We start from the raw sequence: 57,275 nt of genomic DNA, 5'->3' as shown, positions 1-57,275 counted from the left end.
CCACGCACCTACGAGATCCTCAGCGATCTGGCGACCGAGCAGCCGCTGTCACCGACTCAGTTCAGCCTCTCCGTGCACAACGCGATCATTGGCCTGTGGTCGATCATGCGCGGCGAAACCAGCGAAATGACCGCCCTCGCCGCGGCTGGCGACGGCCTAGAGCACGGCATGCTGGAAGCCGCTGCGCTGCTCAATGAAGGCGCACCTGCGGTACTGCTGGTGATCAGCGAAGAACAACCACCCGCCGCCTATGCACAGTGGATCGACGATGTACCGTTCCCCTACGCCGTCGGCCTGTTGCTCACCCCCGGTACCGACTGGCAGCTGACCCTGAACAGCACCACAGAAGCACTGTCCAAAACGCAATGGCCTCACGCGCTTAACCTGCTGCGCGCCCTGCTCGGCCAGCAACCCCTTTGCCAACATGCCTGGAAAAATCGTCTATGGACTTGGCAACGCAACCCGTGACCGAGAAACACCGCGACGCCTATTACTGGCGCCTGCTCGCCACCGCCGCCAGCTTCGCGCTGTTCGGGCTTGGCGGGCTGTGCCTGCGTGTGCTGGTGTTTCCGCTGCTTGGCTGCCTGCCCGGTGATGCGCTGAAACATCGCCAACGCGCACGGCAAACCGTCAGTCGCCTGTTCTGGTTTTTCGTACGGTTCATGGCCCGCACCGGTGTGCTGACCTACGACATTCAAGGCGCCGAGCGCTTGGGCCGTCCTGGGCAGATGATCATCGCCAACCACCCGTCGCTGATCGACGTGGTGTTTCTTATCGGCCTGGTGCGCCAGGCCAATTGCGTGGTGAAGAAAAGCCTCTGGGAAAACCCCTTCACCCGTGGCCCGCTGCGCAGCACCGAATACATCAGCAACGACGGCAGCATGGACATGCTCGATGCCGCCGCCGAGTCCCTGCAAAACGGCCAGACTCTGATCATTTTCCCCGAAGGCACGCGCACCCAGCCGGGGCAGGCGCCAGCCTTTCATCGGGGCGCGGCGGCGATTGCCCTGCGCGGTGCGAAAATCCTCACGCCAGTGATCATCAAGGTCAACCCGACCACGCTGACCAAAGCCGAACCGTGGTATCGGATCCCCAATCGCCGCGTGCACTTCAGTTTTCAGGTCGGGGCCGATATAGACCCACAGACCTTTGCCGCGCAGGGGCCCGCACCGCAGGCCTCGCGCAAGCTCAACGATTATTTGCACTCTTACTTTATTAAGGAGCTCGCCGAAGATGAGCGATCTGAATCGTGACATTAAAACGCTGATCATCGACGCCCTCGGCCTCGAAGACATCAGCGTCGACGACATCGGCGACGAGCAGACGCTGTTCGGCGAAGGCCTGGGCCTGGATTCTGTCGACGCGCTGGAACTGGGTCTGGCAATCCAGAAAAAGTACGGCATCAAGATCGACGCCGACGCCAAAGACACCCGCAACCATTTCACCAACGTGGCGAGCCTTGCGGCGTTCGTCACGGCAAAACAGGCAGCTTGAGACCGGACCATGCAAACTCGTGAAGACATTTTCAACACCCTGCGCGATGCCCTGGTCGAGCTGTTCGAACTCGATCCGGCGCGTGTGAGCCTGGAGTCCAATCTGTATCAGGATCTGGAAATCGACAGCATCGATGCGGTCGATCTGATCGATCACATCAAGCGTCAGACCGGCAAGAAAATCGCTGCCGAAGAATTCAAATCGGTGCGCACTGTCGGTGATGTGGTCGAGGCGGTCTACCGTCTGGCTCAACCGACCGCATGAGCCGATTGATCGGCCTCGGCCTGCTGCTGGCCGGTCTGCTTTACCCCTTTGCGGTGTATTTCGGCATGGAGCACTTCGCCCCGTGGCAGTTCGGCCTGCTGCTGGGCAGCCTGTGGCTGGCGCGGGCGCTGACCGGCGAACGCAAACCCGGCAGCCTGTGGATGGCCTGCGTGGCGATCGTCTTCTGTCTGTTATTGGCGGTATTCGACAGTCCACTGTTGCTGCGCTGGTATCCGGTGCTGATCAGCGGCTTCATGCTGGTGCTGTTCGGCCTGAGCCTGAAATACGGCTCGCCAATGGTCGAGCGACTCGCGAGGTTGCGCGAGCCGGAACTGCCGGACATTGCGATTCGCTACACCCGAAAGGTCACGGTGGCCTGGAGCGTGTTTTTCTTCTGCAACGGTTTGTGCGCCGCCCTGCTGACCCTGTGGGCGCCGCTGAATTGGTGGATGTTGTACACCGGCCTGATCTCCTATGGATTGATCGGCCTGATGTTTGCCATTGAATGGCTGATACGACAACGGGTAAGAGGCCGTACATGAACTGGATAAAACTTGAGCAGCTGTTGCTCAAGGCGCTGCCGGCGCGGGCGATCAGCCACGCACCGGCCCTCGATCACGCGCACTTGCGCGAGCAGGCGTTGAGCGTTGCCGCCGGCCTGCAAGCACAGGGCGTGCAGCGTTTGGCGCTGCATCTGGAAGATGCCGGTGAACTGGCCATTGCTCTGCTCGGGGCCTGGCGAGCAGGCGTCAGCGTGTTGCTGCCTTCCGATTTGCAGCCACAGACCCGCGCTCGCTGGTCGGGTGACGTCGACCTGTGGCTGACCGATCACAGCGATGATCGTCACTTGCATGACTTTCTTCAGCCGGCATTACCCGGCGCCGAACTGGATCTCGATCAGTGCCAACTGAGTCTGTGCACTTCCGGCTCCAGTGGCGAACCGAAACGCATCGACAAGACCCTGCGCCAACTGGCCAACGAGGTCGAAGCGCTGGAGCAACTGTGGGGCGCCGATCTTGGCGAAGCCTGCATCATCGGCAGTGTCGCCACCCAGCACATCTACGGTCTGCTGTTTCGGGTGCTATGGCCGCTGTGCGCCGGGCGCCCGTTCGTGCGCAAGCAATTGGCATTTTCTGAAGACCTGCAGCGCGCCAGCCGCGAACATCCGGCCTTCGCCTGGATCGCCAGCCCGGCGTTGCTCAAGCGCATGGGCGACAATCTCGACTGGCCCGCCCTGAGCGCCGTGCGCCGGGTGTTTTCCTCCGGCGGCGCGTTGCCGCTTGAAGCCGCGCAGAGCCTGCATCAGCGCTTGCAGCAGTGGCCGACGGAAATCCTTGGCAGCTCGGAAACCGGCGGTATCGCCTGGCGTCAGGGTGAAAGCCTGTGGCAACCGTTCGCTGACGTCGAGTTGAGTCAGGATAACGATGGCGCGTTGCTCATCGCCTCGCCCTACCTGCCCAACGGCCATGTCGAACACACCGCCGATGCTGCGCGCATCGCCGCCGATGGTCGCTTCGAGCTGCTCGGGCGGCTGGACCGGATCGTCAAACTTGAAGAGAAGCGTATTTCCCTGCCAATGCTTGAACAAGCCCTGGTCGCTCACGATTGGGTGGTTGAAGCGCGCATGGGCGTGGTGCAGGAAAATCGTGCCTCCCTCGGCGCCGTACTGGTGCTCAGCGTTTCGGGCCTGTTTGCGCTGCGTGAGCACGGGCGTCGCAGCCTGACCGAAAGCCTGCGCAGACATCTCAGCCAACATTGCGAAGCCCTCGCGCTGCCACGGCGCTGGCGTCTGCTGCGGCAATTGCCGCTGAACAGCCAAGGCAAATTGCCTCAGGCTGACGTCGAGGCGCTGCTCATCGCTGATCGTCCGAAAACCCCCGAAGTGTTGGTGCAACTCGAAACCGACGGTGAATGGAGCCTGCAACTGAGCGTGCCGCCGGACCTGGCCTATTTCAGCGGTCACTTCCCCAAAGCCCCGGTGTTGCCCGGCGTGGTGCAGGTCGAATGGGCGCTGAACCTCGGTCGGCAACTGCTGAATCTGAGCGGCCCGTTCGCTGGAATGGAAGTGCTGAAGTTTCAGCAACTGGTGCGCCCCGGCGATGAAATCCAGCTGCACCTGCGTTTCGATCCCGAGCGCAGCAAACTGTATTTCGCCTACCGCAACGACACCGCGACCTGCTCCAGCGGCCGAATTCTTCTGGGGACTGGCGATGCATAACCCTTGTGCAGTGATCCCGGTCTATAACCATGAAACGGCCATCGGCACGGTGGTCGACGCTCTGCTGGCGCAAGAATTGCCGTGCATTCTGGTGGACGACGCCAGCACGCCATCCTGCGCGAAAGTGCTTGATGCTCTGGCCGAGCGTGACAATGTCTATCTGGTGCGCCTCACGGTGAATCAAGGCAAGGGCGGAGCGGTGATGACCGGTTTGCGCGAGGCTTCGCGACTGGGTTTCAGTCATGCCTTGCAGGTCGATGCCGACGGCCAACACGATTTGCACGATGTCGCCCGTTTTGTCGCAGAGTCCCGTGCGCACCCTGAAGCGATGATCTGCGGTTATCCGCTGTTCGACGAAAGCGTGCCGAAGGGTCGTTTGTACGCGCGCTATCTGACCCACGTGATGGTGTGGATCAACACGCTGTCGCTGCAGATCCGCGATTCGATGTGCGGTTTTCGCGTTTACCCGCTGGCCCCGACGCTGGCCGTGATCGACTCGGCGAAAGTCGGCAAACGCATGGATTTCGACTCGGACATTCTCGTGCGTCTGGCGTGGCGCAATCAGTCGATGCGCTGGCTGCAAACCAGCGTGCATTACCCGCTGGACGGTGTGTCGCACTTTCGGCTGTTCCACGACAACGCGCTGATTTCGAGCATGCACACGCGACTGTTCTTCGGCATGCTCCTGCGCCTGCCGGTGATCCTCTGGCGACGGTGGCGAGCATGACGACCGAGACCGACAAGAAGCACTGGGCCGATCGCGAAGAGCGCGGCAGTTTCCTGCTGATGAAATTCACCGCGTTCGCCGCCAAAGTCCTTGGCCGGCGTCTGCTCAGCCCGTTGCTGTATGGCATCGTCCTGTACTTTTTCCTGTTCGGCCGCACGGCGCGCCGTAGCGCTTGGCAGTATCAGCAACGGCTGGCCGTCTGCAGTCAACGCGAAGATTTGCGCCCGACTCATTGGCGGGTATTTGGCCAGTTCATGGCTTTCGCCGATTCGATGCTCGACAAGCTCGACGTATGGAACGGCAAGCTGCGTATCGAACAGATCGAAATCATCGACCCGGCGCTGCTGCGCAAGCAGTTGCGCGGCAGTCGCGGGCAACTGCTGGTCGGCGCACATCTGGGCAACCTTGAAGTCTGCCGGGCACTGGCGGAGATCGGCGAAAAAGTCACCATGAACGTGCTGGTACACACCAAGCACGCCGAGCAGTTCAACCGTTTACTGGGCGAGGCCGGCGCGACCAACCTGCGCCTGATTCAGGTCAGCGAACTCGACCCGGTGATCATGCTGCAACTGCACGAACGCCTCGAGCGCGGCGAGTGGCTGGCGATCGCCGGCGACCGCGTGCCGCTGCACGGCGGACGCAGCGTGACCGTCGATTTTCTCGGCCACCCCGCACCGTTCCCACAAGGGCCGTGGCTGCTGGCCGGCCTGCTGAAATGCCCGGTCAATCTGCTGATGTGCCTGAAACAACCGGACGGCCACTATCGCCTGACCCTCGAACCCTTCGCCGACGCCGTGGTGTGGAAGCGTAGCGAGCGCGAGCAGGTCATTCATCAGTGGGCCACCCGCTATGCGCAGCGTCTGAGTCACTATTGCCTCGAAGCGCCGCAACAATGGTTCAACTTTTACCCTTTCTGGAAGACCGATGACCACGCCAACCCATGAGCCGGTAACCTTCGGCGAACGCCCTTTGCGCATCGAAGATGTGCTGGCCCTGGCCAACCGTCAGGCACCCGTGCAATTACAGAGCGACGCCGACTATCGCGAGCGCATCGCCAAGGGCGCGCGGTTTCTTGATTCGTTGCTGGACAAGGAAGGCGTGATCTACGGCGTGACCACCGGTTACGGCGATTCCTGCGTGGTCGCGGTGCCGCTGCATCACGTCGAAGCGTTGCCGCGTCACCTCTACACCTTTCATGGTTGCGGGCTGGGCAAATTGCTCGACGCACAAGCCACCCGTGCGGTGCTGGCGGCGCGTTTGCAGTCGCTGTGCCACGGCGTATCCGGGGTGCGCGTGGAGCTACTGGAGCGCCTGCACGCGTTCCTTGAATACGACATTCTGCCGCTGATTCCTGAAGAAGGTTCGGTCGGTGCCAGCGGCGATCTGACGCCGCTGTCCTACGTCGCCGCGACCCTCTCGGGCGAGCGCGAAGTAATGTTCCGTGGCGAGCGCCGTCAGGCCGCCGACGTACACCGCGAACTCGGCTGGACGCCGCTGGTATTGCGCCCGAAAGAAGCGCTGGCGTTGATGAATGGCACGGCGGTGATGACCGGTCTCGCCTGCCTCGCCTACGCCCGCGCCGATTATCTGCTGCAACTGGCCACGCGCATCACCGCGCTCAATGTGGTCGCGCTGCAAGGCAATCCGGAACACTTCGATGAGCGTCTGTTCGCCGCCAAACCGCACCCGGGGCAAATGCAGGTCGCGGCATGGTTGCGCAAGGATCTGGCCATCGACGCGCCAACCGCACCGCTGCACCGCTTGCAGGATCGCTACTCGCTGCGTTGCGCGCCGCACGTGCTCGGCGTCTTGGCCGACAGCCTGAACTGGCTGCGTTCGTTCATCGAAACCGAACTGAACAGCGCCAACGACAATCCGATCATCGACGCCGAAGCCGAGCGCGTGCTGCACGGCGGGCACTTCTATGGCGGCCACATCGCGTTCGCCATGGACAGCCTGAAGAATCTGGTAGCCAACGTCGCTGACCTGCTCGACCGGCAACTCGCGCTGCTGGTCGACGAGCGCTACAACCACGGTCTGCCGAGCAACCTCTCCGGCGCGCCAGCGGATCGCGCGATGCTCAACCACGGCTTCAAGGCTGTGCAGATCGGCACCAGCGCGTGGACCGCCGAAGCGCTGAAAAACACCATGCCGGCCAGCGTGTTCTCGCGCTCCACCGAGTGCCACAACCAGGACAAAGTGAGCATGGGCACCATCGCTGCTCGCGATGCGATTCGTGTGCTGGAGCTGACCGAACAGGTCGCCGCCGCCACTCTGCTCGCCGCCAATCAAGGCGTGTGGCTGCGTGCCCAGGCCGCAGACGCCCGAGCGCTGCCGCCATCGCTGGCGGCGATGCACGCAGAACTGGCCAAGGACTTCCCGCCGGTCATCGAAGACCGCGCGCTGGAAGGCGAATTGCGCCTGTGCCTGCAACGCATCGCCGCGCAACACTGGAGGCTGCATGCGTAGCGCCGGAGTGCTTCACGCTGACACGGAAATCCTCGTGCCGTTTTTCGACGTCGACACCATGCACGTGGTCTGGCACGGCCACTACGTCAAATACCTCGAAGTAGCGCGCTGCGCGTTGCTCGACAAGATCGGCCACAACTACACGCACATGGTCGAGTCCGGTTTCGCCTGGCCGATCATCGACCTGCAACTGCGTTACGTGCGCGGCGCGGTGTTTGGTCAGCGGCTCAATGTGCGGGCCAATCTGGTCGAGTGGGAAAACCGCCTGAAGATCAACTACCTGATCACTGACCTGCAAACCGGCGAACGCCTGACCCGTGCCAGCTCGGTGCAGGTCGCGGTCGACGTGAGCAGTCGCGAGATGCAACTGGCCTCTCCGAAAGTCTTCACCGATGCCGTGGAAAGGATGCTGCGATGAATGTTTTTGTTAAAAGTTTGAGCGTATTGGTGCTGCTGACGATGTCAGCGCTGGCCAATGCTTTCGACCTGCAACAACTCAGCGAGCAACTGGCGAAACCGGACGTGATTCACGGCCAGTTCATCCAGGAAAAGCACCTGCGTGCCCTGCCGCAGCCACTGATCAGCAAGGGCAGCTTCGTCCTCGCGAAGAATCATGGCCTGCTCTGGCTGCTGAAAACCCCGTTGCAGCAGGACTACCGCATCAGCGCCAAAGGCATCGCCCGACGCGACGATAACGGCTGGCAACTGCTGCCGAACAAGAGCGCCGGGGCCGAACAAAACCGTTTGTTCCTCGCCGTGCTGCAAGGTGACAGCAGTGGCTTGCAACGTGACTTCGAACTGGCCCTGAGCGGCGACGCGCAGCAGTGGAAACTGACCCTGACCCCGCGTTCATTGCTGCTCAAGCAAGTGTTCAAGCAGATCAATATCGACGGCGGTGCGCTGGTGCAAACCATCGAACTGCTCGAAACCCAGGGCGACAGCACCGTGCTGCGCATGCAGGACAGCAACGCCAATCAACCGTTGAGCGACGCGGAGCAACATGACTTTGCCGAGTGAACGCAGGCTGCCTTGGCTATTCCTGATGCTGCTACTGGCAGTCGGTGCGCTGGCCGGTTGGCAATGGCGCGACGGTGCGCCGCTGTCGGCGAACCTCATGGAACTGGTGCCCGGCACCCACCCGGATGCCCTCGAACTGCGCGCCGAACAGCGCATGCAGGAGCCGCTCAACCGCGAAATGCTGGTGCTGGTCGGCCACGCCGATCGCCAGCAGGCGGTGGCCATGGCGCAAACCCTGGGCGAGCAATGGCAAGCCAGCGGATTGTTCGAGAAAGTGCAGTGGAACCTGCAAGCGGATCTCCCGGCCCTGCGCACGCAACTGCTGCAAGGACGACTGGCGATGCTCTCGGCGGATGATCGGCAGCTGCTGATCGAACATCCCGACGTGTTCATCCAGCAACGGGTGCAAGCGCTGTTCGATCCGTTCAGCGGTTTCAGTCTGGTGCCGAGCCAGGACGATTGGCTGGGACTGACCGGACGCATCCAGAACAGCCAGCCGCAGCACGGTTCGGTGCAACTGGACATCGGCAGCGGCGCGTTGGTCGCCGATGCCGACGGCAAGAGCTGGGTGCTGCTGCGCGCACGCACCACTGGCAATGCCTTCGACATGAACCTGCCACTGAAAGTCGCGGATTTGCTCCAGCACAGTCGTGAGCAGGCAGCGACATCAGATGTGCAGTTACTGGCCGCCAGTGGCTTGCTGTACGCCGCCAACGGTCAGCAGCAAGCCACTCGCGAGATGACCTGGGTCGGCGGCGGTGCCACGCTTGGCATCCTGCTGTTGCTGCTGCTGGCGTTTCGGCGCTGGCGGGTATTGCTGGCATTCGTGCCGGTGCTGGTTGGCATGCTGTTCGGGGCGGTGGCGTGTGTCGCGCTGTTCGGCCATATGCATGTGATGACGCTGGTGCTCGGCTCCAGCCTGATCGGCGTGGCGGTGGACTACCCGTTGCATTACCTGTCGAAGAGCTGGAGCCTGAAACCGTGGCGCAGTTGGCCGGCCTTGCGCCTGACGCTGTCGGGGCTGACGCTGAGCCTGATCACCAGCACCATTGGTTACCTGGCGCTGGCCTGGACGCCATTCCCGGCGCTGACGCAAATCGCAGTGTTCTCCGCCGCCGGCCTGCTCGGCGCGTATTTGTCGGCGGTGTGTCTGCTGCCGGCACTGTTGAAAAACGTCGAGTTACGCCCGGCGCAATGGCCGCTGACGCTGGCCGAGCGCTTGGTCAATCTGCGCGAAAAACTTCTCGAACGCGTGCGCACGCCGGTGCTGTTGGCGTTACTGATCGCCTTCTGCGCTGGCGGCCTGATGCAGTTGCAAAGCAAAAACGACATCCGCCAATGGGTCGGTGCCCCCCAACACCTGACCGATGAAGCGCAAGCCATCGCGCGAATCACCGGGTATCAACCGACCAGCCAGTTCTTCCTTGTGCGTGCCGCCAATCAGCAGCAGTTGCTGGAGCGCCAGGCCGCGCTGAGCGAGCGCCTGCAACAACTGGTCAACCTCGACAAACTGCAAGGCTATCTGGCGCTCGATCAACTGGTCAGTCCGCCGAGCCAACAGGAACAGGTTCGCGCAGCACTGAACAAACTGCCGCAATACTGGCAGCCGCTGCTTGACCTCGGAGTACCACCCGCCGCGCTGCAAAACGAACTGCAAGAGTTGCAGAGCGTTCCCGCCGAAGACATCGACGCCGCACTGGCCGGCCCGCTCGGCGAGCCTTATCGCACACTGTGGCTCGGCGCGACCGAAGGCGGCGTCGCGGCGATGACCAGCCTGCAAGGCCTGAATAACCCGGCGCTGTTGCGCGTGCAGGCCCTCGACTTGCCCGGGGTGATGCTGGTCGATCGTCTCGGCGAACTGAATGAAGTGTTTGCCGCGACACAAATCAGCGCGGCCGAACTGAAACTCGCGTCCTGCGTGTTGATCGTGTTGGTGCTGATCCTGCCGTTCGGTTTCGGTGGTGCGCTGCGCATCGTCGCATTGCCGTTGCTCGCCGCACTGTGCAGTCTCGCCAGCCTTGGCTGGCTCGGTCAGCCGCTGACCTTGTTCAGCCTGTTCGGCCTGCTGCTGGTCACGGCGATCAGCGTCGATTACGCGATTCTCATGCGCGAGCAAGTCGGCGGTGCGGCGGTGAGCCTGCTCGGCACGCTGTTGGCGGCGCTGACCACGTGGCTGTCGTTCGGGCTGCTGGCGGTTTCCAGCACACCGGCGGTGAGCAATTTCGGCTTGTCGGTCAGCCTCGGTCTGGCGTTCAGCTTCATGCTCGCGCCGTGGGCCGGGCGCCATGAACAGCGCGTCAGTGCCGCGGAGCCGACAACATGATGGTCGTCGGATTCTGGCTGCTGGCCCTGGCGTTATTCGCCGTGGCCACCCGTATCGGCCGTCACTTGGGTCTGATTCCGATTGTCAGCCAGTTACTGCTGGCGAGCTTCGGCTTGCCACTGCTGATGTATTTCTGGATCGAACCGGGCTGGCAACTCAGCGGCGCACAATTGATCGCCCCCGAGTGGCTGAAGAACCTCTACAGCCTGAGTTTTGCCCTGCTGCTCGGGCACATCCTCAGTGACGTGATCGACCTGCGCCTGGATCGCCAGAGCGTGAAAATCGCGCTGCCCAGTTTTGCCGTGCCGTTTGTCTGCGGCGTCGCCGTCGCAGGCTGGCTGCTGCCGGCGCAACCGTGGCTAAACTCGCTGGCCATCGGCCTGGTGTTTGCCATTACCGCGATCCCGGTGCTGTACCTGTATCTGCGCCATATCGACTACCCACCCGCCGCCACTCGGCGTCTGGTGCAAACCGCGATTCTGATCGACCTGAGCTGCTGGACGCTGTTCGGCCTCGCGCAGGGCAGTCTGCACCTGAGCAGTCTGTTGCTGCCGTTGCTGCTGGCCTGTGTGCCTTTGCTGTTGTGGGTGTGCGCTGTGCGGCGGCCGCTGACTTACAGCCTGGGCTTTTTCGCGCTGCTGGTAATGGCCGAGCACTTCAAACTCAACGCGCTGATTTTCGGCGTCGGCTATCTGCTGTGCATGGCAGTGCTGAAAGTGCCGCTGGTGCTGCCATTACCGGCGCGCTGGATGAGCCGTTTACAGACGTGGATAGCGATCCCGCTGATCCTCACCTTCGGCATTGTGCAGATTGACGTACACAGCGCCCTCGCCAGCCTCGGCGCGGTGCAATGGGCGGCGCTGCTGCTGTTGCCGATTGCCAGTAAACTGCTCGGCAACTGGCTCGGTCTCGGCTGGGCCGGCGCCTCGTTCGAAGGCGCCAGTCGCTGGCGCGAAAGCGTGCTGCTGAACATTCGTGGCCTGAGCGAAATCGTCTTTCTCAATCTGCTGCTGCAACAACAGCTCATCACCCCGGCGCTGTACTTCGCGCTGATGCTGATGGGCCTGATCGCCACGCTGTTGCCAGCCATGATCGGCCTGCACAGCGCCCCCCTGAATTTGAAAAACCCTTTGCCCCGGAGCTCGCGTGCCAATCGTTGAAATGGAATCCCGTCAGGTCGTGATCATCGGCGCCGGCCCGTCCGGCGCTATCGCCGCGGCACTGCTCAAGCGCAAGGGCCACGATGTACTGGTGATCGAGCGCCAGCATTTTCCCCGTTTTTCCATCGGTGAAAGCCTGCTCAGCCATTGTCTGGACTTCGTCGAAGAGGCCGGCATGCTCGACGCGGTCAACGCCGCTGGATTCCAGCGCAAGACCGGCGCTGCGTTCGCGTGGGGCGAGCGCTACAGCGCGTTCGATTTTGGCGACACCTTCTCTGACGGCAAACCGACCACGTTCCAGGTGCAGCGCGCCGATTTCGACAAACTGCTGGCGGATCAAGCCGCGCTGCAAGGCGTCGAGATTCGTTACGGTGATGCCATCGTCAGCGTCGATTTTCAGCGGCCAAAACCGCAAATGAATGTACGTCGTGAAGACGGCAGCGAATACCGTGTCGAGGCAGACTTCGTGCTCGATGCCAGCGGTTACGGTCGCGTGTTGTCGCGCTTGCTCGATCTGGAAGCGCCGTCGGACTTTCCGGTGCGCCAGGCGGTGTTTACCCACGTCGAAGATCACATCGACAACCCGGCGTTCGACCGCGAAAAAATCCTCGTCACCACCCATCCACAACACCGCGATATCTGGTTCTGGACGATCCCGTTCAGCAATGGTCGTTGCTCGGTGGGCGTGGTCGCGGCTGCAGAACACTTCAAGGGCCGCGACAGCGACCTCGATGCCTGCCTGCGCGGTTTCATCGCCGAAACCCCAAGCCTTGCCGGCGTGCTCAACAACGCTGTGTGGGACACGCCGGCGCGCACCCTCGGTGGCTACGCGGCCAATGTCAAAACCCTGCACGGTCCGGGCTTCGCGCTGCTGGGCAATGCGGCGGAGTTTCTCGACCCGGTGTTCTCCTCCGGCGTGACCATTGCCATGCGTTCGGCGAGCATGGCGGCAGCGGTGCTGCATCGTCAGCTGCAAGGCGAAACCGTCGATTGGCAAAGCGAATTTGCCGAGCCGCTGAAACGCGGTGTCGACACCTTCCGCTGCTACGTCGAGGGCTGGTACGCCGGCACCTTTCAGGACGTGATTTTCTATGAGGACAGCCAAGCGGAAATCCGCCGGATGATCTGCTCGATCCTCGCCGGTTACGCCTGGGATGAACGTAATCCGTTCGTCAGCGAAGCGCGCCGCCGCTTGAAGATGATCTCCGAACTCTGTGCAAAGGACGCCACATGAACTACTTGAGCGACAACTATGTCGAGGAAACCCGCTTCGGTTTCTGGTTCCTGCGCAGTCACACCTGGCAGCACCACGTGTTGCGCGTAGCGATCAACGATTTGCGCGGGCTGTTCAGCGAGTCGCTGCCGGAACACCCGGTGCTGCTGGATGCCGGGTGCGGGCAAGGCAAGTCGTTCGCTCACCTGCGCCAGACCTTTGCGCCACAGCGCTTGATCGGCGTCGATGCCGACCCGCACAGCCTTGAGTTGAGCGCTGCAGAGGCGGCGCGTCAGGGTTTGCCCGTCGAGCTGATCGGCAGCGATTGCGCGACGCTGAACGTCGCCGACGCGAGCGTCGATCTGCTGTTCTGTCACCAGACCTTCCATCATCTGGTCGAGCAGGAAAAGGCCCTCGCCGAGTTCTATCGCGTGCTCAAGCCGGGCGGTTATCTGCTGTTCGCCGAATCCACCGAGGCTTACATTGATACGTGGGTGATTCGTTGGCTGTTCCGCCATCCGATGCATGTGCAGAAGAGTGCGGCGCAGTATCTGCAGATGATTCGTGAACAGGGTTTCGAGTTTGCCGAGCGCAACGTTTCGTACCCCTATCTGTGGTGGAGCCGCTCGAAGGATTTTGGCTTGCTGGAGCGCTTTGGGCTGAGCAAACCAAAGCCGTTTGGTCAGCGTGAAGAGACGCTGGTCAACGTCGTCGCGCGCAAACCGCTTGAAGGTGATCGTTAATGCGACACATGACTTTTGGGAGCGAGCCTGCTCGCGAAAGCGGTGGGCCAGCCAGCCTCTTTGTTGAATGGGCCCGCGCCTTCGCGAGCAGGCTCGCTCCCACAAGGGTTGGGGTGTGGCTGATGGTGATGATGTTCGCGTTGCTAAGCGGTTGCGCCAGCCACGCGCCATTGCCAGCGGGCAACCCGACGCTGCCCCTGCCACTGCAACTGCACATCGAGCGCCAGCAAGCCGAGCAACGCCAGGACTGGCTTTTGGTGATCCAGCGCGAAGGTACGGGCATCCGTTGGTCGATGATGGACCCGCTGGGCATCCCCCAGGCGCGTCAGCAATTGATCGACGGTCATTGGCAAGCCGATGGCCTGCTGCCGCCGAACCCCGAGGCCCGCGAGCTGTTCGCGGCCCTGCTGTTCGCCCTGACCCCGTCCGGCGAGCTGCTGCGCAATTATCCCGATGCGCAGCAACACGGTGAGCAACGAACTCTGCCGCCGCGTTGGGCCATCCGTTATGCACAACCGTTGCACTTCGAATTGAACCTGCCCCAAGGCCCGCACTATCGCGTTTCTCCGTTGGGTGAATCGACGCCATGACCGCTTACCTGAACGCTCTCGGCGTGATCTGTTCGTTGGGCCGTGACAAATCGACCGTTGCGCGCAACCTGTTTGCCGGTGACTGCTCGGGCATGCGTCGCGAGTCCGGCTGGGTGCCGGAGCGTGAACTGCCAGTCGCGGCGGTTCACGGTGATCTGGCGGCGATTCCGGCAGAACTGGCCGATCAGAGCAGCCGCAACAATCAGCTGTTGCTCGAAGCCGCGTTGCAGATTCGCGATGCCATCGATCAAGCCATCCAGACCTACGGCCGCGAGCGCATCGGTGTGGTATTGGGCACCAGCACGTCGGGGATCGACGAGGCCAGCCGTGGTCTGGCGCATTACATTCGCCAGCAGCAATTCCCCGCCGAATACGACTATCGGCAGCAGGAACTCGGTGCGCCGGCAACCTTTCTCGCCGAATGGCTGCAAGTGAGCGGCCCGGCCTATGTGATTTCCACGGCGTGCACCTCCAGCGCCCGCGCGCTGATGAGTGCCCAGCGTCTGCTCGATCTGGGCCTGTGCGACGCGGTGCTGTGCGGCGGCGTCGACAGTTTGTGCAAGCTGACCCTCAATGGCTTTTCGGCGCTGGAAGCGGTGTCGGACGAGCGCTGCAATCCGTTCTCGGCCAACCGCAACGGCATCAATATCGGTGAAGCCGCGGTGCTGTTCGTGATGAGCAAACAACAGGGCGACGGCCCGGCCATCGCCCTGCTTGGCGCGGGCGCCAGTTCCGACGCGCATCACATTTCCGCCCCGGAACCGAGCGGTCGCGGCGCCCTGCAAGCCATGCAAAAAGCCTTGAGCCGCGCGCAACTGCAAGCTGAGCAAATCGACTACTTGAACCTGCACGGCACCGCGACTCAGCACAACGACGCCATGGAAAGCCTGGCTGTCGCGTCGCTGTTCCCCGCCGGCGTAGCCTGCTCGTCGACCAAACCGATGACCGGCCACACCCTCGGCGCGGCCGGTGCGCTGGAGGCGGCGTTCTGCTGGCTGAGCCTGAGTGCCGATAACCCCGACCACGCATTACCGCCGCACATCTGGGACGGCCAGGCCGATGCCGCGCTGCCGCCGCTGCAGTGGGTGACCGCAAGCGCGCGCCTGACGTCCATTGCACCCCGCTACCTGATGAGCAACTCGTTTGCCTTCGGCGGCAACAACGTCAGCCTGATTATCGGAGACGCCCCATGACCGACTGGCCGCTCGCCGAACTGCTGCCTCACGCCGGCGACATGATCCTGATCGACAAGATTGTCAGTTTCGACGACGAACAAATTTTCACCCGGCTTACCGTCAAGCCCGACGGCCTCTTCAGCCTGCCCGACGGCAGCCTGCCCGCCTGGGTCGGTATCGAACTGATGGCGCAAAGCGTGGCTGCATTCGCTGGCTGCCATGCGCGGAGAAAAGGCAATCCGGTGGAGCTGGGTTTCCTGCTCGGCACGCGCAAATTCGAGTGCAACGTCGAAGCGTTTCCGGCGGGCAGCGAATTGACTGTTCACGGTATCCGTTCACTGGAAGACGACAACGGCATGGGCGTTTTCGAATGCCATATCAACGCCCCCGGCATCGAAGCGACTGCCCGGTTGAATGTGTTCCGGCCGCCTCAGGCGGCTGATTATCTTGTGCAAAAAAGGGAGTCGAACGATGACTGAATCCGTACTGGTCACCGGCTCCAGCCGTGGCATCGGCCGCGCCATAGCCTTGCGCCTGGCGCAGGCCGGGCACGATATCGTCCTGCATTGCCGCAGCGGCATGACTGAAGCACAAGCGGTGCAGGCTGAAATCGAAGCACTGGGGCGCAACGCGCGCATCCTGCAATTCGATGTCGCCGACCGCGAAACCTGTAAAAGCATTCTCGAAGCCGACGTCGAAACCCACGGCGCCTATTACGGCGTGGTACTCAACGCCGGGCTGACCCGCGACGGCGCATTCCCCGCGTTGAGCGAGGACGATTGGGACGTGGTGCTGCGCACCAACCTCGATGGTTTCTACAACGTCCTGCATCCGGTGATGATGCCGATGATTCGTCGCCGCGCCGCGGGGCGGATTGTCTGCATCACGTCCGTCTCGGGGCTGATCGGCAACCGTGGCCAGGTCAATTACAGCGCCTCGAAAGCCGGCGTGATCGGCGCGGCGAAAGCGTTGGCGATTGAGCTGGGCAAGCGCAAAATCACCGTGAACTGCGTCGCGCCGGGTCTGATCGACACAGCGATGCTCGACGAAAACGTGCCGGTGGAAGAACTGATGAAAATGATCCCCGCGCAACGCATGGGCACCCCTGAAGAGGTCGCTGGTGCGGTGAATTTCCTGATGTCGGCGGAAGCCTCGTACATCACCCGCCAGGTTCTGGCGGTCAACGGAGGCTTGTGCTGATGAAGCGCGTCGTCGTCACCGGCATGGCCGGCATCACTTCGCTGGGCAGCGACTGGGAGACCATCGCCGGCAACTTTGCGGCCAACCGCAGCGGCATCCGCCGGATGGATGAGTGGGATCGCTTCAGCGAACTCAACACGCGTCTGGCCGGACCGATCGATGATTTTGTCGTGCCGTCGCACTGGACGCGCAAGCAGCTGCGCAGCATGGGCCGGGTCTCGCGGCTGGCGGTCGGTGCGGCGGAAAAAGCCCTCGCCGACGCCGGCCTGTTGGGCGACCCGTCGATCAAGGACGGGCGCATGGGCGTGGCCTGTGGTTCGTCCACCGGCAGCACCGATGAGATCAAAGCGTTCGGCAACATGCTGCTCAACTCGGTGGCCGAGGGCCTCAACGCCAACTCGTACGTGCGGATGATGCCGCACACCACTGCCGCCAATATCAGCATCTTCTTCGGCCTCACCGGGCGTCTGATCCCGACGTCCAGCGCCTGCACCAGTGGCAGTCAGGGCATCGGTTACGCCTACGAGGCGATCAAGTTCGGTCGCCTGCCGTTGATGCTCGCCGGTGGCGCCGAAGAACTGTGCCCGACCGAAGCCATGGTCTTCGACGCGCTGTACGCCACCAGCCTGAAAAATGATGCCCCACAGACCAGCCCGCGCCCCTACGACAAAGGCCGCGACGGCCTGGTGATCGGTGAAGGCGGCGGCATGCTGGTGCTCGAGGAGCTGGAGCACGCCCTCGCGCGCGGGGCGCACATCCACGCTGAGCTTGTCGGTTTCGGCAGCAACGCCGACGGGCAGCACACCACCCGCCCCGAGCAAGTCACCATGCGCCGCGCAATGGAACTGGCGCTGGAAGACGCCGGGCTGACGCCGGACGCCATCGGCTACGTCAACGGCCACGGCACCGCTACAGAACAGGGCGACATTGCCGAAACACTGGCGACCAGCAGTTTGTTCGGCGAACAAATGCCGATCAGCTCGCAGAAAAGCTTTCTCGGTCACACCCTTGGGGCCTGCGGGGCGCTGGAGTCGTGGTTCAGCATTGAAATGCTCAACCGCGATCAGTACGTGCATACGTTCAACCTTGATGAGGTCGATCCGCACTGCGGCAAGCTCGACTACCTGCGCGGCGAATTCCGCCAGATGCATCACGACTACGTGATGAACAACAATTTCGCTTTTGGTGGCGTCAACACCTCGTTGATTTTCCGCCGCTGGCACTGACCGCAACACGTTTGGAGTGAAGGGAATGACTCAGTTTCACCGCATCGCCGCCCTGTTGGCCCTGGCCTTTGTGCTCGGCGGTTGCACCAGCAAACCGGTTTACAACGCCAAGGAAGAGTTTTCGCCAAACCTCGGTTTCACCGCCCCACAGATGAGCCGTGCCATCGTCACCGCCCTGAACGACCGCCAGTGGGTCGTGCAATCGGTGCGTCCGGGCATGATCAAAGCGGCGATCACCGTGCGCGGCCGCCACCATGCCGAAGTCGATATCCCGTTCACGCCGACCTCGTTCGAAATCGACTACCGCAGCAGCTACGGCCTCGACGCCAAGGACGGCAAGATCCACGGCAACTACAACCGCTGGGTCAACCGCCTGCGTGACAACGTGCTGAAAGAGCTGTCGATCAACCCGGACATCGAAGCGGTGAACAACCTGGGCATCATCAAACAGGGCGCGGACGAACCGACTTATCTGAGCTTTCGCGAAGGCGTCAAACGCGCCACCGACGCCGGCCTGCTCGACGGTAGCGTGAAGTTCTACCTGGCCGGCGAACCCCTGCCGAAACAGGTGCGCAAACTCGACACCGTCAGCAGCAGCCGCAAGACCAACGGCTCGAACAAATCCGACGAAGACGCCTGCTTCTGGGCCCTGCAATCGGCCCTCGCGACCCTGCAGAACGCCGCGAAAAAGCCGACGCCAACGCCGTGATCAACATCGCCAGCGTCGACCAGCGTGACTTGTACAAAGACACCGAAAAATTCCAGTGCCGTGCGGGGTTGGTGGTGTCGAGCGTGGCGCTGCGCGGGGATTTGGCGCACGTGGATTGATGCGCAGCATCTCGTAATGAGGGCGCCATTCGGCGCCCTTTTTACACGCAGATCGAGCATCATGCGAAACCACTGTGAATTGCAGCTATCGTAAAAAAGTCTAAAAAACTGTTAGTTCTTACAGGTGCCAAGTTGAGCTGCCAGGTAGACGATGCAGAGGTAATACTCCTCCATAAACGGTGATCAACATGGCAACTTATACCGATCAGGATCTTCTGAAGCTGACTCCAGAACAAGTGAAAAGCCTTAGCCCCGACGACAAAAAGCGGCTAGAGACTCTAAGACATCTTCGCGACATTCGCGCGGACGTTCTAATTCGATAATTCAGCCCTTATAAGCAGAACTAATCATTAAGCAGAGGTTGACCAGAGAAATTGCTACCTGCCATACACAAAGGGCGCCATTCGGCGCCCTGTTCATTTTCTGCATCTACACTCGTCTGGCAGGCCAACGCATCGCGTCTGCCAGAACGGCGAGCCCCCACCGGTCAAACACTCGCTGTTCTCTTTCACCGTCAAGGAGATGACCATGCAAGTGAAAGCCCTGATCGCCGCCACGCTTTTCGCGCTGATGCCCAGCGCCAGCCATGCCACCAACCTGATGTACATGCCGTTCGAAACCGTCGTCTCGGACGCGCTGCGGGCCGGGCGGCTGGATGGCAGTGTGAAGTTTTATCTGGCCGGCAACGGGCCGCAGGGCACTCAGCAGTTGCTGCGCCGGGAGGTGATCAGCGACCTGAAAACCAATGGTTTCAACAAGAGCGATCATGATTCCTGCGAGTGGGTATTGCAGTCGAATCTGATCAGGTTGCAGGCCGACGCCAAGCGTGTCGGGGCGAATGCGGTGGTCAATATCGTCAGCTACTACGACCAGCATGTGCGCAAGGATTTGAATACATACGAGTGTCGGGCGGGGATTTTTGTCACGCGGGTGGCGTTGCGCGGGGACTTGGTGCGAGTGAATTGATTGCCGGAACGGCATTCCAGCATGAAAAAGGGCGCCTTTTGGCGCCCTTTTTCATCGATTAATTAATCATATTTTCGCAAATAAAATGCTGGTAAATAGCACTGAAAACCTATCATCTCGTATTTTTTAAAATAGCTCTGTAAATCGATATGGAAACTGGAAAGCATTGCAATGACAGGAGCGAACATATAACAAGAAAATCTGAACAGGTATCAGAATATAGCTAAACAACCTCAACACCTGTCAGATCTGACAGGTGCTCAAATTAAAGCTTCCCTTCAAACTAGCCCGGCGACGAACACATTGAAAAAAATCAATCAAGCTCCATTTTAAAAAGGAATAATTACTGTGGAAAACTCAAAATTCAAGAATGAAATCTTAAGCCTTATGAAGGCTGCAACCAGCGACCAAAACGCTGCCAATAAGTCGTGGGAAGGCACATTGAATTTCGACTTCAATGAAAGTTCTGAAGAAGATGACGATGAAGATACCGACCAAGAATACCGTATAGTTAAAGTTTCAGTAAAAGCAGGAGGAACTGATACAACCGAACTATCCCTGGAGGGTTTGATTAGCTCTATTGAAAGTAAAATCAATGCTCTTAGCGAACCGCCCTATTCATGGCTCGTCATCGCAGAGTCAGACCGCACAACCATGAGATGCACTGTAACAGTTCTCGATGAGAATCTTCCCGCTGACAAATACTCCCAATGAATACGTTCAGACTTTATCTATAACCAGAAATCTTTAATTAGAAAAAACTCTGACGGAGAATTGAATTAGCACTCCCTCAAAACGACAAAATGGTAGAGCTCAAAACATCAAGTCAGTTTCGAATGCCAACTACCAAAAAGACGAAAAACCGTGAAAGCACAAGCTTGAACATAATCCGCCCCTGATGTTAAACATCACAAATCATGGAAAGAACCCGTCAAAACCAAGAACCCCCATGTGAAAAAGGGATATTTACAAGTTAAAACAAGACGCAGGCAAGCCCGCCCCATTGGTTTTTTAAATGAGCACAAAGGGTGTGAACACTTCTGTAACTTGTGGGAGCTGGCTTGCCAGCCATTGACGGCGCACCCGTCAGGCTTGTTCGACCTTGCGTGTGAGCAACTCGACAAAAGCCTTGGCCATCGGCGACTTCTGATCCTTGCGCTGCACCAGCCACACCGCAGAGATCGCCTCCGGATCAAGCAACGGCCGATACACCACACCGTCGATGCGCATGCGTTGATAGGACGCCGGTAGCACCGAAACACCCAGACCCGCCGCCACCAAACCAATAATCGTCATCGCTTCCCCCGCTTCCTGGGCGAAGTGGGGGCTGAACCCGGCATCGCGGGCCAGGCTTAACAGTTGCGCGTAGAGGCCGCTGCCGTAACTGCGCGGGAAGAACACAAACGGTTCCAGCGCCAGCGCCGAAAGAAACAGGCCATCCTCGCTGCCCTGCGCCAGCGGGTGTTTGGAACTGAGCACCGCCACCAGCGGCTCACGCATCAACTCCACCACGCTTAACGAATCCGGTAGCCCCAGCGGGCGCATGATGCCGACTTCGATCGACTGATCAACCAACGCGTCCGCCACCATGGTGCTGCTCATTTCGCGCAAATTCAGATGCACCGCCGGGAAGCGTTGCCGAAACGAAAAGATCGCCTGAGGAATGGTCGAGTTGAACGGCGCCGATGAAGTGAAGCCGATCTTCAATTCCCCCAACTCACCGAGTTGCGCACGCCGGGCGACATCTGCCGCTTTATCGACCTGCGCCAGCACCAGCCGCGCCTCCTCCAGAAACAATCTGCCTGCTTCGCTCAGCTCGACCCGACGATTGGTACGTTCAAACAACCGCGCGCCGACCTCTTGCTCCAGCGCCTGAATCTGCTGGCTCAACGGCGGCTGAGAAATCCCCAGCACCTGTGCGGCGCGGCCGAAATGCAGTTCTTCGGCAACGGCGATGAAGTAGCGCAGATGACGCAATTCCATGAAAACCCCATTAGGTCGTTAAAGCTATCAAACAGGTCGAACAATATATTGGATAGAAACATTAGCCAGCTATATGATTTTTTCATTGCCTGCCTGGCCGTGTCCTCCGAGGTCTGAAGTGAAAACAGCTGTCGCCCCCCTGGCCCATGAAGTCCCGCCTGCTGCGGTGGACGATGTCGTCGCCGAGCTGCAAGAGATCTACATCGAAAAAGGCACGCCGATGTTCATGCGCACGGTCCTGGCGTTGTTCAGCGGCGGTTTCGCGACCTTTGCCCTGCTGTACTGCGTGCAACCGATGATGCCGCTGCTGTCCCATGAGTATTCGATCAACGCCGCGCAGAGCAGCCTGATCCTCTCGGTGGCCACCGGCATGCTCGCCATTGGCCTGCTGATCACCGGGCCGATTTCCGATCGGGTCGGGCGTAAACCGGTGATGGTCACCGCACTGTTCGCAGCGGCGCTGTGCACCATGGCCAGTGCGATGATGCCGAGCTGGGAAGGCGTACTGATCATGCGCGCGTTGATCGGCCTGTCGTTGAGCGGCCTGGCGGCGGTGGCCATGACCTACCTGAGCGAAGAGATTCACCCGCAGCACATTGGCCTGGCGATGGGTTTGTACATCGGCGGCAACGCCATTGGCGGGATGAGCGGGCGCTTGATCACCGGCGTGCTGATCGACTTCGTCAGTTGGCACACAGCGATGCTGGTGATCGGCGGTCTGGCGATGATTGCGGCGGCGGTGTTCTGGAAAATTCTTCCGGAGTCACGCAACTTCCGCTCGCGCTCGCTGCACCCGCGCAGCCTGCTTGATGGCTTCACCATGCACTTTCGCGATGCCGGCCTACCGCTGCTGTTCCTTGAAGCGTTCGTGCTGATGGGCGCGTTCGTCACCCTGTTCAACTACATCGGTTATCGCTTGCTGGCTGCGCCATATCAGCTTGATCAGGTGTTTGTTGGTTTGCTGTCAGTGGTGTATCTGTCGGGCATTTACAGCTCAGCGAAGATCGGTTCGCTGGCCGACAAGCTGGGCCGACGCAAAGTGTTGTGGGCAACGATTGCGCTGATGTTCGTCGGCCTCGCCCTGACCATGTTCACACCTCTACCGCTGGTGATCATCGGCATGCTGATCTTCACCTTTGGCTTCTTCGGCGCGCATTCGGTGGCGAGCAGCTGGATCGGCCGCCGCGCGACCAAGGCCAAGGGGCAGGCGTCGTCGTTGTATCTGTTTAGTTATTACGCTGGGTCGAGCATTGCCGGCACGGCGGGTGGGGTGTTCTGGCACTTGGGGGGATGGAACGGCATTGGCCTGTTTATCGGCGCGCTGTTGCTGGTTGCGCTGTTGGTGGCGTTGAAGCTGGCGAAGTTGCCAACGCTGGGTAACGCGCCATCCTGACTGTCAGGATGGCTCGGCACGAACCACCAGTTGCGCCTCCAGTAACTGATCTTTTTTATCCAGGCTCAGGGATTCGAATTGAGCACCGGCGCGTTCGACGGCCTCCAGCCATTTCAGTAATGTCTGCGCATTGCCCCGCAAGGTGATGCGCAGGACATTGTCATCGGCCTCGAACTGTTCCAGGTCCAGCCCTTGCGCCAATGCGCTGTCACTGAGCCGGGCGGAGAGCGGCGCGGATACCGGCGGGCGCTGCTGCGACGGCAGTGCGCGCTGCACTTGTAGCGCCAGCGCCAACCGTTGTTGGTAAAGTCGTTCGGCGGCAGCCAGACGCTGTTGTGCCGGTTGCCAGAGCCCACTGAACATCAGCACGACGATCAGGAAAATGCCCAGCCAGACCAGCATTTTCTGATCCCTTCGCGGCAGTTGCTGCCATTTTTCCTGCAAGACTGGCGGTAACTTCAGGTAAGACTTCATTCAGGACGACTCCTCCAGCGTCAATATTGCCCGTACGCGGTTCTGGTCTTTGCTGGCACTGCCGAGCTTGATTGGCATCCCGCTCTGTCTGCCGCGCTCCCGCAACTGCTCAAGTTCGGCAAAACTGTTGGCTGTCAGTTGCACTTTCCAACCCTCGCCGGCGCGATACTCGATGCGTTGAACCTCGACGCTGCTGCCACCGATTACCTGTTCGGCAAGGCTGCGCAAACGCGCCAGACGGGTTTCCTGATTCGTATCACTCTGCGATTGCAAGGCACGCAATTGCGCAGCCAGGTCAACAATGCGCGTTTCCTGCGGATAGATGGCTCTGAACCGCTCCACGCTGTCGGCGTAAAGAAGCCCGGCTTGTTGTTCAAGAAAATGGCTACGGGCCTGAGTGAAACCCCACAGCATCAGGAGCGTCAGACCCACCGCCACCCCCACCAGCGACCAGGGCAAGCGGCGCTGCGACTGAGCATATTCGCCCTGACGCAGGTCTATGGCGTGCCGGGATTGTCTGACCAACACAGTGCTGAGCGCTGTCAGCGGAGAGCCCGGTGTGTTCAGCCAATGCACGGGGGATGCCGGATTTTCCTTCAAGGTTTCACGTCCTTGATCGGTCAGCGCCAGCCTCGCTCGCAGGCCCCCTCCAACGATCCAGCGCCCGAACCACCAAGCGCCACAAGGCTGATCGTCGGGCAGCAGATCGGCATCGACGAAACAGCTTGCCGGCTCGATATCCAAGGACTTCAGCAGGATCAACAACTGTTCCAGCCACTGCCGGTCGATTACCAACAGCGGATAGCGTCGCGTAGCGTCTGAGCGCCCGGCCGCCACATGAACGCTGTCCAGTTCCTGCGCCAATTGGTCCTCAATCGCATACGTCAGCGCCTGTACGGAAGGCCGTCGTCGGTTAGGCCTCGCGTCGGTGAGCCACCAACTACAAACCTCCATTGGCAGTATCAGCATGACGCTGGCACCGGCCAACACGGTCGCTGCGTTGGCCAACGGCATGAGATTCGGCGCCTCGTCGTCACGCCAGAAACAGCAGGGCCAATCGGGTGATGCCTCAGACAAGCCTTCGGCGGTCAGGTAAAGCCAGGTTTTCATTGGGCAATTTCACTTTCAGTCGAGGCCACGAAACTTCGTTGTTGCAGTCGTAGCCGGCCATTGTTCAAATCACGTTCAAATTGGCTGATCAGGCGCAGACGGCGCTGGCCCAACTCGGCATCCACCGTTACGCGAAACCAGCGACTGCTCAGGCCCAACCCTTGGCTGAGCACACCCAATCCCTCAATGGCAGGCGCCTGAGTGAAGTTCTGCACACTGGAGTAACCCTCATCAGGACGTTGCGCCACCAACGCTCGGGCGCTGTCGATGGTCATTCCTTCAAGGGTCGCGAGAACCGTTGCCGAGGCGGTGTTGACGTTTAGCGTGGCCTCCCTGGGGAGCACGGCAATCCACGGTTTGATGCGCGCCAGCCAATGTGCATCGACGCCGGGCAGCAACCGTAATCCGGAGACATCGGACAGCAGCCCCGGGCCGTCGGGCGGGCGCAAAGCGCTCAAATCCGGAGCATTCAGGTTCAGCGCCTGCAACAGCCGCGACCAGCGCCCGAGCGTGATCTGGTCGACCTGACCGGCCTTGAGCAACTGATTGATATTGAAGCGCCCGGCCAAGTCTTCGATGTGGATGTGCACGCGCCCGTCGTCGATGTCGAATGCGCTGCGGCGCTGGCCCCACTCTTGCCCCAGCTGAATCGTTTTGGACGCTCGCCATTGTGGGTTCTGCAGGTATTGCCGAGCCAGGGTTTCACCGCTCAGCCCCAACTGACGCAACTGCAATTGATGAAGTTGCTGCGCACTGCTTTGCACGGCGAGGCGATGGCTGCGCAGTAAACTCCCGACCAGCAACAACGCCAGGCTCATCACCAGCAGCACCGTGATCAATGCAACGCCTTGCTGACGGCTCTTCATCGCACGGCCTGCGGCAAAATGAACACGCGGCGGATCTGGCCGAAGCGCGGCGAGGAAAACTGCAGTTCCACAGCCTGGGGCGGCGCCATCGGCATTTTTGCGTCAACGGGCCACTCACTGCGCCAGGCGCTTTTTTCATCGAACAACCGCCAACGCACCTGAGTCACGCCTTCGAGCAACTTCTGCCGTTGCGCCTCGGCCTGGCCAACAGCGCGACTGTAACGCCACAGCGTTTCACCTTCGAAGGTGTAACTGACTTCCTGTAACTCGCTGCGCGGCTGATCCAGCGGGTTGCGCCAGTTACCCCGTTGAAAATTCAGCAAACCGCCATCAAGCAGAATCGTCCGCCCCGGCTGCGACTCCACCACCTGCAGCACATCGCGCTCAATCACCGCTACGGCGCGCATCAAGCTGCGCAGAGCCAGCTGATGGTCGACACTGCTGCGCTCGGCGTTGGCAACTCCGTCGAACAATCGCCAGCACGCCATCCCCAACACAACGAAAATGGCCATGGCGATCAGCAACTCGATCAAGGTGAAACCCGACTGTCTATTCATCTCGCGCCTGCAACCAGCGCTGGCTGTGGTTCACGATGTTGTCACTGTCGCCACGGCGCACGCTGATTTCGACCGCAAGCAGACGCGGGTCTTCTGCCGCTCGAATGACTTGGCTGAGCACCCACTCTCGCTGGGCGAAGGCGACGACGAATTGTTTACTGCCCAATGGCAGATTGCGTTGCAGGCTCAGTTCGCTCAACTGGTTATCCGCCAGCCATGAGGCAAACAACCGCTCCTCCAGACCGGCACCCTGCTGCAATACATACTGACTGGCCGACAGGGCGGCGGCGGCCAGGGTTGCGAAGATCGCGAGGGCGATCATCACCTCCAGCAAGGTAAATCCGCGCTCAGTTTTCATCGATGACCGGCTCACTCAGACCATCACTGGAAAGACTCAACCAACGTTGACTCTTGCTGGAAAAACTCAAGACAAAGGGGCTGAGTTCGTCACTGCTGAGCAGCAAAATCTGGGGTTGCGCCGACTGGTCGCTCAGGGTCAGCGGTCGACCTTCCTGCTCAAGCGTCATGAACAATCCCACAGGCAAATGACTTGGCGCGCCGACTGGCTGCCAGGTCGAACGCTCGAAACGCAACAACTGATAACTCTCACGCTCCAGCCGTACGCCGTATTCACGCTCTTCCAGCACCGCGCTTTCCCGTGAGGTGTTCAGTAACTGTGCAACGACCAGGGCTTGCTGCCGCGCCTGACGTGCCGGGCTCTCGCCGGCCACCAGGGTGATCATGCCGATCACCACGCTGATCACCACAATCACCACGAGCATCTCCAGCAGCGTGAAACCACGGGCGTTGCGCTTCATCCTCAGTTGTCCCAATTGCCGATTTCAGCCGCGTGCCCTTCCCCACCTTCGACGCCATCGGAACCGAAGGAATAGAGGTCATAACCCGGCCCTTTAACGCCCTGCCCCAGGTACTGATAAGGCGTACCCCATGGGTCGACCGGGAGTTTCTTCAGGTAACCCTGCGGGTTCCAGTTTTTCGCCGTCGGTGTACCTGTCGGGCGTTTGCTGAGCGCTTCGAGCCCTTGTTGAGTCGAGGGATAGTTGTGATTGTCGAGGCGATACATTTCCAGCGCCGTGGCGATCGCCTGAATATCGGTTCTGGCAGCAGTGACCTTGGCCTGATCGGGTCGGCTCATGAACTGCGGGACGACGATCGCGCCGAGAATGCCGATGATCACCACGACCACCATGATTTCGATCAGGGTAAAGCCGCGTTGGGTACGTGCGCCGGTATGTACAAAGGGTTTCATGGTTCAGCTCACCAGTTGATTAAGACTCAGAATCGGCATCAGGATGGCCAGGACGATCAGCAACACCACGCCGCCCATCACTACCAGCATGAAGGGTTCAAACAGGCTCACCGCCAGTGCGATGCGCGCTGCCAGGGTTTTTTCCTGTTGCTCGGCGGCTCGCGCCAACATGCTGTCCAGTTCACCCGCGCGCTCGCCACTGGCGATCATGTGCAGCATCATCGGCGGGATATCGCCGCTGCGTTCCAGGGCACGAGCCAGCGTGCCGCCCTCACGAACAGAGCGGGCGACATCGCTCATGCGGGCGCGGACGGTCTGGTTGGCAATCACCGCGGCGGCTATTTCCAGAGCATCCACCAGCGGCACGGCGCTCTTGCCGAGAATCGCCAAGGTACTGGCGAACCGTGCCGCTTCGGTCGCGCGCAACACCCCGCCAAGCAGCGGCATGCGCAGCAGCAATGCATGCCAGCGCAAACGCATGGCGGGCTGACGTAACGCCGCTCGTACAGCCGCGACCAAAGCGAAGATCAGCAAAAACAGCCACAGGCCATAACCGCGCAAGCCATCGCTGAGGGCGATTAGTCCGCGAGTCAGCATCGGTAATGGCTGGCCACTGTCGATAAAAATCTTCACCACGTCGGGCACCACGTAGGCCAGCAACAAACCGACAATGGCCAGCGATGCGCACATCAGAATCAGTGGATAAACCAGCGCCAGCTGAATGCGCTGGCGCGAAAGCTGACGGGCCTCGGTGTAGTCGGCCAACTGCTCCAGTACCTGCTCCAGATGACCGGAGCGCTCACCCGCATCGACCGTGGCGCGATACAGTTCGGGGAACACTTTGGGAAATCCGCCGAGTGCCGACGCCAGTGCGTAGCCTTCAAGGACACGACTGCGCACCGATAGCAGGAGGCTGCTGACACGTCGTTTTTCACTCTGCGAGGCTACCGCTTGCAAGGCTTCTTCCAGTGGTAACGAGGCCTGAATCAGCGTCGATAGCTGACGTGTGACCAGGGCCAGTTCGCTGGCACTCAAGCGCGCGTTACTGGTGAACCGACCGGCCGGATTTTTTACCCGTCGGGCCTCCCTCAAGTGAGTGGTCATCAGGCCGCGATCACGCAATAACTGACGCGCCTGCCTGGGACTTTCCGCCTCTTGCGAGCCTCTGATCCTGCGACCATTGCGGTCCTGCGCCTGATAATCGAATGCCGGCATGCTCAGTCCTCCTGGGTCACGCGCAACAGCTCATCGAGGCTGGTCGAGCCATCGAGTACCCGCCGCAGCCCATCCTGAAACAGGCTCGGGGAGCTGTTGCGTGCTTCACGCTGAAGCTCCGGCTCGCTTGCGCCGCGATGGATCAACTCCGAGAACGCCGGATTGACGCTGATCAGTTCATAAATGCCGATCCGTCCGCGATACCCCTGCTGGCAATGCTCACAACCCACGGCCCGATAAAGGCGCGGCGCCGCGTCGACCGCCAAGCCGAGCCGCAGGCTCTGGGCCGCGTCCGCCACATAGGGTGATTTGCATTCCGAGCACAGCGTGCGCAATAGACGCTGGGCCAGCACACCGACCAGCGAAGACGCCAACAAGTACGCGTCGACTTCCATGTCCAGCAACCGGGTCACTGCGCCCACCGCGCTGTTGGTGTGCAAGGTCGACAGCACCAGGTGACCGGTCAAGGAAGCCTGCACAGCAATTTCCGCGGTTTCGCGGTCACGAATTTCGCCCACCATCACCACGTCCGGATCCTGACGCAGGATCGCCCGCAAACCCCGGGCGAACGTCATATCGACCTTGGGGTTGACCGGGGTCTGGCCAATGCCCGGCAGGTGATATTCGATCGGATCCTCGACGGTCAGGATATTGCGTGTCTGATCGTTGAGATGAGTCAGCGCGGCATACAGGCTGGTGGTCTTGCCCGAGCCCGTCGGACCTGTGACCAGAAAGATCCCGTGGGGTTTGCCAAGCATTTGTTGAAACCGCGCCAGCGTCTCGGCCGGCATGCCCAGACGCTGCAGGTCGAGGCGACCGGCCTGCTTGTCGAGCAAACGCAAAACCACTCGCTCGCCATGGGCCGAAGGCAGGGTCGACACCCGCACGTCAACCTCGTGGCCAGCCAGACGCAAGGCGATACGACCGTCCTGAGGAATACGCTTCTCGGCAATATCCAGCCTGGCCATGACCTTGATTCGTGACACCAGAAGATTCGCCAGCTCACGCTTGGGCCGCAGCACTTCACGCAATTGACCGTCGACCCGCATGCGCACCGACAGGTACTGTTCGAACGTTTCCAGGTGCACGTCAGAGGCTTTTTCGCGGACGGCTTCGCTGAGCAACGCGTTGATCAGACGAATGATCGGTGCATCGCCCTCCTGCTCCAGCAAGTCGGCAGTCTGCGGTACCTGATCCGCCAGACTGACCAGATCCAGTTCATCGTCCAGCCCCTGTGCGACTTGCTCGGCGGCGCTTTTTCCGGCGCGATAACACTGCGCCAGACGCAGGGCGAAAGTCTGTTCGTCGAGCCGCTGCCAGGGCAGATCCCGGGGACTCAAACGGCGCACTTCGGCCAGTGCAGTCAACGGGGTGTCATCGCGAAACAACACGCGCAAATCGTCCCCCTCGCCTTCGAGCAATACCCCGAAACGACGGGCAAAGCCGAATGGCAATCTAGCAGCGGACTCCGGCACCGCACTCATGGTGCTCGCACCTTGTCTTTGCGCAGATCAATCAGTTGATTGTCGTTGGAGCCTTCGAACAATTGTTGTGGGTCTCGTGGCAACAACAATGAGTTGTTCTGCCGCGCGCCCGGTTTGCTCAAGTGACGCAGGTCGTTGTAACGATCCTCGGTGATCTCGGCGAGGTTCGCTCTGCTGCGGACGATGGTCGGACGCAGGAACACCATGAGATTGGTCTTGGTCACGGTGTCTTTGCTTGAGCGGAACAGCCCACCGATCAGCGGAATGCGGCCGAGGAACGGCACACTGCTTTCCACCGTCCGTACGCTGTCCTTGATCAAACCGCCAATCACGATGATCTCGCCGTCATCAGCCAGAATAGTGCTCTTGAGCGAGCGCTTGTTGGTGATCAGGTCTTCGCTGGTGAGGCCGCTGACCGCAGGCGCGATTTCGGAGTTTTCCTGCTCGACTTCCAGCCTGAGTGTCGAGCCCTCGTTGATGTGTGGCTTGATCTTCAGGCTGATGCCGACGTCCTTGCGCTCGACCGTGGTAAAGGGATTATCCGAGCCGCTGCTGGAAGTGGTGTAGGAGCCCGTCTTGAACGGCACGTTCTGCCCCACCAGAATCTCTGCCTGCTGGTTGTCCAGCGTCAGCAGACTCGGCGTCGACAGTAAGTTGTTACGGGCATTGCTAGCCAACGCGGTCACCAGAACGCCGAAACGATCACTGCCGATTTTCAGTGCAGCGCCTTCCGGCAACTTGACGTTGGCTCCCGAACCCAAGAGCCCGGCAATCGTGCTTCCAGCGCCCGGAAAGGTGATGCCGCCCTTGACGTCACCGCCATTCACGCCCCATTGCACGCCGAGCGCTTCATTGATGTCGCCGGAGATTTCGACGATCGCGGCATGAATCAGCACCTGAGCGCGTGGCTGGTCGAGTTGACGGACAATATTCTCGATGGTGCGCACCTGCGCCGGCTCGGCAATGACTACCAGCGCGTTCTGGCTCTCATCGGCCTTGACCACCACAGGGGAGGCCGGCGAAGTATCTTTGCCAATGCCCGCACCACCGGCCGCTTTCATTCCCTGACTCATGGAATCGAGCACCTCGGCCAACTGCTTGGCGTCACTGTGGCGCAGACGTATGACCCTGGAGTTGTCCGCGCGGGCGTTGGCGGGTGTATCGAGCGCCCGTGCCATATCGATCAACCGCTGCCGGGCGACCTGTGTGCCCAGAATCACCAGACGATTGCTGCGGCCATCAGCGATAACCTGGCTGCCGGACTCCAGGTTCTGTTTGCCGATCGACTGCTCCATGACTTTGGCAATCTCGACGGCCAGGCCATAGCGCAACTCAACAACGGCGTGTGCATTTTTGGCACCGGAATCCAGTTGCCGCACTATCTCGCTGATGCGGCGGACGTTGCCGGCGCTGTCGGTAACGATCAATGCATTGGCCGAAGCGGAGGGTCCGATATATCCATTGGTGGACACCAACGGACGAATCAACCCGGCGAGATCGGCGGCAACACTGGCGTTCAACTCGATGACTTGAGTGACGAACTCGGTGCTCGACGCCGTGTGGCCATTTTCGTTTCCAGCGCGCGCCTTGGCTTCGCCCGCCGGAATGATCAGCAAGCGATCACCCTGATCAACAGCGGCAAAACCGTGGGCATCGAGCACCGAGAAGAACAGACGCCGAACACCTTCGCGGTCCAGCGGCTGTTTGGAAAGCACGGTAATTCGACCCTGAACACGCGGATCAAGAATCACCGTGGAGCCGAGTATCGAAGACATCTCCTGCACGACATCGCGCAACTCCGCATCCTTCATGGACAACTGCCATTGCGGCGCTTCGGCCAATACAACGCCTTGAACCAACAACGGTGCGAACGCCAGAAACCGCAAGACGCGGCGTGCAGAAAACCGGAAGAGCATAGTCATGCGATCAATCACTTTGGCCACTGTAGGGCGTGGGTTGGAGATAAAGGTTGGCGCTTGCGCCAGCAACGTCGGGCGAACTGCCTTCGATGGGCAACAACCAGTGTTTGGTCGACATTTCGATGGGCAAGACTTCTTCGCGGCCATTGCGCCAGAACACCACCTGGCCGACTTCGATGCGGCGCAGCACACTGCCGCCCGGCAAGGTGTCGCCGAGCCGGTAGGTCCGTTCACCTTCAGTGCCGGCCAACAGCGCTCGGGAGTCACCGGTACTGGAAACAAAACTGGCCTTGAGCACTAACGCCTCACTGCTTCGGGCCAGTGACTCTTGCGCTACCAGCCCCAGCAACGAAGCAATCGCCCCCGGATTGAACGGCGCCTGTTCGTCAACTGAGGGAGGCGGTTTGATCGCAAGGTTCGCCAGAACGGGAAGCGTGTCGCGCCAGGCGCGCTCCTTCCACAGCAATACACCGCCACAAACCAGCGGCAGCAGCAATGTCGAGCCGAGAAATACCGAGGTCTTTCTGGAGGGCGCCATCGATAAAAACTTCAAGGGCGGCTCAACTCAAACGATCGAAGCCTGTCGGTGAGCAATCCCTGCGCAGGCACGGGTTGCCTTGAGAAAACGGGTTTTCTGTTCATGTCTTCACGTTCCGATCCACACATCCAGGGTATGCCTCGAATACCAACTGACGACGCCGAACAGCCATGACGGCTGTCCGGCGTCGAACGGCTAGGGATTACCTGGCAATCCAGGCGTCCTGCCAGTTGGAACCAATACCTGGCTCATACTGATTGGCGGAGGGGCTGTAAGATTTGCACCAGCCTTCGAACGGGAACGGCTTGCACTCATAGACCTTGCCGTTTTTTGGCTGCAGCACTTTCGTACCGGCCTTGTAACTGCCAATCCCGGCAGGGAACTCAAAGGCGTGATCGCCACCGCCGGCTGTACCGGTCATTTCAAAACGCTTGGCGTCTTGAAGATTGATCCGGCCATCCTTGCTGCTGCCAACCAGCAATACCTGATGTGCACCGGGCGAACTGGTTACCTGAACGCCGATCGGCGCAGTGGTGGCATTGACCAGTTGTTTCGCATAGCCCACTTGCTTGTTGTTGGCATCCACCACGGTGGCCTCAACGGTCAGTTCGCGGTTGGTCATGACCGTGAGGTCGACTTTGGCTTTGCCTTTGTCCAGCACAAACTCGCTCGCCATGTTGTGGACGTGCATGTAAGCGTCGATATCGCTGACTATTACCGTTTGCAGCTGATAGCTGGTAACACCACTTTCAACCTTGGCGTACAAGCCATTCGTGCCCTTGACCGGGGCAATATTGCCTTCGGCGTCACGTACACCGGCACGTATCAGTTTCTGGGTCGCGTTGACCTTTTCGGCCAGTTTGTACGACCAGTTCTGCGGCAGGCCTTCTTCTGTTGAATCGATCGTGATCCCGACACTGTATTCAGCGCTTTCAGCTCCGCCTACGAATGCGCGGGCGTTAACCTTGTCGCCGATGCCCAGAGTTCTGTTCGGGGCGATGTTGCCGACATCATTCCAACTGTCCACAGGACCTGGTCCCGGACCCGGTCCCGTATTGCCATCGGCAGTGATGTTCACATCAATGACTTTATGGAAAGCCGACTTTGTGTCATCGACAGTCCAGATACCGAGAATGACGTGATGCCCACTGCGATCGGCCGGGATCGTGCACTTGTGCTTCTCTTTTCCTGGGCCAGCGCCGCCCGACGGCCCGGCAATCGGCGAGCCGCCGTTGGCCTCCACCACGCAAAACGGTGTGGTATCGAACGACGCACGCTTGAGCGGCTCGTTCGGGTTCCAGCCGGTTTTGGTGATGAAGTATTCCCAACGAGTGGTTCGATGGGCGGCGGTGTAGTTCCAGGCAAACTCGACATTGCGGTTCTTGATTTCATTCAAATGCCAGCGGGTAGCCGTTTGAATATCCATCTCGGAAAACGAACCGTTTTCGGCACTTGGAATCTTGCCATCGACCGGCCCCGCAGACGGGAAACCTTTAGGCCCCTCTCCCACACTGTGCGGTTCGTATTGAGCACCACCGCAATTTGTATTGACGCCCAGTCGGCAAGAATAAGCTCGCTCAGGCGGCTCGGTAATATAGCCATGCGCCGACACTTGCTGAGAAGCCAACAGTGAAGCCAGCAGGGTCAATGAGGATGCACACCCTGCGAGGATCCCCGCTGATGAAATGTTTTTCGTCATCTTGCTCTCCAATTAACACACTTACGACGTTGTTTTTTTGCCGCACGAGTTCCTTCTCCAGAACAAGCCGCTGCCGAGACATAGCTGGTCCTCTGATATTCCATAATCAAACTAACGATCGAGACTTCGCTGACGGCATCAACTGTTATCTCGGCATTCACAGCCACTCTGCGAGAGATATCCAGGCGTGATGCCCTCATCGGTGTCGGTGCGATTTTGCTTTGACGAAAATCTTACTCGAGAAGCCTGCGTGCCTGAAATAGAAGGGGTTTCAGGCACCTTTTACGAAATAGCCAACTGCTTTTTGCAAAGAAAAAACTTTGAACGTTATCGCAATCACAGCGCACAGAGGCGAAAAAAACCGCTCTAAAACAGTGCGCACAATAGTAGCCATATGATATTCAGCGAGAAAACATGTCGCGAAAAACCATCGAAGTGCCGGATAAAAATATCGATCAGGCAAGAACTTCGCAGCCCATAAACAGCCAGACCATAACACCACGAAATATTTTGTTAAACATTTCAAGTGCTAAAAAATAACCGACCAAATCAATAGGATTTTTATAAATCTGATAACTGTTACTTCACTACCCACCTGAAAACTGAAAACTTCCTTATTCAAACAGATATTCCAGACAGCACCGACCAACAACTAAAAACTTACGACTAATAATATTAATAGCAATTAGTGATTTGAGAGATTCATCACACGACGCAGGCACTTTGTTCGCGTGAATGACGTACTTTTATTCAGCAGACAAGGAGAAAACCGGCAGACGTAAGACGTCCCGGACGCATACGTACCCGATAAAGACTGAGAGGGAGGGAGGGAGGGAGGGAGGGGAAACGAGGAGGACAACGACGGAACATTGAATCAATTGCCCTGCCCGATTCCGGGGCAGGGCAAACAACAACCACTGTGTCAGTTACTCGTGATACTGCGCCGACAGTTCATGCACTGCGCGCAGGAACGCACCGGCATGCTCAGGATCAACCTCAGGGGTGATGCCGTGGCCGAGGTTGAACACGTGGCCGCTGCCCTTGCCGTAGCTGGCCAGAATGCGCCCGACTTCGGTGCGGATCGCTTCCGGTTTTGCGTAGAGCACGGTCGGGTCCATGTTGCCTTGCAGGGCAACCTTGTCGCCAACGCGGGCGCGGGCGTTGCCGATGTCGCAGGTCCAGTCCAGGCCCAGCGCGTCGGCGCCAGCCTCGGCGATGCTTTCCAGCCACAGGCCGCCGTTTTTGGTGAAGAGGATCACCGGCACCTTGCGACCGTCGTTTTCGCGGATCAGGCCGCTGACGATTTTCTTCATGTAGGCCAGCGAGAACTCCTGATATGCCGCCGCCGACAGGTTGCCGCCCCAGGTGTCGAAAATCTGCACCGCTTGCGCGCCGGCCATGATCTGGCCGTTGAGGTACGAGGTCACCGACTGCGCCAGTTTATCCAGCAGCAGGTGCATGGCTTGCGGGTTGTCGTAGAGCATCGCTTTGGTCTTGCGGAAGTCTTTCGACGAACCGCCTTCGACCATGTAAGTGGCCAGCGTCCACGGGCTGCCGGAGAAGCCGATCAGCGGCACACGGCCATTCAGCTCGCGGCGGATGGTGCTGACGGCGTCCATCACATAGCCGAGGTCTTTATGCGGATCAGGGATCGGCAAGGCTTCGATATCAGCGAGGGTGCTGACGACTTTTTTGAAGCGCGGGCCTTCACCGGTCTCGAAGTACAGGCCTTGGCCCATCGCGTCGGGGATGGTGAGGATGTCGGAAAACAGGATCGCCGCGTCCAGTTGTGGATAGCGGTCGAGCGGTTGCATGGTGACTTCGCAGGCGAATTCCGGATTCATGCACAGGCTCATGAAATCACCGGCGTGGGCACGGCTGGCGCGGTATTCCGGCAAGTAGCGGCCGGCCTGGCGCATCATCCACACGGGGGTGACGTCTACGGGTTGCTTGAGCAGGGCGCGGAGGAAACGGTCGTTCTTCAGGGCAGTCATGTCGGCATCCGGAAAAAAAGTGCGGGCATTTTCTCAGAGCGCGACGCAAAAGGCACGGTTGCAGGTCAGCCTTTTGTCTATCGGGTCAATTTATTGCGTTGGAAACACGCTATCAGCAACACAGAGAAACAACTGTGGGAGCGAGCCTGCTCGCGAACAGGGCTTCACATTCAACATTTCTGTTGACTGATCCACCGCTTTCGCGAGCAGGCTCGCTCCCACAGGGTTATTGCATTTGGCTCAGGGGCGGGGTTTAGACGCCCAGGTAGTCGAGGATCCCTTCGGCGGCATTGCGGCCTTCGAAGATTGCCGTCACCACCAGGTCGGAACCGCGCACCATGTCGCCACCGGCAAAGATTTTCGGGTTGCTGGTCTGGTGCTTGTACTGACCTTGCTCAGGCGCAACGACGCGGCCCTGGCTGTCGGTCTGGATCTCGAACTGTTCGAACCACGGCGCCGGGCTCGGGCGGAAACCGAAGGCGATGACCACGGCGTCAGCCGGGATGATCTCTTCGGAGCCCGGGATCGGCTCAGGGCTGCGACGGCCACGGGCGTCCGGCTCGCCGAGACGGGTCTCGACCACCTTCACGCCTTCAACCTTGTCTTCGCCGACGATGGCGATTGGCTGGCGGTTGTAGAGGAATTTCACGCCTTCTTCCTTGGCGTTCTTCACCTCTTTGCGCGAGCCGGGCATGTTCGCTTCGTCACGACGATAGGCACAGGTCACCGACTTGGCGCCCTGACGGATCGACGTGCGGTTGCAGTCCATCGCCGTGTCGCCGCCGCCGAGTACCACAACCTTCTTGCCTTTCATGTCGACGAAATCTTCCGGCGACTTTTCAAAGCCCAGGTTGCGATTGACGTTGGCAATCAGGAAGTCCAGTGCGTCATAAACGCCCGGCAGGTCCTCACCGGCAAAGCCGCCCTTCATGTAGGTGTAAGTACCCATGCCCATGAACACCGCATCGTATTCGGCGAGCAGTTGCTCCATGGTCACGTCTTTACCGACTTCGGTGTTGAGACGGAACTCGATGCCCATGCCAGTGAAGACTTCGCGGCGATTGCTCAGCACGGTCTTCTCAAGCTTGAACTCGGGAATGCCGAAGGTCAGCAGACCGCCGATTTCCGGGTTCTTGTCGAACACCACCGGAGTCACGCCGCCACGCACCAGCACGTCGGCACAACCCAGACCTGCCGGGCCTGCGCCGATGATCGCGACACGTTTGCCGGTCGGCTTGACCTTGGACATGTCCGGGCGCCAGCCCATGGCGAACGCAGTGTCGGTGATGTACTTCTCGACCGAACCGATGGTCACCGCGCCGAAACCGTCGTTAAGGGTGCAGGCACCCTCGCACAGACGATCCTGCGGACACACCCGGCCACAGACTTCCGGCAGGGTGTTGGTCTGGTGCGACAGCTCCGCGGCCTGAAGGATGTTGCCCTCGGCCACCAATTTGAGCCAGTTGGGAATGAAGTTGTGCACCGGGCACTTCCATTCGCAATACGGGTTGCCGCAACCCAGGCAGCGGTGGGCCTGATCGGCCGACTGCTGGGGTTTGAACGGTTCGTAGATTTCGACGAACTCTTTCTTGCGTTGACGCAACAGTTTCTTCTTCGGATCTTTGCGCCCGACATCGATGAATTGAAAGTCGTTACTGAGACGTTCGGCCATCTTCAAAACCTCTTACACGACAGCTCCAAGCTATTAGCTTCAAGCTGCAAGAAAATCACATTAGTCCGGTAGAGCGCGCACTGGCTTCAGCTTGCCGCTTGAAGCCAGTGGCTTGCAGCTGCGCCGTTATTGCGGACTTGCACGAGTACTGGAGAGCAGAGATTTCAGACTCGCCGCCTTCGGTTTGACCAGCCAGAAACGGCGCAGGTAGTCATCGAGGTTTTCGGCGAGCTCACGACCCCACTCGCTGTCGGTTTCCGCGACGTACTCGTTCAGCACGTTTTGCAGGTGGCTGCGATAGGCTTCCATCGCTTCGCCGCTGATCCGCTGGATTTCCACCAGTTCGTGGTTGACCCGGTCAACGAAGGTGTTGTCCTGATCGAGCACGTAGGCGAAACCACCGGTCATGCCAGAGCCGAAGTTGTAACCGGTCTTGCCCAGAACGCAGACGAAACCACCGGTCATGTACTCGCAGCAGTGATCGCCAGTGCCTTCCACAACCGTGTGAGCACCGGAGTTACGCACGGCAAAACGCTCGCCTGCGGTGCCGGCGGCGAACAGCTTGCCGCCAGTGGCGCCGTACAGGCAGGTGTTGCCGATGATGGCGCTTTCCTGAGTCTTATAAACGCTGCCCTTCGGCGGCACGATGGTCAGCTTGCCACCGGTCATGCCTTTGCCGACGTAGTCGTTGGCGTCGCCTTCCAGGTACATGTTCAGACCGCCGGCGTTCCACACGCCAAAGCTCTGACCGGCAGTGCCCTTGAAGCGGAAGGTGATTGGCGCTTTCGCCATGCCCTGATTGCCGTGCTTACGGGCGATTTCGCCGGAGATCCGCGCGCCGATCGAACGGTCGCAGTTGCAGATGTCCAGGTCGAACTCGGCGCCGCTGAGATCGTTGATCGCCGACGTCGCCATCTCGACCATTTTCTCGGCCAGCAGGCCTTGGTCGAACGGCGGGTTGCGCTCAACACCGCAGAACTGGGGTTTGTCCGCCGGGATGTGATCGCTGCCCAGCAGCGGGGTCAGATCCAGATGGTTTTGCTTGGCGGTCTGGCCTTCGAGGATTTCCAGCAGATCGGTGCGACCGATCAGCTCTTCGAGAGAACGCACGCCGAGCTTGGCCAGCCACTCACGGGTTTCTTCGGCGACGTAGGTGAAGAAATTCACCACCATGTCGACGGTACCGATGTAGTGATCCTTGCGCAGCTTCTCGTTCTGAGTCGCAACGCCAGTGGCGCAGTTGTTCAGGTGGCAGATACGCAAGTATTTGCAGCCCAGCGCGATCATCGGCGCAGTACCGAAGCCGAAACTTTCGGCGCCGAGGATCGCAGCCTTGATCACGTCGAGGCCGGTTTTCAGGCCGCCGTCGGTCTGCACCCGGACTTTGCCGCGCAGGTCGTTGCCGCGCAGGGTCTGGTGGGTTTCGGCCAGGCCGAGTTCCCACGGTGCGCCAGCGTATTTGATCGAGGTCAGTGGCGATGCACCGGTACCACCGTCGTAGCCGGAGATGGTGATCAAGTCCGCATAGGCCTTGGCCACACCGGCAGCGATGGTGCCGACGCCCGCTTCAGCTACCAATTTGACCGAAACCAGTGCCTTCGGGTTGACCTGTTTCAGGTCGAAAATCAGCTGCGACAAGTCTTCGATCGAGTAGATGTCGTGGTGCGGCGGCGGCGAAATCAGGGTGACGCCCGGCACTGCATAACGCAGTTTGGCGATCAACCCGTTGACCTTGCCGCCCGGCAGTTGCCCGCCCTCGCCCGGCTTGGCGCCTTGCGCGACCTTGATCTGCAGCACTTCAGCGTTGACCAGGTATTCCGGGGTCACACCGAAACGGCCAGTCGCGACCTGCTTGATCTTCGAGCTCTTGATGGTGCCGTAACGCGCCGGGTCTTCACCACCTTCGCCGGAGTTGGAACGCGCACCGAGGCGGTTCATGGCTTCGGCCAGGGCTTCGTGAGCTTCCGGCGACAAGGCGCCCAGCGAGATACCGGCGGAGTCGAAGCGCTTGAGCACCGATTCCAGCGGTTCGATTTCACTGATGTCCAGCGGCGTGTCGAGGGTCTTGACCTTGAACAGGTCACGAATCATCGACACCGGACGGTTGTCCACCAGCGAGGTGTATTCCTTGAACTTGGCGTAGTCGCCCTGCTGCACAGCGGCTTGCAGGGTGTTGACCACGTCCGGGTTGTAGGCGTGATATTCGCCACCGTGAACGAACTTCAGCAGACCACCCTGCTGGATCGGCTTGCGCGGACTCCAGGCTTCGGCAGCCAACGCTTTCTGCTCGGCTTCGATGTCGACGAAACGCGCACCCTTGATGCGGCTCGGCACGCCACGGAAGCTCAGCTCGCAGACTTCTTCGGACAGGCCGATCGCTTCGAACAATTGTGCTCCGCGGTACGAAGCGATGGTCGAGATACCCATCTTCGAGAGGATCTTCAACAGGCCTTTGGTGATGCCCTTACGGTAGTTCTTGAACACCTCGTAGAGGTCGCCCAGTACTTCACCGGTACGGATCAGGTCACCCAGCACTTCGTAGGCCAGGAACGGATACACCGCCGAGGCGCCGAAACCGATCAGCACCGCAAAGTGATGCGGGTCACGGGCGGTCGCGGTTTCAACGAGGATGTTGGAATCGCAGCGCAGGCCTTTTTCGGTCAGACGGTGGTGCACGGCACCGGTCGCCAGGGAAGCGTGGATCGGCAGCTTGCCCGGAGCGATATGGCGGTCGCTCAGCACGATCTGGGTGCGACCGGCGCGCACGGCTTCTTCAGCCTGATCGGCGACGTTGCGGATCGCCGCTTCGAGGCCGACGCCTTCGTCGTAGTTGAGGTCGATGATCTGCCGCTCGAAACCCGGGCGGTCGAGGTTCATCAGCGAGCGCCACTTGGCCGGGGAAATGACCGGCGAGCTGAGGATCACGCGCGAAGCGTGTTCCGGCGACTCCTGGAAGATGTTGCGCTCGGCGCCGAGGCAGATTTCCAGCGACATCACGATCGCTTCACGCAGCGGGTCGATCGGCGGGTTGGTGACCTGCGCGAACTGCTGGCGGAAATAGTCGTACGGCGTGCGCACGCGCTGGGACAGCACGGCCATCGGCGTGTCGTCACCCATCGAGCCAACGGCTTCATAGCCTTGCTCGCCGAGCGGACGCAGGACCTGATCGCGCTCTTCGAACGTGACCTGATACATCTTCATGTATTGCTTGAGCTGATCGACGTCGTAGAAAGCCGAACCGTGATCGTTGTCTTCCATGGTCGCCTGAATGCGCAGGGCATTCTTGCGCAGCCATTGCTTGTACGGATGACGGGATTTCAGACGGTTGTCGATCGCATCGGTGTCGAGGATCTGCCCGGTTTCGGTATCCACGGCGAGGATCTGCCCCGGACCGACACGGCCCTTGGCGATCACGTCTTCCGGCTGGTAGTTCCAGACGCCGATTTCCGAAGCAACGGTGATGAAACCGTTGGTGGTGGTGACCCAGCGCGCCGGGCGCAGACCGTTACGGTCGAGCAGGCACACCGCGTAGCGACCGTCGGTCATGACCACGCCGGCCGGGCCGTCCCACGGTTCCATGTGCATCGAGTTGTACTCGTAGAACGCACGCAGATCCGGGTCCATGGTTTCAACGTTCTGCCACGCTGGCGGAATGATCATCCGCACGCCACGGAACAGGTCGATGCCACCGGTGACCATCAGTTCAAGCATGTTGTCCATGCTCGAGGAGTCGGAACCGACCCGGTTGACCAGCGGGCCGAGTTCTTCCAGATCCATCAGATCGTTGCTGAACTTGGTCCGACGGGCCTGCGCCCAGTTGCGGTTACCGGTAATGGTGTTGATCTCGCCGTTGTGGGCGAGGAAGCGGAATGGCTGCGCCAGCGGCCATTTCGGCAGGGTGTTGGTGGAGAAGCGCTGGTGGAACACGCAGATCGCGGTTTGCAGGCGCTCGTCGCTGAGGTCTGGATAGAACGCGGCCAGATCGGCCGGCATCATCAGGCCTTTATAGATGATGGTCTTGTGCGAAAAGCTGCAGATGTAGTGGTCGGAATCGACGGCATTGGCCACCGACGAACGACGACGCGCACTGAACAGCTTTACGGCCATGTCCTGGTCGCTCAGGCCTTCACCGCCGATGTACACCTGCTCGATCTGCGGCAGACGCTCAAGGGCCAGGCGGCCGAGGACGCTGGTGTCGATTGGCACTTTGCGCCAGCCGATCAGTTGCAGGCCTTCAGCAAGGATCTCGCGGTTCATGTTCTCGCGAGCGGCTTCGGCCTTGGCCGGATCCTGATTGAAGAAGACCATGCCCACGGCATATTGCTTGGGCAGCTCGACGCTGAAGGTTTCCTGGGCAATCGCACGCAGGAAGGTATCGGGCTTTTGAATCAGCAGACCGCAACCGTCACCGGTCTTGCCGTCGGCATTAATCCCACCGCGGTGGGTCATGCAGGTCAGGGCCTCAATGGCCGTTTGCAATAGGGTATGACTGGGTTCGCCCTGCATATGGGCTATCAGGCCGAAACCGCAGTTATCCTTGAATTCATCTGGTTGGTACAGACCTGCTTTCATAGACACTTTCTCACCAGGCTGCCTCTTTTCGAGGCAAATTTCTTTTCAATTCAACCACTTGCATTCCGCGCCGAACGTACGCCGGCTTAGCGGGGGCAAAAGGGTGGTCATTGTACACAGCGACACAGACGCTCACAAATTTGACGACGAAATGTCGCAAATCTATGTCGCATTTGTGAAAGGTTTAAAGCGATCTGCTGTGCTAGTCAAAACTTTTTTAATTCTGACTGCAACGACTCAAAGACTACTATGACGCAGACACCACAAGGCACGCGGTCTGTAGAGACGGCGCGCACTCGTAGAATTTTGAGGTGCTTGGAGAGGCGGCCTGGGTAAGGCCGCCGAATCTTCAGCGAGTTGTTGCCAGTTCCTGTTGGACGCTGGCGACAGTGCGAGGCCAAGGTTTACCAGCCTGAACCTTCGCTGGCAAGGCCTTGATGGCAGAAACAGCCGCGTCACGATTGGCAAAATTGCCGTAGGTGATCACGTAAAGAGGCTTGCCGTTGAGGACTTTCTTGAAATAACGGTACTCACCGCCCTGCTCCTTGACGAAGCTTTGCGCGGCCGCTTCAGAGCTGGTGCCGAGGATCTGCACCACGTAATTGCTGGTCGGCTGACCGGCGTACCAGCTGCTGCCGGCCGCTTTGGCAAGGGTAACCGGCTTCTCGGCCGGTTTGGCCGCTACAGCAGGCTTGGCAGGCGTTGGCGCCGGCTTGGCCGCTGGAGCCGGCGCAGGTTTGGCGGTAGCGATTTGTGTCGGTGCCGGTGTCGGCTTGGCGGCTGGTGTCGGAACCGGCGTCGGCGCAGGACCGGCCGGAACACCCGCAGGCGGTGCGGAAGTGGTCACGGTTGGCGGAGTCGCGCTGGAGCCTTCCAGCGGCACACCGTCGTCGCCTTCAGTGATACCGCCAGCAGCTTCGGCCAGCGGGCCACGCATGACCGGCTGCGAGTTGCCGACCAGCGGCAACGGCATCGGCTGTGTATTACCGGCGAACTCGACGTTCGGCGCGCCCCCGTTGGCACCCTGGCCCAATGGCAACTGCGCCTGTTCATTGGCTGGTGCGCCAGTGGTTGGCGTCTTGTTGCGACCCGGCATCAGCCAGGCGGCGGCGACCGCGACCACCACGACGGCGGAAATCGCCAATACGTGTTTCTTCGGCATGTTGAACCCCATACTTGGACGCTTGACCGCAGAGCGGCTGGCAATCATGACTTCGATAAGAGCATCGCGAGCGACCTGGTTGATATTGCCCGGCCAACCCTCGGCACTTTCGTGAATATCAGAGATCTGATCCGCGGTGAAAAGTTCGACACCGCGGCCCGCACCTTCCAGCCGCTGGTCGAGATACTCGCGAGTCTCTTCCTCGGTGTACGGCTGCAGTTCGATGACGTGGAAACGCTCTTCCTCGAGGTGCAAAGCCTCAAGCTGAGCGATCAGCGACGACTCGCCGAACAGGAAGACATGCGGGCGACCTTCCGGCGCGCCGGCACCCAGCGCCATCAGCGCTTCGAGAGCAGACTCGTCGAGTTGCTCGGCGTCGTCCACCAGCAGATAGACTTCCTGACCGGTCAGCGCCAGTTGCACGACCTGATTCAGAATCGCGCCAACCTCGGCCTGTGCCACGTTCAGTGCTTGAGCCACCTGACGCAACACGCCAGCCGCATCACCAGCGCCACGCGCGGAAACAACCACGCTCTGCACTGACTGTTTGTTAGTACTGGCGACCAGCGCCTGGCGCAGCAACGTCTTGCCGCTGCCTTGCGGGCCAGTGACCACCAGCAACAACTGGCTGTAACGCGCCAGGTGATGCAACTGACCCAGCACCGGTTTGCGCTGGGCCGGGAAGAATTTGAAGCCCGGCACCCGCGGCGCGAAGGGGTCGTGACTTAACTGGAAATGGCCGAGGAACGCCTCGTCGGCATGCAAACTAGTCATCGGAATCTTATTAACCTTTAAGCTGAGCCAGGGCGCGGTAATCCGCTCCCAGCGTGGCCTGTAGAACCTCTTTCGGATAATCGGCGGTCACCACCGCTTCGCCCATCCGGCGCAGCAGCACCAGGCGTAGACGACCGTCGATCACTTTTTTGTCGATTGCCATGTGTTCGAGAAAATCGGCTTCGGTCATTTCTGTCGGCGGCACCACCGGCAGACCGGCGCGCTGGAACAGACGGATGCCGCGATCACGCTCCTGCTCACTGATCCAGCCCAGACGCGCGGACATTTCCAGCGCCATCACGGTGCCAGCCGCGACCGCTTCACCATGCAACCAGACACCATAGCCCATGTGGGTCTCGATGGCGTGGCCGAAAGTGTGGCCGAGGTTGAGCGTGGCGCGTACGCCGGTTTCCTTCTCATCGGCGCCGACCACCGCAGCCTTGGCCGCGCAGGAACGCTCAATGGCATATGTCAGGGCTTTCTGATCCAGGGCGCGCAGTGCGTCGACGTTTTCTTCGAGCCAGCTCAGGAACGGCTCGTCGCAGATCAGCCCGTACTTGATGACTTCCGCCAGACCGGCCGAAAGTTCGCGCTCTGGCAGGGTATTCAGGGAGGCGGTATCGATCAGCACGACGTTCGGTTGATAGAACGCGCCGACCATGTTCTTGCCCAGCGGATGATTGATCCCGGTCTTGCCACCCACCGACGAATCGACCTGGGACAGCAATGTCGTAGGGATCTGGATGAAGTCGACGCCACGCTGATAGCAGGCCGCGGCGAACCCGGCCATGTCGCCGATGACACCGCCGCCAAGAGCGATGACGGTGGTGCGACGGTCATGACGAGCGGTCAGCAGACCATCAAAGATCAGTTGCAGGGTTTCCCAGTTCTTGAAGGCCTCGCCGTCCGGCAATACCACAGAAATTACCGAGAACTGCGCCAGGCTGCGGGTCAGACGTTCGAGATAGAGCGGCGCAACGGTCTCGTTGGAGATGATTGCCACCTGCCGCCCATGAATATGCGGAGCCAGCAACTCGGGCTGATCCAACAAACCTTCGCCAATATGAATCGGGTAGCTGCGCTCGCCTAGATCGACCTTGAGTGTCTGCATGTGTCCCCACAGTGAAGATGGAAGCAGGCGTCCTGCCCTGAATTATTGGTTATCGGCGGCCTGTAGCGGGTATGACGCCGCTCGCACGCCATCCGCCACAACCTCGACGGGCTGTGACAGGACGCCGAGGATAGCGCATTTCGAGCGATGCTTTAACGGGGCGGCAATTGCGCGAGGCGGTCGAGAATGTCGAGTACCACCATGCGTGGCGGCCGTTCGTCGGTTTCCACCACCAGATCGGCGATTTCCCGATAGAGCGGATCACGGATTGCCAACAGATCGCGCAGGGTTTTCTCGGGATTGGCGGTGCGCAGCAACGGCCGATTGCGGTCGCGCGCAGTGCGGCCGACCTGCTGTTCGACGGAGGCGTGCAGATACACCACGCGCCCACCCTCATGCAGGGCTTTGCGATTGGCATCGCGCATGACGGCGCCACCGCCGGTCGCCAACACCACGCCGTCGAACGCGCACAGCTCGGCGATCATCGCCTGCTCACGGTCACGAAAGCCGGGCTCGCCTTCCTTGTCGAAGATCCACGGGATATTGGCGCCCGTGCGCAGTTCAATTTCCTTGTCGGAATCTTTGAACGGCAGGCGCAGCTCTTTGGCCAGCAACCGGCCGATGGTGCTTTTTCCAGCGCCCATCGGTCCTACAAGAATCAAATTTCGCACAGAATCAACGACTCACAGCAATCGCCTGGTTATTCATGATACGTGGTGTGAGAAATACCAGCAGCTCGGATTTTTTCTCCGAAACCACATCACGCCGGAAAAGGCGGCCAAGATACGGCACATCGCCAAGAAATGGCACCTTATCTACAACCTTGCTTTGAGTATTTGAGAAAACACCGCCAATCACGATGGTTTCGCCGTCATTCACCAGCACCTTGGCGTTGACTTCGTTTTTCTTGATGGGCGGTACATCCTGCACTTTGTTCAGGTAATCCGGCTCGTCCTTGGTGACCTTGACCTCCATGATGATGCGGTTGTCGGGGGTGATCTGCGGCGTCACTTCCAGCGACAGCGAAGCCTCCTTGAACGACACCGACGTCGCGCCGCTGGAGCTGGCCTCCTGATAAGGAATCTCGGTGCCCTTGAGGATTTTCGCGGTCTCCTTGTCGGAGGTGACCACTTTGGGCTGCGAGACGATTTCACCGTTGCCGGTTTTCTCCATCGCCGTCAGTTCCAGATCGAGCAGGACGTTATCGGTGATGAAGGCAATGCCGATCCCCGAGGTGTTGCCGATGGTGCCCATGTCGACGAACGGCGAGTTGGTGCTGGTGCTGCCCGGCGTGCCGATGGTGGTCGATGAACCGTTACTGACCCCGGAGGTGTTCCAGTTGCCCTTGTTCTGGATCGAGCCGCCCCAGCGCACGCCCAGGCTCTTGTCGTAATCGACGTTGGCCTCGACGATGCGCGCCTCGATCATCACCTGGCGCACCGGAATATCCAGTTGCGCCACGATCCGCCGCAGTTCGTCGAGGCGATCCTGAGTCTGGTAAGCAATGATGTTGTTAGTGCGTTCGTCGACGGTGATCGAACCGCGCTCGTCGATTTTCGCTTCAGCGCTGGTCACCGACTGGAACAGTTTGGCGATGTCCGCGGCCTTGGCGTAGTTCACTTGCAGCAATTCACGACGCAGCGGCGCCAGTTCGGCGATCTGCTTTTGCGATTCCAGTTCCTGTCTTTCGCGCGCGGCGATTTCGTCGGCCGGTGCCACCAGCAGCACGTTGCCGATCTTGCGTTTATCCAGCCCTTTGGTTTTCAGCACCAGGTCCAGCGCCTGATCCCACGGCACGTTTTGCAGACGCAAAGTGATGCCGCCCTGCACCGTATCGCTGGCGACCAGATTGAGGTTGGTGAAATCGGCGATCAGCTGCAGCACCGAGCGCACGTCGATGTCCTGAAAGTTCAGCGACAGCTTTTCGCCGACATAGGCCTGGCGGTCGGCATTACGCTTTTGCAGGTCGTCGACGGTCATCGGGCGAATGCTGACGGTGAGCTTATTGTCGGTCTGGAAGGTGGAATACTCGTAAGTACCGCTGGGTTCGACAGTAATTACCGTGCGATCACCGGTCACACCGGCATTGACGAACTGCACCGGGGTGGCGAAATCCTTGACGTCGAGACGCACCCGCAGCTTTTCCGGCAGTTGCGTGCGGGCGAAGTTGAGGATGATCTTGCCGTCATGCTCCTGGATGTCCGGCGCAATGGTCGGGTCCGTCAGATCGATCACCACATTGCCTTCGCCCGCGGTGCCGCGCTGAAAATCCACACCGCGAATGGCCCGGGTTTTCGGCACGAACGCCTTGACCGGCGCCGCTGCCGCTGTCGCGCGCGGTACAACGGCGGCCGGCCGCGATACTGGCGCTGGCGCTCCCTGGCCGACCACCACGAGCAGATTGTTGCCCTCGACTCGCGTGTTATACGGGGCAAGCTGCGTGAGACTGACGATCAGCCGCGTGCGATCCCTGGCCTCAACCACTGTGGCCGTGCGTGCGTTGCCGCTGCCCAGATCGAAATTCTTGCTGGTCAGTTGACTGGCGACACCGGGCAAATCAAGGGCGATCCGCGCTGGCGATTCGGTGGTATAGCCTTTGGGCGGTGGCGGCGGGCCGTCGAACGACAGTTTCAGTTCTACGCGGTCACCCGGCAACGCCGCCACGTCCAGCGCCTTCAGATTGGCCGCGAGTACCATCGGCGACATCAGCGCTATCCATAGCGAAAAACCGAGGGTGGAAAAAATCCTGTTCATTGTTCGACTTCCACTATGAGTGCTCTTTCAAAGGAATGGTGCGCGGACGCTCCAGCCAGGCGCCTTCGCCGTCGGGGACGATTTCGACCACATCGACCTGAGTGGCACTGATGGCGACGATGCGACCATCGTTGCGCCCCAGGTAATCGCCTACTTTCAGGCGATGCACCCCGCCCGCCCCACGCAACAGCGCAAAGGAGCCAGTGGCGTTGCCAATCGTGCCGACCATCTCGAACTGCTCGATGTTAAAACCTTCGAGGTACTGCTTGACCCGGTTGGGGTCGGGTTTGACGTTGCGCGAACCGCGCTGCTGCCCGGCCAGATCAACGCGCACCTGACGCGAGAACGGACTGCGCAGGTTGGCGGCGCTATAGGTGAATGTCGGGTAAGAGCGGAAAGTCGGGGTGGGTTCAATCTTGCCGGCCGGGCGCAGACGCACTTCGTTCATGTAGGCATCAAGGTCACTGAAGTCATCGCTGCCGCCACAACCGTGCAGCGCCAACAAGGCCGTCGACAAGACGAGATAACGAATCGGGGTCATTTCGCCAGCCCCTTGTCGTTGTAGCGATAGGTCTTGGCGAGGATGCTCATGCGCAACTTCGGCCCGCCATCCTTATCGGCAGGCGCCAGTTCGAAGTCATGCAGAGTGACGATGCGCGGCAGCCCCGCCACACCACTGACGAAGGTAGCCAGGTCGTGATAAGCGCCGGTGACGGTGATCTGAATCGGTAGTTCGATGTAAAACGGCTGAGTGACTTCCGGCAGCAGTTTGATTTCTTCGAATTCCAGACCACTGCCCAACCCGGTGCGGGTGATGTCTTCCAGCAGCCCCGGCACTTCGGTGTCGCTGGGCAACTGCCGCAGCAACACGCCGAAGGAGTTTTCCATTTCCTTCATCTGCTGGGTGTACAGCTCCAGATTGGCCGACAGGTGCGCCTTGCTGGCGAACTGCTCCTTGAGCGTGGCCTCCTCGTCGCGTTTGGTTTCGAGTTCGGTTTCCAGGTCGCTGATGAAAAAGTTATAACCAAGCGCCAGCACCAGCACCATCAACAGGGCGCCGGCGATGGCTTTCACCGCGGCTGGCCAGGAGCCGATATTGCTGGTGTCCAGGTCGTTGAAGTCTATGTTGCGCAGGCTCTCCAGCCATTCGGACGGCTTCATTGCTCGTCCTCCGCAGTCTTCGGCTGGGTCTGACGAACGGTCAACTGAAAGACGTTGGCCTGCTGCAACTGATCGGCAGAGGTGGCTTTCACTTCGTTCAGGCTCGGTGCGTCAAACCAGTCGGAGGCATCGAGATTGCGCATCAGCTCGGAAACACGGTTGTTCGACTCGGCGGCGCCACTGATCGACAGAGTTTTGCCGAGCATTTTCACGTCGGTGAAGTAAACGCCGTCCGGCAACGTGCGCGCCAACTGATCGAAGATCCGCCCGCTGATCTGCCGGTTGCCCTGCAAGTCTTGAATGATGCGCATGCGTTCGACCAACTGCTGACGACGCGCCTTGAGCTCGCTGATCTGTTTGATCCGTTCGTCGACTACCGCGATTTGCTTGCCGATGTAGTCGTTGCGCGCCACTTGCTGCTCGATCGCGGCGCTGATGACCTGATCGGCAATGAACACGGCGCCCACCGAGCCGACCACGACACCGATCAGCGTCAGCAGGAAGCGTTTGCGCCGCTCTTCACGGCGCTCCTCGCGCCAGGGTAAAAGATTGATCCGCGCCATCAGTCGAAACTCCTGAGCGCGAGCCCGCAGGCAATCATCAGGGCCGGCGCGTCACTGGCCAGCGCCCCGGCATTGACCTTGCTGCTCAGGGCCATGTCGGCAAACGGGTTGGCTACCTGAGTCGGGGTCTTCAGGCGCTGTTCGATCAGGCGGTCCAGCCCCGGCACCGACGCCGTGCCGCCGGCCAGCAGAATATGGTCGACCGCGTTGTACTGGCCGGATGCGAAGAAGAATTGCAGCGAACGCGACACCTGCTGCACCAGCGCCTCGCGAAACGGCTGCAAGACTTCGCTGACGTAATCGTCGGGCAGACCGCCCTGTTTCTTCGCCAGCCCCGCCTGTTCGAGGGTCAGGCCATAACGCCGCTGGATTTCTTCGGTGAGTTGGCGCCCGCCGAACAATTGCTCGCGGGTGTAGATGATCTTGCCGTTGTGCAGGACGCTGAGGGTGGTCATGGTCGCGCCGATGTCGACCACGGCGACGGTAAGGCGCTCTTGGGAAGCGGCCAGTTGCGTGGCGAGCAGGCCGAATGAGCGCTCCAGCGCGTAGGCCTCGACGTCGACCACGCGCGCCGTCAGCCCGGCGAGGGCGAGCGCTGCTTCGCGCACTTCGACGTTTTCCTTGCGACAGGCGGCCAGCAGCACGCTGACCCGCTCGGGGTTGCGCGGCGACACGCCCTGGACTTCGAAGTCGATGGCGACTTCGTCCAGCGGATAGGGAATGTATTGGTCGGCTTCGATCTTGAGCTGATTTTCCAGTTCGTCGTCGGACAGCCCGGCGTCCATTTCAATGATTTTGGTGATCACCGCAGAACCGGCGACGGCCACCGCCACGCCTTTGAGCCCGGTGCGCGCCTTGACCAGCACTCGGCTCAGGGCCAGGCCGACGCCTTCGAGCTCGGCGATATTCTTTTCGACCACGGCGTTCGCCGGCAATGGCTCCACCGCGTACGCCTCGACCCGGTAGCGATCGCCCTGACGGCTCAGTTCCAGCAGCTTCACCGAAGTGGAGCTGATGTCGATCCCCAGTAACGTATTGGTCTTTTTATTGAAGAGTCCCAGCACTACCAATTCCCTATGACTTTCCGTGAGTTACGGACTCTGTAATACGCATTGCGTTCCTTCACCCCGTCTTGACAGAAGCGCAAATGACGCCCCCGCTAGAAAAGTGCTTATAATGCCCAGCGTTTTTTTCCGCTTTTTACTGCCTGCGCGGGTTGTTCTGTGTGTCGCCGGAACCCCGTCGCCAAATTCATTCTTTGCCCTGGATGTCCAAAAGCCTTGATTCGTCTGCTGAAATTTTTCGGTTGGTCCATCGTCGCCGTTTTCTGCGGACTGCTTTTAGGTCTCAGCGGCGCCTATCTTTACCTTAGTCCGGGTTTGCCGTCTGTGGAGGCCCTGAGAAGCATTCAGTTGCAGATTCCTTTGCGGGTATACAGCAGCGATAACAAGTTGATCGCAGAATTTGGCGAAATGCGCCGGACTCCGATCCGTTTCGCCGACATTCCGCCCAATTTCATTAATGCGTTACTAAGTGCTGAAGACGACAATTTCGCCAATCACTATGGCGTTGATCCGAGCAGCCTGATGCGCGCCGCGACCCAGTTGGTCAAAAGCGGTCACATCCAGTCCGGCGGCAGCACCATTACCATGCAGGTGGCGAAGAACTTCTTCCTGACCAGCGAACGCAGCTTCTCGCGCAAAACCACCGAGATTTTGCTGGCCCTGCAAATTGAACGGCAGCTGACCAAGGACGAAATCCTTGAGCTGTACGTGAACAAAATCTATCTGGGCAACCGCGCCTACGGCATCGAGGCGGCGGCGCAGGTGTATTACGGCAAGTCAATCCGCGACGTCAGCCTGGCGCAGATGGCGATGATCGCCGGCCTGCCGAAAGCCCCGTCACGCTTCAACCCGCTGGCCAACCCGGCGCGCAGTAAAGAGCGTCGCGACTGGATCCTCGGGCGCATGTACAAGCTCGGCAAGATCAGCGAGGCGGACTACACCGCCGCGATCAACGAACCGCTGAACGCCAGTTATCACGTGCCGACCCCGGAAGTGAATGCGCCGTACATCGCCGAAATGGCCCGTGCCGAAATGGTCGGCCGTTATGGCAGTGACGCCTACACCGAAGGTTTCCGCGTCACCACCACGGTGCCGAGCAACCTGCAGGAAATGGCCAACACCGCGCTGCACGAAGGCCTGATGACCTACGACCAGCGTCACGGCTACCGTGGCCCTGAATCGCGCCTGCCGGGCAAGACTCGCGAGGCCTGGGTCAGCGAGCTGAGCAAACAACGCACCATCAGTAGCCTTGAACCCGCCATCGTCACCCAGGTCGACAAGAACGGCCTGCAAGTGCTGACCCGCACCGGCGAAGAACATGTCGCCTGGGACACCATGAAATGGGCGCGGCCGTTCCTCAACACCAACAGCATGGGCGCCAACCCGCGCCAGCCGTCGGATGTTGCCCAGGTCGGCGATCTGGTGCGCGTGCAGCGCCAGAAGGACAATTCGCTGAAGTTCAGCCAGCTCCCGCAGGCACAAGGTGCGCTGGTGTCGCTGGATCCGCAAAACGGCGCGATTCGCTCGCTGGTCGGCGGTTTCGCTTTCGAGCAGAGCAACTACAACCGCGCCATGCAGGCCAAGCGTCAGCCGGGTTCGAGCTTCAAGCCGTTCGTCTACAGTGCGGCGCTGGATAACGGCTACACCGCCGCCACGCTGGTCAACGACGCGCCAATCGTGTTTGTCGACGAGTACCTCGACAAGGTCTGGCGTCCGAAGAACGACACCAACACCTTCCTCGGCCCGATCCGCCTGCGTGAAGGTTTGTACAAGTCGCGCAACCTGGTGTCGATCCGCTTGGTGCAAGCGATGGGCGTTAGCAAGACCATCGACTACATCAGCCGATTTGGTTTCAACAAGCAGGATCTGCCGCCGAACCTGTCGCTGGCCCTGGGTACCGCGACGCTGACACCGATGGAGATCGCCACCGGATGGAGTACGTTCGCCAACGGTGGTTACAAGATCACCCCTTACGTTATCGACAAGATCGAAAGCCGTAACGGCGACACCCTGTTCGTCGCCAACCCGCCAACCGTGCCTAAGGGTGGTTCGGCGACAGACGGTATCGCCGCACCGAACGCCGAATCGTTCACGGTCAATGCGGCACCGGTTCCGGGTGAAGCACCAGGCAATGCTGCCGTGCCGCAAGCGCCGGCCGTGGCTGAGCGAATTGTCGATGGTCGCACCACGTACATCCTCAACAGCATGTTGCAGGACGTGATCAAGCTCGGCACTGGCCGTCGTGCACTGGCCATGGGCCGCAGTGACATCGCTGGTAAAACCGGTACCACCAACGAATCGAAAGACGCCTGGTTCTCCGGTTACAACGCCGATTACGTGACCACGGTCTGGACCGGTTTCGACCAACCGGAAAGCCTCGGTCGTCGCGAATTCGGCGGCACCGTGGCGCTGCCGATCTGGATGAACTACATGTCGGCTGCGCTGAAGGACAAGCCGCCTCACGTCCAGCCTGAGCCGGAAGGTTTGCTGAGCCTGCGGGTGGATCCGGTGAGCGGTCGCGCGGCAACGCCAAGCACGCCGGGTGCGTATTTCGAGCTGTTCAAGGCTGAAGACACGCCGCCGTCGGTGAATGAGCTGGGTAACGGCGCTGTACCGGGCAGCCCGCTGCCAGCGGATGAGCAGGCGCCGATCGATCTGTTCTGATCCGCAGCTACTGAAAAGCCCCGCCTTCGTGAGAAGTGCGGGGCTTTTTATTGCCTGCCATTTGAGATATCAGCCGAGCTGACGTCTTCGCGAGCAGGCTCGCTCCCACAGGAGGATTGTGTTTCAAGGTGGGAGCGAGCCTGCTCGCGAAGAGGCCCTGACGGGCACCGCAAAACCCTCAGGCACAAAAAAGCCCCGACTCTCACGAGCCGGGGCTTTCGGTTGAAGCGTTACAACGGCTTAGCCGTTGAACACGTCATCCACGCTTTTCAGCGGGTAGTTCTTCGGATACGGCAGGGTGGCCACACCGGTCTCGATCGCGGCTTTGGCCACAGCGTCGGAGATCAGGGTGATCAGGCGCTTGTCCATTGGCTTCGGAATGATGTACTCACGACCGAATTCCAGCGGAGCACCACCGTAGGCGTCGCACACGTCCTGAGGCACTGGCAGCTTGGCCAGTTCACGCAGGGCGTTGGCGGCAGCCACTTTCATTTCTTCGTTGATGCGCTTGGCACGAACGTCCAGAGCACCACGGAAGATGAATGGGAAGCCCAGTACGTTGTTGACCTGGTTCGGGTAGTCCGAACGGCCCGTCGCCATGATCACGTCGTTGCGGGTGGCGTGCGCCAGTTCCGGGGAGATTTCCGGATCCGGGTTCGAGCAGGCGAACACGATCGGGTTGGCCGCCATCGACAGCAGGCCTTCAGCGCTCAGCAGGTTCGGGCCGGACAGACCGACGAACACGTCAGCGCCTTGCAGAGCGTCAGCCAGGCTGCGCTTCTCGGTGGCGTGGGCGAATACGGCTTTGTACTGGTTCAGGTCGTCACGGCCGGAGTGGATCACGCCGGTACGGTCAACCATGAAGATGTTTTCGATGCGTGCGCCCATGCTCACCAGCAATTTCATGCAGGAGATGGCGGCAGCACCAGCGCCCAGGCAGACGATCTTGGCGTCTGGCAGGGTTTTGCCGGCGATTTCCAGGGCGTTGATCATGCCCGCAGCGGTCACGATCGCGGTGCCGTGCTGGTCATCGTGGAATACCGGAATGTCGCACTGCTCGATCAGAGCACGTTCGATTTCAAAGCACTCAGGCGCCTTGATGTCTTCCAGGTTGATACCACCGAAGGTGATGGAAATGCGTTTTACGGTGTCGATAAAGGCTTGCGGGCTTTCGGAGTCGACTTCGATGTCGAAAACGTCGATGCCGGCGAAGCGCTTGAACAGCACGCCTTTACCTTCCATCACTGGCTTGGAAGCCAGTGGGCCGAGGTTACCCAGGCCCAGAATCGCGGTGCCATCGGAAATGACTGCAACCAGGTTGCCCTTGCCGGTGTATTTGTAGGCCAGTTCAGGATCGCGAGCGATCTCACGCACTGGTTCAGCTACGCCGGGGCTATAGGCCAGCGACAAGTCGCGAGCAGTAGCAGTGGCCTTGGTGAGCTCGACACTCAGCTTTCCTGGACGAGGATTGGCATGATATTCGAGAGCGGCAGTTTTCAGATCAGACATTTTGGCATTCCGCTTTTTACTGTTGGACAGACTGGTCAGCGAGGATACGCGCCTCGCAAAGTCCCCACAAGACTGAGCGGTCACCCCTGTCAAGCGCCCTGCCCTACGACTTTGGGCCAAGAGCCACGGCGCACAAGGGCTTGACTGTTCACAATCGACAGAAAAAATGTCTACAATTTTTATTCAGCGTGCGCTCTGCAACATCGAAGGATCGGTCAATGGCAAAAGCCAACGCGATTCATCCGATTTCAATCCGCCGCGCCGCGAACGATCGACGATCCAGCCGCGAGCCTCGATTTGTCGGCCCTTCAGAGCCTGCAAAGGAACATGGTCAAATTGTCCGACGAGATTGGGTGCAACACGCAATACAAGCGAGCCCTGCAACTCGATCCAGATTCCGCCACGATTGCGCTGAACCTTGCTCACACGCCCTTGGACCACGGCGAACCCCGAGCGCTGGATCTGCTCCGCTTTCAGTACAGGTGACTGACGCCAGAGCCCCAGGCCCGCCTGTCGCGCGCTGCTTTCGGCGGCTTGCTGACACTTAACAAGATCAACATTCGGCGCCACCGCGACCTGGAAACCGAGGCCATCGGCGAGCATTTGCGCTTCGAGATTGGCGCCGCCGGCACTGTAGATATGCGCGAGCGTACGCCCGTAATGGTCTTTGGCTTGCTTGCCGAGGCGCAAACCGACACGTCCGCCGCTGGCATCGACCAAGGCTTGCAGACGTTTGCGCGCTGCCACCGCGAACGGTTCGTCGCTGCGGCCTTGCTTGCCCAGTTCAGGCGTATTGAGACCGATCATGCGCACGCTGCGGCCGTCGCTCAGGCGCACTGTGTCGCCATCGACCACGCGCTGCACGGCGACGCTGGTCAGCCCGGAAGGCACCGGACAGAAGGCCTGCGCGCTGGAAAGCCAAATGGCAGACACAAAAAAGGCGCCCGCAAGGGACGCCTTTTTCAACAGCAAGGAAAAGCCCATTGGGCCCTTCAACCTTACTCTGCAGCAGCTGGAGCTTTCTTGCCGAAAGCGCCGAAACGGTCTGCGAAGCGCTGTACACGACCGCCAGTATCCAGAGTCTTCTGCTTACCGGTGTAGAACGGGTGGCACTCGTTGCATACGTCAGTACCCAGTGGCTTGCACAGGTTCGAACGAGTTTCGAACTTGTTGCCGCAGCTGCAAGTTACTTCGATGGTTTCGTATGCTGGATGGATATCGGCTTTCATGGTGTATTCCTCAGGCTAGCGTGCCGCCACTCAACACTATTGTTGAATACCGCACGTAATTAGGCCGCGGATTCTACCAGACATTGCCAATCACGCAAGCTGTCGCTGACACCGACCGTCTGCTAGGCTCCCGACCCATTGCACTGTCCCTGTGGGAGCGAGCCTGCTCGCGAAGCCGATCTATCAGCCAGCATTTTAGTCGCCTGACACAGCGCTTTCGCGAGCAGGCTCGCCCCCACAGGTTATGTCCGCAGTCCTTTTAATCGTCTGTTGATCGAGATCCCCCCGCGTGCCCGACGCCATTCTGCGCCTTGCCTTGCCCTCGCCTCTGCGCCGCCTGTTCGACTATCGAGCGCCGGCCGGCGTGCTGCGCGAGCAATTGCAGCCGGGCATGCGCCTGCGCGTGCCGTTCGGTCGACGCGAGATGATCGGCATCCTGGTCGAGGTCACGGACACCAGCGAAGTGCCGGTCGAGAAACTCAAACCGGCGCTGGCGCTGCTCGATGCCACGCCGCCGCTGCCGCCAACGCTGTTCAAACTGTGCCTGTGGACGTCGCAGTATTACCAGCACAGCCTCGGCGACACGTTGAGCTGGGCGCTGCCGGTGCTGTTGCGTCAGGGCGAACTGGCCGAAGCCCGGCAAGAGCGCTTCTGGTCGATTACCCCCGGCGCCAGCCTTGATGATCCGCGTGTCGCCCGCGCCCCGCGTCAGCGTGAAGCACTTGCCACCCTGGCCCAGCACCCGCACGGCGTCGCGCATCAGCTACTGAGCAAACTGATGTTGAGCAAGGACAGTCTCGATCTGCTGCTGGCCAAGAATTTGGTGCAAGTGGAAATCCGTCGCCACGCCCCGGGGGCGCGCCATGAGCACTGGCTGGCACAGCCGGAACTGCCGCTCAACACCGAACAACGCGCCGCCTACGAG

Annotated in this window: 54 protein-coding genes (2 of these 54 running past the window's edge); 27 read left to right on the top strand and 27 right to left on the bottom strand. The window is 60.1% G+C overall.

Going from position 1 to position 57,275, the window contains the following annotated elements:
- From JFT91_RS08280 to JFT91_RS08170, 24 genes are all read left to right on the top strand, one after another.
- On the top strand, positions 1-468 hold the 3' portion of the coding sequence (locus JFT91_RS08280; RefSeq protein WP_201232063.1) for a beta-ketoacyl synthase chain length factor. Its footprint begins 258 nt before the window's first position; 468 of the gene's 726 nt are visible here — the last part of the coding sequence; the start codon falls outside the window, past its left edge; the stop codon is at positions 466-468.
- Entirely contained in the window at positions 444-1,253 is an 810-nt protein-coding gene (locus JFT91_RS08275; RefSeq protein WP_201230123.1) for a lysophospholipid acyltransferase family protein, read from the top strand. Before JFT91_RS08280 ends, JFT91_RS08275 begins: the two co-directional genes overlap by 25 nt.
- Entirely contained in the window at positions 1,234-1,494 is a 261-nt protein-coding gene (locus tag JFT91_RS08270; RefSeq protein WP_201149609.1) for a phosphopantetheine-binding protein, read from the top strand. The genes JFT91_RS08275 and JFT91_RS08270 overlap by 20 nt, the downstream gene beginning before the upstream one ends.
- 9 nt (positions 1,495-1,503) lie before the next feature.
- Positions 1,504-1,758, top strand: a complete 255-nt coding sequence (locus tag JFT91_RS08265; protein WP_201232062.1) for an acyl carrier protein — start codon at positions 1,504-1,506, stop codon at positions 1,756-1,758.
- A complete protein-coding gene (locus JFT91_RS08260) occupies positions 1,755-2,300 on the top strand; it encodes a COG4648 family protein (RefSeq protein WP_201232061.1) in 546 nt (181 codons plus the stop codon). Before JFT91_RS08265 ends, JFT91_RS08260 begins: the two co-directional genes overlap by 4 nt.
- On the top strand, positions 2,297-3,976 hold the full coding sequence (locus JFT91_RS08255) for an acyl-CoA synthetase family protein (protein WP_201232060.1): 1,680 nt from the start codon (positions 2,297-2,299) through the stop codon (positions 3,974-3,976). Before JFT91_RS08260 ends, JFT91_RS08255 begins: the two co-directional genes overlap by 4 nt.
- Positions 3,969-4,703, top strand: a complete 735-nt coding sequence (locus JFT91_RS08250) for a glycosyltransferase family 2 protein (RefSeq protein ID WP_201230116.1) — start codon at positions 3,969-3,971, stop codon at positions 4,701-4,703. The genes JFT91_RS08255 and JFT91_RS08250 overlap by 8 nt, the downstream gene beginning before the upstream one ends.
- Complete coding sequence (locus JFT91_RS08245; protein WP_201232059.1) at positions 4,700-5,647, top strand: lysophospholipid acyltransferase family protein; 948 nt, start codon at positions 4,700-4,702, stop codon at positions 5,645-5,647. The genes JFT91_RS08250 and JFT91_RS08245 overlap by 4 nt, the downstream gene beginning before the upstream one ends.
- Positions 5,628-7,172, top strand: coding sequence for an HAL/PAL/TAL family ammonia-lyase (locus JFT91_RS08240; RefSeq protein WP_201232058.1), 1,545 nt, complete (start codon positions 5,628-5,630; stop codon positions 7,170-7,172). The genes JFT91_RS08245 and JFT91_RS08240 overlap by 20 nt, the downstream gene beginning before the upstream one ends.
- Positions 7,165-7,590 carry an acyl-CoA thioesterase gene (locus JFT91_RS08235; RefSeq protein WP_201230110.1) on the top strand — a complete coding sequence of 142 codons (426 nt, stop codon included), beginning with the start codon at positions 7,165-7,167 and terminating at the stop codon, positions 7,588-7,590. The genes JFT91_RS08240 and JFT91_RS08235 overlap by 8 nt, the downstream gene beginning before the upstream one ends.
- Complete coding sequence (locus JFT91_RS08230) at positions 7,587-8,189, top strand: outer membrane lipoprotein carrier protein LolA (RefSeq protein WP_201232057.1); 603 nt, start codon at positions 7,587-7,589, stop codon at positions 8,187-8,189. The genes JFT91_RS08235 and JFT91_RS08230 overlap by 4 nt, the downstream gene beginning before the upstream one ends.
- Entirely contained in the window at positions 8,173-10,512 is a 2,340-nt protein-coding gene (locus JFT91_RS08225; protein WP_201232056.1) for an MMPL family transporter, read from the top strand. Before JFT91_RS08230 ends, JFT91_RS08225 begins: the two co-directional genes overlap by 17 nt.
- Positions 10,509-11,672, top strand: coding sequence for a cation:proton antiporter (locus JFT91_RS08220; protein ID WP_201232055.1), 1,164 nt, complete (start codon positions 10,509-10,511; stop codon positions 11,670-11,672). The genes JFT91_RS08225 and JFT91_RS08220 overlap by 4 nt, the downstream gene beginning before the upstream one ends.
- Complete coding sequence (locus JFT91_RS08215; protein WP_201232054.1) at positions 11,659-12,906, top strand: tryptophan 7-halogenase; 1,248 nt, start codon at positions 11,659-11,661, stop codon at positions 12,904-12,906. The genes JFT91_RS08220 and JFT91_RS08215 overlap by 14 nt, the downstream gene beginning before the upstream one ends.
- On the top strand, positions 12,903-13,628 hold the full coding sequence (locus tag JFT91_RS08210; protein WP_201232053.1) for a class I SAM-dependent methyltransferase: 726 nt from the start codon (positions 12,903-12,905) through the stop codon (positions 13,626-13,628). The genes JFT91_RS08215 and JFT91_RS08210 overlap by 4 nt, the downstream gene beginning before the upstream one ends.
- Positions 13,628-14,218 carry a hypothetical protein gene (locus tag JFT91_RS08205; protein WP_201232052.1) on the top strand — a complete coding sequence of 197 codons (591 nt, stop codon included), beginning with the start codon at positions 13,628-13,630 and terminating at the stop codon, positions 14,216-14,218. Before JFT91_RS08210 ends, JFT91_RS08205 begins: the two co-directional genes overlap by 1 nt.
- Entirely contained in the window at positions 14,215-15,411 is a 1,197-nt protein-coding gene (locus JFT91_RS08200) for a beta-ketoacyl-[acyl-carrier-protein] synthase family protein (protein WP_201230098.1), read from the top strand. Before JFT91_RS08205 ends, JFT91_RS08200 begins: the two co-directional genes overlap by 4 nt.
- Complete coding sequence (locus JFT91_RS08195; protein WP_201232051.1) at positions 15,408-15,872, top strand: hotdog family protein; 465 nt, start codon at positions 15,408-15,410, stop codon at positions 15,870-15,872. The genes JFT91_RS08200 and JFT91_RS08195 overlap by 4 nt, the downstream gene beginning before the upstream one ends.
- The gene (gene fabG, locus JFT91_RS08190) at positions 15,865-16,593 is read left to right on the top strand and encodes a 3-oxoacyl-ACP reductase FabG (RefSeq protein ID WP_201230094.1); all 729 of its coding nucleotides are present in this window, start codon (positions 15,865-15,867) and stop codon (positions 16,591-16,593) included. Before JFT91_RS08195 ends, fabG begins: the two co-directional genes overlap by 8 nt.
- A complete protein-coding gene (locus tag JFT91_RS08185; RefSeq protein WP_201232050.1) occupies positions 16,593-17,819 on the top strand; it encodes a beta-ketoacyl-ACP synthase in 1,227 nt (408 codons plus the stop codon). Before fabG ends, JFT91_RS08185 begins: the two co-directional genes overlap by 1 nt.
- Before the next feature lie 25 nt (positions 17,820-17,844).
- Complete coding sequence (locus JFT91_RS08180) at positions 17,845-18,528, top strand: hypothetical protein (RefSeq protein ID WP_201232049.1); 684 nt, start codon at positions 17,845-17,847, stop codon at positions 18,526-18,528.
- Positions 18,525-18,647, top strand: a complete 123-nt coding sequence (locus JFT91_RS29860) for a hypothetical protein (RefSeq protein WP_277953317.1) — start codon at positions 18,525-18,527, stop codon at positions 18,645-18,647. Before JFT91_RS08180 ends, JFT91_RS29860 begins: the two co-directional genes overlap by 4 nt.
- 528 nt (positions 18,648-19,175) lie before the next feature.
- Positions 19,176-19,613 (top strand): excinuclease, encoded by a 438-nt coding sequence (locus JFT91_RS08175; protein ID WP_201232048.1) that lies wholly within the window; start codon positions 19,176-19,178, stop codon positions 19,611-19,613.
- Between the two features lie 348 nt (positions 19,614-19,961).
- Positions 19,962-20,327, top strand: coding sequence for a hypothetical protein (locus tag JFT91_RS08170; RefSeq protein ID WP_201232047.1), 366 nt, complete (start codon positions 19,962-19,964; stop codon positions 20,325-20,327).
- Positions 20,328-20,699: 372 nt separating this feature from the next.
- Here the strand turns inward: JFT91_RS08170 and JFT91_RS08165 are convergent, their stop codons facing one another.
- Positions 20,700-21,596 (bottom strand): LysR family transcriptional regulator, encoded by an 897-nt coding sequence (locus tag JFT91_RS08165; protein WP_201232046.1) that lies wholly within the window; start codon positions 21,594-21,596, stop codon positions 20,700-20,702.
- 139 nt (positions 21,597-21,735) lie between these two features.
- On the opposite strand from JFT91_RS08165, the gene JFT91_RS08160 reads away from it, so the two are divergent.
- Positions 21,736-22,989, top strand: coding sequence for an MFS transporter (locus JFT91_RS08160; protein ID WP_518524862.1), 1,254 nt, complete (start codon positions 21,736-21,738; stop codon positions 22,987-22,989).
- A 3-nt stretch (positions 22,990-22,992) separates the two neighbouring features.
- Here the strand turns inward: JFT91_RS08160 and JFT91_RS08155 are convergent, their stop codons facing one another.
- The 23 genes from JFT91_RS08155 to JFT91_RS08045 form a co-directional block, all read right to left on the bottom strand.
- On the bottom strand, positions 22,993-23,463 hold the full coding sequence (locus JFT91_RS08155) for a type II secretion system protein M (RefSeq protein WP_201232044.1): 471 nt from the start codon (positions 23,461-23,463) through the stop codon (positions 22,993-22,995).
- Entirely contained in the window at positions 23,464-24,573 is a 1,110-nt protein-coding gene (gene gspL, locus JFT91_RS08150) for a type II secretion system protein GspL (protein ID WP_201232043.1), read from the bottom strand.
- Complete coding sequence (locus JFT91_RS08145) at positions 24,570-25,439, bottom strand: type II secretion system minor pseudopilin (protein ID WP_201232042.1); 870 nt, start codon at positions 25,437-25,439, stop codon at positions 24,570-24,572. The genes gspL and JFT91_RS08145 overlap by 4 nt, the downstream gene beginning before the upstream one ends.
- The gene (gene gspJ, locus JFT91_RS08140) at positions 25,436-25,996 is read right to left on the bottom strand and encodes a type II secretion system minor pseudopilin GspJ (protein ID WP_201232041.1); all 561 of its coding nucleotides are present in this window, start codon (positions 25,994-25,996) and stop codon (positions 25,436-25,438) included. Before gspJ ends, JFT91_RS08145 begins: the two co-directional genes overlap by 4 nt.
- Positions 25,989-26,354 (bottom strand): type II secretion system minor pseudopilin GspI, encoded by a 366-nt coding sequence (gspI, locus tag JFT91_RS08135; RefSeq protein ID WP_201232040.1) that lies wholly within the window; start codon positions 26,352-26,354, stop codon positions 25,989-25,991. Before gspI ends, gspJ begins: the two co-directional genes overlap by 8 nt.
- On the bottom strand, positions 26,344-26,814 hold the full coding sequence (gene gspH, locus JFT91_RS08130) for a type II secretion system minor pseudopilin GspH (protein ID WP_201232039.1): 471 nt from the start codon (positions 26,812-26,814) through the stop codon (positions 26,344-26,346). Before gspH ends, gspI begins: the two co-directional genes overlap by 11 nt.
- Before the next feature lie 2 nt (positions 26,815-26,816).
- On the bottom strand, positions 26,817-27,266 hold the full coding sequence (gene gspG, locus JFT91_RS08125) for a type II secretion system major pseudopilin GspG (protein WP_201232038.1): 450 nt from the start codon (positions 27,264-27,266) through the stop codon (positions 26,817-26,819).
- A gap of 3 nt (positions 27,267-27,269) precedes the next feature.
- Positions 27,270-28,481, bottom strand: coding sequence for a type II secretion system inner membrane protein GspF (gene gspF, locus JFT91_RS08120; RefSeq protein ID WP_201232037.1), 1,212 nt, complete (start codon positions 28,479-28,481; stop codon positions 27,270-27,272).
- Between the two features lie 2 nt (positions 28,482-28,483).
- On the bottom strand, positions 28,484-29,965 hold the full coding sequence (gspE, locus tag JFT91_RS08115) for a type II secretion system ATPase GspE (RefSeq protein ID WP_201232036.1): 1,482 nt from the start codon (positions 29,963-29,965) through the stop codon (positions 28,484-28,486).
- Positions 29,962-31,887, bottom strand: a complete 1,926-nt coding sequence (gene gspD / locus JFT91_RS08110) for a type II secretion system secretin GspD (RefSeq protein ID WP_518524858.1) — start codon at positions 31,885-31,887, stop codon at positions 29,962-29,964. The genes gspE and gspD overlap by 4 nt, the downstream gene beginning before the upstream one ends.
- A 4-nt stretch (positions 31,888-31,891) precedes the next feature.
- Positions 31,892-32,422 (bottom strand): type II secretion system protein N, encoded by a 531-nt coding sequence (locus JFT91_RS08105; RefSeq protein ID WP_201232035.1) that lies wholly within the window; start codon positions 32,420-32,422, stop codon positions 31,892-31,894.
- 202 nt (positions 32,423-32,624) lie between these two features.
- Complete coding sequence (gene gbpA / locus JFT91_RS08100) at positions 32,625-34,121, bottom strand: N-acetylglucosamine-binding protein GbpA (protein WP_201232034.1); 1,497 nt, start codon at positions 34,119-34,121, stop codon at positions 32,625-32,627.
- A 926-nt stretch (positions 34,122-35,047) separates the two neighbouring features.
- Positions 35,048-36,115, bottom strand: a complete 1,068-nt coding sequence (hemE, locus tag JFT91_RS08095; protein ID WP_007909440.1) for a uroporphyrinogen decarboxylase — start codon at positions 36,113-36,115, stop codon at positions 35,048-35,050.
- 253 nt (positions 36,116-36,368) lie between these two features.
- A complete protein-coding gene (locus JFT91_RS08090; protein ID WP_039757038.1) occupies positions 36,369-37,787 on the bottom strand; it encodes a glutamate synthase small subunit GltD family protein in 1,419 nt (472 codons plus the stop codon).
- Between the two features lie 126 nt (positions 37,788-37,913).
- Positions 37,914-42,359 carry a glutamate synthase large subunit gene (gene gltB / locus JFT91_RS08085; protein ID WP_201232033.1) on the bottom strand — a complete coding sequence of 1,482 codons (4,446 nt, stop codon included), beginning with the start codon at positions 42,357-42,359 and terminating at the stop codon, positions 37,914-37,916.
- 349 nt (positions 42,360-42,708) lie between these two features.
- Positions 42,709-44,295 (bottom strand): AAA family ATPase, encoded by a 1,587-nt coding sequence (locus JFT91_RS08080; RefSeq protein WP_201232032.1) that lies wholly within the window; start codon positions 44,293-44,295, stop codon positions 42,709-42,711.
- Between the two features lie 10 nt (positions 44,296-44,305).
- Entirely contained in the window at positions 44,306-45,406 is a 1,101-nt protein-coding gene (aroB, locus tag JFT91_RS08075) for a 3-dehydroquinate synthase (RefSeq protein WP_201147810.1), read from the bottom strand.
- A gap of 152 nt (positions 45,407-45,558) precedes the next feature.
- On the bottom strand, positions 45,559-46,077 hold the full coding sequence (gene aroK / locus JFT91_RS08070; protein ID WP_025110261.1) for a shikimate kinase AroK: 519 nt from the start codon (positions 46,075-46,077) through the stop codon (positions 45,559-45,561).
- A 4-nt stretch (positions 46,078-46,081) separates the two neighbouring features.
- Entirely contained in the window at positions 46,082-48,160 is a 2,079-nt protein-coding gene (locus tag JFT91_RS08065) for a type IV pilus secretin PilQ (protein WP_201232031.1), read from the bottom strand.
- Between the two features lie 13 nt (positions 48,161-48,173).
- Positions 48,174-48,701: a pilus assembly protein PilP gene (locus tag JFT91_RS08060; protein WP_201232030.1), complete on the bottom strand. Its 528-nt coding sequence runs from the start codon at positions 48,699-48,701 to the stop codon at positions 48,174-48,176.
- Positions 48,698-49,321 carry a type 4a pilus biogenesis protein PilO gene (pilO, locus tag JFT91_RS08055; RefSeq protein WP_201230065.1) on the bottom strand — a complete coding sequence of 208 codons (624 nt, stop codon included), beginning with the start codon at positions 49,319-49,321 and terminating at the stop codon, positions 48,698-48,700. The genes JFT91_RS08060 and pilO overlap by 4 nt, the downstream gene beginning before the upstream one ends.
- Positions 49,318-49,884: a PilN domain-containing protein gene (locus JFT91_RS08050; RefSeq protein ID WP_201232029.1), complete on the bottom strand. Its 567-nt coding sequence runs from the start codon at positions 49,882-49,884 to the stop codon at positions 49,318-49,320. The genes pilO and JFT91_RS08050 overlap by 4 nt, the downstream gene beginning before the upstream one ends.
- A complete protein-coding gene (locus JFT91_RS08045) occupies positions 49,884-50,948 on the bottom strand; it encodes a type IV pilus assembly protein PilM (protein ID WP_201230055.1) in 1,065 nt (354 codons plus the stop codon). The genes JFT91_RS08050 and JFT91_RS08045 overlap by 1 nt, the downstream gene beginning before the upstream one ends.
- Before the next feature lie 219 nt (positions 50,949-51,167).
- Here JFT91_RS08045 and JFT91_RS08040 point away from each other — a divergent pair, with 219 nt between their 5' ends.
- Positions 51,168-53,612 carry a penicillin-binding protein 1A gene (locus tag JFT91_RS08040; RefSeq protein ID WP_518524861.1) on the top strand — a complete coding sequence of 815 codons (2,445 nt, stop codon included), beginning with the start codon at positions 51,168-51,170 and terminating at the stop codon, positions 53,610-53,612.
- Between the two features lie 240 nt (positions 53,613-53,852).
- On the opposite strand, the gene JFT91_RS08035 is transcribed toward JFT91_RS08040, so the two are convergent.
- The 3 genes from JFT91_RS08035 to rpmE all read right to left on the bottom strand — a co-directional run bounded on the left by JFT91_RS08035 (position 53,853) and on the right by rpmE (position 56,350).
- Entirely contained in the window at positions 53,853-55,121 is a 1,269-nt protein-coding gene (locus tag JFT91_RS08035; protein ID WP_201147803.1) for a malic enzyme-like NAD(P)-binding protein, read from the bottom strand.
- A 183-nt stretch (positions 55,122-55,304) separates the two neighbouring features.
- Positions 55,305-56,105 carry a thermonuclease family protein gene (locus JFT91_RS08030; RefSeq protein ID WP_201232027.1) on the bottom strand — a complete coding sequence of 267 codons (801 nt, stop codon included), beginning with the start codon at positions 56,103-56,105 and terminating at the stop codon, positions 55,305-55,307.
- 14 nt (positions 56,106-56,119) lie between these two features.
- Complete coding sequence (rpmE, locus tag JFT91_RS08025) at positions 56,120-56,350, bottom strand: 50S ribosomal protein L31 (protein WP_008080648.1); 231 nt, start codon at positions 56,348-56,350, stop codon at positions 56,120-56,122.
- Positions 56,351-56,639: 289 nt separating this feature from the next.
- On the opposite strand from rpmE, the gene JFT91_RS08020 reads away from it, so the two are divergent.
- Positions 56,640-57,275: the beginning of a primosomal protein N' gene (locus JFT91_RS08020; protein ID WP_201232026.1), read on the top strand. Its footprint extends 1,584 nt past the window's final position; the window shows 636 of its 2,220 coding nt (coding positions 1-636); it begins with the start codon at positions 56,640-56,642; its stop codon lies beyond the right edge, outside the window.

Source organism: Pseudomonas sp. TH08, from assembly GCF_016651275.1.
Taxonomy (GTDB): domain Bacteria; phylum Pseudomonadota; class Gammaproteobacteria; order Pseudomonadales; family Pseudomonadaceae; genus Aquipseudomonas.
This window is presented reverse-complemented; position numbering and strand designations above follow the sequence as displayed.

Bases quoted from the DNA above. Each gene is read 5' to 3' on its own strand.
- JFT91_RS08230 (WP_201232057.1), top strand. From the start codon at position 7,587: ATGAATGTTTTTGTTAAAAGTTTGAGCGTATTGGTGCTGCTGACGATG.
- JFT91_RS08035 (WP_201147803.1), bottom strand. From the start codon at position 55,121: ATGTCTGATCTGAAAACTGCCGCTCTCGAATATCATGCCAATCCTCGT.
- JFT91_RS08260 (WP_201232061.1), top strand. From the start codon at position 1,755: ATGAGCCGATTGATCGGCCTCGGCCTGCTGCTGGCCGGTCTGCTTTAC.
- JFT91_RS08245 (WP_201232059.1), top strand. From the start codon at position 4,700: ATGACGACCGAGACCGACAAGAAGCACTGGGCCGATCGCGAAGAGCGC.
- gspF (WP_201232037.1), bottom strand. From the start codon at position 28,481: ATGCCGGCATTCGATTATCAGGCGCAGGACCGCAATGGTCGCAGGATC.
- JFT91_RS08030 (WP_201232027.1), bottom strand. From the start codon at position 56,105: ATGGGCTTTTCCTTGCTGTTGAAAAAGGCGTCCCTTGCGGGCGCCTTT.
- rpmE (WP_008080648.1), bottom strand. From the start codon at position 56,350: ATGAAAGCCGATATCCATCCAGCATACGAAACCATCGAAGTAACTTGC.
- gltB (WP_201232033.1), bottom strand. From the start codon at position 42,359: ATGAAAGCAGGTCTGTACCAACCAGATGAATTCAAGGATAACTGCGGT.
- hemE (WP_007909440.1), bottom strand. From the start codon at position 36,115: ATGACTGCCCTGAAGAACGACCGTTTCCTCCGCGCCCTGCTCAAGCAA.
- JFT91_RS08220 (WP_201232055.1), top strand. From the start codon at position 10,509: ATGATGGTCGTCGGATTCTGGCTGCTGGCCCTGGCGTTATTCGCCGTG.
- gspH (WP_201232039.1), bottom strand. From the start codon at position 26,814: ATGAAGCGCAACGCCCGTGGTTTCACGCTGCTGGAGATGCTCGTGGTG.
- JFT91_RS08155 (WP_201232044.1), bottom strand. From the start codon at position 23,463: ATGAAGTCTTACCTGAAGTTACCGCCAGTCTTGCAGGAAAAATGGCAG.
- JFT91_RS08200 (WP_201230098.1), top strand. From the start codon at position 14,215: ATGACCGCTTACCTGAACGCTCTCGGCGTGATCTGTTCGTTGGGCCGT.
- pilO (WP_201230065.1), bottom strand. From the start codon at position 49,321: ATGAAGCCGTCCGAATGGCTGGAGAGCCTGCGCAACATAGACTTCAAC.
- JFT91_RS08275 (WP_201230123.1), top strand. From the start codon at position 444: ATGGACTTGGCAACGCAACCCGTGACCGAGAAACACCGCGACGCCTAT.
- JFT91_RS08090 (WP_039757038.1), bottom strand. From the start codon at position 37,787: ATGGCCGAACGTCTCAGTAACGACTTTCAATTCATCGATGTCGGGCGC.
- JFT91_RS08180 (WP_201232049.1), top strand. From the start codon at position 17,845: ATGACTCAGTTTCACCGCATCGCCGCCCTGTTGGCCCTGGCCTTTGTG.
- JFT91_RS08255 (WP_201232060.1), top strand. From the start codon at position 2,297: ATGAACTGGATAAAACTTGAGCAGCTGTTGCTCAAGGCGCTGCCGGCG.
- JFT91_RS08050 (WP_201232029.1), bottom strand. From the start codon at position 49,884: ATGGCGCGGATCAATCTTTTACCCTGGCGCGAGGAGCGCCGTGAAGAG.
- gspD (WP_518524858.1), bottom strand. From the start codon at position 31,887: ATGACTATGCTCTTCCGGTTTTCTGCACGCCGCGTCTTGCGGTTTCTG.
- JFT91_RS08225 (WP_201232056.1), top strand. From the start codon at position 8,173: ATGACTTTGCCGAGTGAACGCAGGCTGCCTTGGCTATTCCTGATGCTG.
- gspL (WP_201232043.1), bottom strand. From the start codon at position 24,573: ATGAAAACCTGGCTTTACCTGACCGCCGAAGGCTTGTCTGAGGCATCA.
- JFT91_RS08105 (WP_201232035.1), bottom strand. From the start codon at position 32,422: ATGGCGCCCTCCAGAAAGACCTCGGTATTTCTCGGCTCGACATTGCTG.
- aroB (WP_201147810.1), bottom strand. From the start codon at position 45,406: ATGCAGACACTCAAGGTCGATCTAGGCGAGCGCAGCTACCCGATTCAT.
- JFT91_RS08080 (WP_201232032.1), bottom strand. From the start codon at position 44,295: ATGACTAGTTTGCATGCCGACGAGGCGTTCCTCGGCCATTTCCAGTTA.
- JFT91_RS08060 (WP_201232030.1), bottom strand. From the start codon at position 48,701: ATGACCCCGATTCGTTATCTCGTCTTGTCGACGGCCTTGTTGGCGCTG.
- JFT91_RS08195 (WP_201232051.1), top strand. From the start codon at position 15,408: ATGACCGACTGGCCGCTCGCCGAACTGCTGCCTCACGCCGGCGACATG.
- JFT91_RS08250 (WP_201230116.1), top strand. From the start codon at position 3,969: ATGCATAACCCTTGTGCAGTGATCCCGGTCTATAACCATGAAACGGCC.
- gspI (WP_201232040.1), bottom strand. From the start codon at position 26,354: ATGAAAACTGAGCGCGGATTTACCTTGCTGGAGGTGATGATCGCCCTC.
- gspE (WP_201232036.1), bottom strand. From the start codon at position 29,965: ATGAGTGCGGTGCCGGAGTCCGCTGCTAGATTGCCATTCGGCTTTGCC.
- JFT91_RS08235 (WP_201230110.1), top strand. From the start codon at position 7,165: ATGCGTAGCGCCGGAGTGCTTCACGCTGACACGGAAATCCTCGTGCCG.
- JFT91_RS08210 (WP_201232053.1), top strand. From the start codon at position 12,903: ATGAACTACTTGAGCGACAACTATGTCGAGGAAACCCGCTTCGGTTTC.
- JFT91_RS08270 (WP_201149609.1), top strand. From the start codon at position 1,234: ATGAGCGATCTGAATCGTGACATTAAAACGCTGATCATCGACGCCCTC.
- gbpA (WP_201232034.1), bottom strand. From the start codon at position 34,121: ATGACGAAAAACATTTCATCAGCGGGGATCCTCGCAGGGTGTGCATCC.
- JFT91_RS08185 (WP_201232050.1), top strand. From the start codon at position 16,593: ATGAAGCGCGTCGTCGTCACCGGCATGGCCGGCATCACTTCGCTGGGC.
- JFT91_RS08175 (WP_201232048.1), top strand. From the start codon at position 19,176: ATGCAAGTGAAAGCCCTGATCGCCGCCACGCTTTTCGCGCTGATGCCC.
- gspJ (WP_201232041.1), bottom strand. From the start codon at position 25,996: ATGAATAGACAGTCGGGTTTCACCTTGATCGAGTTGCTGATCGCCATG.
- JFT91_RS08145 (WP_201232042.1), bottom strand. From the start codon at position 25,439: ATGAAGAGCCGTCAGCAAGGCGTTGCATTGATCACGGTGCTGCTGGTG.
- JFT91_RS08205 (WP_201232052.1), top strand. From the start codon at position 13,628: ATGCGACACATGACTTTTGGGAGCGAGCCTGCTCGCGAAAGCGGTGGG.
- JFT91_RS08265 (WP_201232062.1), top strand. From the start codon at position 1,504: ATGCAAACTCGTGAAGACATTTTCAACACCCTGCGCGATGCCCTGGTC.
- JFT91_RS08165 (WP_201232046.1), bottom strand. From the start codon at position 21,596: ATGGAATTGCGTCATCTGCGCTACTTCATCGCCGTTGCCGAAGAACTG.
- gspG (WP_201232038.1), bottom strand. From the start codon at position 27,266: ATGAAACCCTTTGTACATACCGGCGCACGTACCCAACGCGGCTTTACC.
- JFT91_RS08240 (WP_201232058.1), top strand. From the start codon at position 5,628: ATGACCACGCCAACCCATGAGCCGGTAACCTTCGGCGAACGCCCTTTG.
- JFT91_RS08065 (WP_201232031.1), bottom strand. From the start codon at position 48,160: ATGAACAGGATTTTTTCCACCCTCGGTTTTTCGCTATGGATAGCGCTG.
- fabG (WP_201230094.1), top strand. From the start codon at position 15,865: ATGACTGAATCCGTACTGGTCACCGGCTCCAGCCGTGGCATCGGCCGC.